The organism is Bacillus sp. 5w2 (genome assembly GCF_054353775.1).
Genome location: NZ_JBTIWT010000004.1, coordinates 1 through 57,671, shown reverse-complemented (window position 1 = coordinate 57,671; position 57,671 = coordinate 1). Strand labels below are relative to the sequence as shown.

The window sequence follows — 57,671 nt, the reverse complement described above, 5'->3', positions numbered from 1 at the left end:
CTCTCTAGTCTCATTCGTCCTTTTCGTAATCCTTGGAATTGCAACTTTCCTTATGACTGCTACTTTTAATGTTGATCTGAATCATTCAGAATCTATCGAGTATCAAATTAATGACGCTGAATAAAGATAAGAGCAATGCTCTTATCTTTATTCACATCTCTGTAAAAACGAATGACTATTTATTAATTTTTCAGGACTTCCACATGCAACCATACTTCCTTCTCTCATTATGACAACACGATCTGCTAGTATTGCTTTCTCTACATCATGCGTTGCCACAATTCTCGTTACATCTCTTCCTAACCCTTCTATCATATTCCAAACCGTTTCTTGATTGCTCGGATCTAATCCCGCAGTCGGTTCATCTAAAATAATAAGATTCGGATTTAAACCAATTGCTCGCAATAATGCAAGTCGTTTTCTTTCCCCTCCTGAAAACTCTTCACCGCTTTTATGTAATACAGTTTCAATCCTTTCAGGTAAATCTCTAATAATCGGTTTCACATTTACAAGTTCAATATTTTTTTCTAATTGATTTTCTAAATACTCTTCCCCGAAATACATATTCTCTTTTACTGTCGTCCGAAAGAAACGAGGTTCTTGCCACACTGTAGTCATACGAGCCTCATTACCATAATAAACAATGCTACCGTTAGATGGTTTATACAAACCTGTTATTAATTTTAAAAGCGTTGTTTTTCCTGCACCACTTTCTCCTACAATCATAACGAGTTCACCAGGATTAATTTGCAAATCAATTTTATTCATTCTGCATTTCTCTTCATCACTCTCCTGAAATGAAACATTTGTTATTGTCATCCCCATCGCTCTTTCTCGATTACTATTTGCAACTCGTTTATCTAAAAAAGAAAAAACTCTATTTGCCGAGGCGGTTGCAACTTGTGTCATCATTAATAAATCGCCCACGTAACGGACGGGAAAAAAGAGCATTTCAATTGTGGCTAACACGGCAACAAGTGCGCCAACTTCCATTTCCCCCTTCATAATTTTTTGCGCACCTAGAATGAGAACAACGATATATGCTCCTGTTTCAATCACTGTTCCAACTACTCCAATACAATGTTGCATCATCGTCTTCTTTACTTCTGTTTTATAAGATTGTGCTGTTACTCCCTTGAATAACCGAATGGTCCATTTTTCTTTTTGTAAACTCCGTAAATCTTGTGCTCCTTTTACAAACTGTGACACCATCTCTACAACACTTGATTGATTCTTTTGAGCAATGCTTGCAATATTCCTTACCTTTTTCCCCATCAAGATCGGAACTGTTGCACTTAAAAACAAAAACGGAGTTACCCACAATATAAACTTTATATCTATATGTTGTAGTGCTATGAACGCACCTATAAATTGTGCAATGGCGTGTATATATTCTATTAATATAGATCCATATAATCTGACCCAGTTTGGAATATCAGACACAACTAACGTCTCTAACTCTCCTTGTTTGATTTTCTCACTCTCTTCAAACGGTAAAGAGAAAAAATGACGCAATACATCTATACGCTTCTCTCGTAATATTCGCTGACTCGTTTTTGAACTTACATAATCAAATGAAAGATTGTTCACCCACATCAACAAGCGGCTAACTGCAAACAAAGTAATATAAAGATACGCTCCCTTTAACTCCCGTTGAATCAGGTTATCTACAATTAGCCCCATGAATAGTGGACGGGATAAGTTTAAAATAGCCGCAAAGAGTCCACTGCATACAGCTGCTATTACTAACATTTTTTCTTTCTGTAACGGTAACAATATTTTTTTATATTCTTTCATGACGTTTCCTCCACTTCTTATAGTAAAAAGAAAGGGATGAAACCAAATGGTTTCATCCCTTTCCATAAAATAAGGAAGCTAACAGTTGTTAGCTTCCTTATCGTTCATTTCAATTATTTAGTTCGACACTTTAGATTCTTCAATTTTCTCACGAAGAACCATTTGCAGAATACCACCGTGACGGTAGTAGTCAATTTCAACTTCACTATCGAAACGAGCTACTACTTCAAATTGTTTTTCGTTGCCATCTACATCAATTGCAACTACTTTTACAAGATCGCGTGGTCTAACTGTTTTGTCAATTTGAATTTCAAATGACTCGTTACCAACAAGACCTAATGTTTCAGCACTTTCGCCATCTTTAAATTGAAGTGGTAATACACCCATTAATACTAGGTTACTACGATGAATACGCTCGAAGCTTTCTGCGATTACTGCTTTAATACCTAATAAGTTTGTACCTTTCGCAGCCCAGTCACGAGAACTTCCCATACCGTAATCTTTACCAGCAACTACTAGAAGGCCTGTGCCATCTTCTTTATATTTCATAGCAGCATCATAGATTGACGTTACTTCACCAGTTGGCCAATATGTTGTGTATCCGCCTTCTGTTCCTGGTGCGATTTGGTTTTTAATACGGATGTTCGCGAATGTACCACGCATCATAACTTCGTGGTTACCACGACGAGAACCGTAAGAGTTAAAGTCAACTGGTTGTACGCCGTTTTCTAATAAGTAGCGTCCAGCTGGTGTATGCTTACCAATTGAACCTGCTGGTGAAATATGGTCTGTCGTTACAGAATCTCCAAATTTACCAACTATGCGTAAACCTGATAACGTTTCAACTTCACCTGGCTCTTTAGATAATCCTTCGAAGAACGGTGGATTTTGAATGTATGTTGAATCATTATCCCAAGTATATAGAGCTTCATTTGAAGTTTGGATTTCATTCCAGCGCTCATTGCTGTTAAATACTTGTGCATATTCTTTCTTGAACAGTTCAGATGTAACAACGTTTTGAACTACATCTTCAATTTCTTTAGCTGATGGCCAAATATCGTTGAAGTAAACAGCATTGCCATTTGCATCTTTACCGATTTCATCATTTTTCAGGTCAATATCAACAGTACCTGCAAGTGCATATGCCACAACAAGTGGTGGTGATGCCAAGTAGTTCGCTTTTACAAGCGGATGAATACGACCTTCAAAGTTACGGTTACCAGATAAAACAGATGTTACTAATAAATCATTTGCTGCGATTGCTTCTTCTAATTCCTCGGCTAACGGACCAGAGTTACCGATACAAGTCGTACAACCGTAACCAACTGTTTGGAAGCCTAATTGATCTAAATATGTTGTTAAACCTGATTTATCTAAGTATTCAGTAACAACTTTAGATCCTGGCGCTAATGATGTTTTTACGTACTCAGGTACTACAAGCCCTTTTTCAATTGCTTTCTTCGCAACTAGACCTGCCCCAATTAATACGTATGGGTTTGATGTATTTGTACAGCTTGTAATTGCTGCGATTGCAATTGCACCTGTTTTCATCGTTACTTCTTTATCTTCTAATGTAACCTTCACTTCTTTATCGAACTCTTGCTCATTAAATCCAAGTCCTTGTGTTCCAACTGGTGCTACAACAGCTTTGTGGAACGCATCTTTCATATCTGAAAGTGGAATTAAATCTTGTGGGCGTTTCGGTCCAGAAAGGTTAGATTCAATTGTATTTAAATCAATTTCAACAAGATCAGTGTAAATTGGATCTTTGCTGTCTGCTGTATAGAATAAACCGTTCGCTTTACAATATTCTTCAACAATGCGAATTTGCTCTTCATCTCTACCTGTTAAACGTAAGTATTCTAATGAAATATCGTCAATTGGGAAGAATCCACAAGTTGCGCCGTATTCTGGTGCCATGTTTGAAATTGTTGCACGGTCAGCTAAAGGCATGCTCTTTAGTCCATTACCGAAGAACTCAACGAATTTACCCACTACACCTTTTTGACGTAATACTTGTGTTACTTTTAATGCAACGTCAGTTGCTGTCGTACCACTTGGAAGTGTACCAGTTAATTTCACACCGATTACTTCAGGTACTGGGAAGTATGAAGGCTGTCCAAGCATTCCTGCTTCTGCTTCAATACCACCAACGCCCCATCCAAGAACGCCGATACCGTTAATCATTGTTGTATGTGAGTCTGTTCCAACTAATGAATCTGGGTATGCAACTAAGTCACCTTCAGCATTTTTCACAGCGTGAACAACCGGTGCTAAATATTCAAGGTTTACTTGGTGTACAATACCTGTAGCTGGTGGAACTGCACGATAGTTATCAAATGATTTTTGTGCCCAGCTTAAAAATTTATAACGTTCTTCATTACGTTTAAACTCTAAGTCCATGTTGAATGCAAGCGCGTCTGCCGTACCCGCTCTATCAACCTGTACAGAGTGGTCAATTACAAGGTCTACAGTAATTTCTGGATTAATTTTATCAGGATCTCCGCCCATGTCTGCCATTGCTTTACGAAGCGAAGCCAAATCTACAACAGCTGGAACACCAGTGAAATCTTGTAAAATTACACGAGATGGTTTAAATGGAACATCGATATCTTGCACATCTTTCGTTCCCCATTTCGCTAAATTTGTAACATGTTCTTCTGTAATTACACGTCCGTCTACTTGACGTAGTACTGATTCAAGTAAAACTTTCACGGAATATGGTAATTGAGATACGTTGCCAACCCCTGCGTTTTCAAGCGCTTTCAAATCATAATAATGATACGTTTTTCCATCTACTTCAAAAGTTGCACGTGATTGAAATGGATTATGTTTGACCATTATGTTTCCCCCCTGTTAAACGTGACTAAGTTGTCTGAATATAAAATGTAGACAAACTTTTCAATACCTTACGATAATATCTTATTACAACTTTCTAAATAAGTAAATAATAAGAAACTTATAGATTATCATAAGTTTTCTTTATGTTTCTAAATTTGAATAGTGTTCATGCTCCTTATGAATACTATTACCATAAAGTAAAGTGCTCTATTAGCGCTTTACTTACAGTTCATACATACTATGAACTGCTCATCATTCAACATACAAAAAATATTATAGAGGTGAAATGAAATGGGTAAAAGAAAAGCAAATCATACTATTTCAGGAATGAATGCGGCACCTGCACAAGGACAAGGAACTGGTTACAATGAAGAATTTGCAAACGAGCCTTTAACTCCAGCAGAACGACAAAATAATAAGAAACGCAAAAAGAACCAGTAACGAAAAATCCCAAAAGGTCCATTTTCCTTTTGGGATTTTTTCTAATGTTTATAACGTAATAATTCTGAAACCGTTACAAATCGATATCCTTGCTTTTTCAGCTCAGGTAAAATTTTCGCTAGCGCTGCTACTGTTTGACTACGATCATTCCCTCCATCATGTAACAATACGATATCGCCACTTTTAGCATTTTTCACTACATGATTTACAATAGATTCAACCCCTGGATTTGCCCAATCACGTGGGTCTTGATGCCACGACCATAGAACAGTTTGATAACCAGCTTCTTTCGCTGTTTTAAATACAGCATCGTTAATATATCCGCCAGGAGGACGGAATAGCAAAGGTTCTTTCACCCATTTTTTAAAATATTTCTTTCCATCTAAAATATCATTTTCTAATTTTTCATCTGATGAATTACTCGCATACAAATGATTCATCGTATGATTTCCAATTTCATGTCCCTCTTTTAAAACTTGTTTCACCAAATACGGATTACGCTGAACTCGAAATCCAATCATAAAAAATGTCGCTTCTGCTTTATATTGACGTAATAAATTTAAAATTTGTGGTGTATAAGTTGGATCTGGTCCATCATCAAATGTAATGGCAATAATCTTTTCATTATTAGGTACTTCCCATGTTACATAGCCAGTTGGTTCTAGCTCTTTTCTGAGCAACATTTTCGCTTCCACTTTTTCAACTTGAAATATATGTACTGCGCATAATAAAGATAAAACGAATAGAAAAATTTTCTGTTTTAGCATAACGTTCGTCAAAGTAATAAGGTTGTCGAATACACAACGACCTCATTTACTTTTCTAATTGATCTACATTTCGCATAATGTTTTGGAGATTATTTTCGTATTGCTCAAGTTGTGGGCGTTGTGTTTCTGAAGCTACTTCTAACGCATTTTGAATCTGTTCATACGCCTCCTGAACCTCTTGGCGTAACTCTTTTAAATCATGACCGTAGTTTGGATCATTTTTTACAATGTTGTTAAATGCATGTTCTGCTTGTGTGACTCCTTGCTGCGCTGCTTGAAAAGCTTGTTGTTTATCTTTATGATATGGCATTATATAATCCCCTTTCCATAATAGTTAGTCCCATTTATCTTTACCTTTTTTCCTAAAAACATTCTCGTATAAATTTGCAAACTTCTCTCATTCTAAAGAGAAAGAGGAGGTGTCACATACAATGGGAAAAAACAATCGTGAAACGAAAGAAAAAAAGGGACAACCTGAACCATTAAGCGGATCTCATAAAGTAAAAAACCGTAACCATTCACGCCAAAAAAATCATGCGCATCATGATATGTAAACCAAAACAATCACACTAGCTACCTTTACCACATACAATGTTTATATTTTTCCATTTATTCTTCACCCCTACTTCATTCATGCATAACATAGTATGAATTGAGATTTTACGGAGGGTGTCTTACATGGGCAAGAAAAAGAAGGATTGTCTTTTTCATGTTGATGGTTTCGAAGAATGGATGGATCAATTTTGTTCTGATTCTTGTAGTAACTTTAGTTTCCCAAATCAAATTCATATTGATCTTTGCGAAACTGAACAAGAGTACATTTTGGAAACAGATGTACCAAATGTATCCGAACAAAATGTAGTTATTAAAAAGATGGAGACAGGCCTAAATATTTGCATACTTCATAATAATAGTTCTTTGCAACGGATCATTCCTTTACCCGCTACTATTATTTATAAGAAGATGCTAGCCTGCTTAGAGAATGGATATTTAGCCATTCATATTTCCAAAAATGAAGTTGCTAATAAACATGAAAAAAAAGTTCTTTTTCAAATTGAGAATTAAAATAAAGTAAAGCTTTAATCAATGGGAGTTTTACTGCCCGCAAATAGCGGGATAAAGTGAAACTTTAATCAGTGGGGGCTTCATCCCCCACTGATTATTAGTTGAACCAATCGGGCTTTTACGGGCAGTTGATCCCCCACCTAACTTCTTTGCTTTCGCTGAATTTTTAGGTGGGGGTTCTTACTGCCCGTTAATGCGGGATAAATACAAAAATAAGCCCCAGTCATCTGCTGGGGTTTATTTTATTTCGCATGTATTTCTAAATTACAATTTCTATCATACCTTTTTTTCAATAAACCTTTTGTAACTAAAAGTACGGGAAATGCTACAGTTGAAAATATAGCTAACGCTGAAAACACTACAAACCCATTTTGATACCCGTAGTAATCGAGAAGTACTCCCCCGAACCAAGGACCAATTACTGCTCCAATTCCTGAAAATCCCATCGCTCCAAAATATGTTCCTTTTAAATGCGAAACAGCTATATCATCTATAAACACATCCGTCATTGAAAACATGAGAACTTCTCCAATTGTAAAAATAATTGTACACATGGCAGCACCTAGTGTAGATTCTACTATTCCAAATCCAAACAATCCTCCGCTCACAAATAAAGTTCCAGTCATAATGGATACTAACGGTGTATACTTTTTACACATTTGAATAACAGGGTATTGAATTACGACTACAACAATCGCATTTAAAGCTAACATATACGAAAACAATTTCACTCCATCTTGAAATATATGTGCATTTGCAAAATATTGAGATACTGTTGTCGTTAAGTGTGAAAAGCCACAATTACTCAAAATAATACCGACTACAGCAACTAAAAATACGACATCCTTCCGCAATATACGAACTGCATTTAACATTGTGACAGGCTTTTCTGTATTTACTTTCTTTTTTTCAATTGGATACTTCTTAAATTGGAATGCTAATATAGCTGTATATAGAATATATACTCCAGCTGCGACTAAAAAAGGAATTGTAGATTTTGCGCTTCCAATCTGTAATCCGACAAGTGGACCAATCGCTACTCCAACATTTATTGCACCGTAACGTAAGTTATATACGAGTAAACGATACTCTGGTTTCGTTAAATCTGATAATAATGCTCTTGACGTAGGTTCAAAAAAGGACCTACATAATCCATTCAAAGCATTTAATAAAAAGAAACTTAAAACATGATTTGCAAACGAAAAGCCTATAAATACAAACACCCAAACAATCATGGACCATATTATAATCATATTTCGGCCGAATCGATCCGATAAATTCCCCCCAATAAAACTAGCAAAAACTCCAACAAGTGCACTCGTTCCGATAATAGCACCCGTCATTCCAGCTGATACACCTTTAACAGTTGTTAAATAAATTGCTAAAAAAGGAATGCTCATTGACGTAGCGAACCTCGCAAATAAAGTCCCTATTATAATTGTCATTCCTAACGGATGAATATTTTGCAACTTCCCGATACGATAAACTTAACTAAATCTATACAATTCAATCAAATTTACACAAGTTAGTGCTTCATCGTGTTCTCGCAGCCCCAAAGGGACGAGGGGTATAACACTCCACACGAGGCAGTATCGTTACCTCCTATTATCAAGCATTTATTTTACCCATCTTGATAAATTTATCGACGCATTTACATCCCTATCGTGATGGCTATTGCATGAAGCACAACACCACTCACGTATTTTTAAACTCCACTGTCCTTCTGGTTGAACTGAATGGTCGTATTTTACGCCGCAACATGAACAAATCTTGCTTGAGGCGAACCATTTATCAGCTTTTACATACTCAATGCCATACTTCTCGCACTTGTATGATAAACATTGAAAGAAGAAGTTTAATTTTTGAAATAAAAATGCTTTCGATAGTTTTTTATTTTTTAACAGGTTTGAGATAGGTAAGTCTTCCACAACAATTCTCATTGGTTTGGTTTTCACCAAGTTAGCTGTTGCTTGATGGATAAGGTTATTTCGGATATTCTTAATTTTCCTAGATAACCGCAGGTGCTCGATTTTTGCCTTTTCATATCCGGCAGATTGAAATTTCGCACCTTTTTTGAACCTCCTAGACATATCTCTTTGTGCTGACTTTTTCCTTCTCAAAAGTTTTTTAACCTTAGCATCTTTGTTTATATTTCGTTCTTTCGTACCATTAGAAGCTACAAACAGCTCTTTTAAACCAACATCCACACCAATCGACTCATTGGTTAGTGCTTGGGATTCAAAATCTTCTTGGAACCCTACACTAATCCACCAGTGACGACCATCAAAGGTAACTCTTGGATTGGATGGTTTTTTGTTTCTTGGTAGTTGTTGGCTTGTTTTCACTTCTCCAATCGACTGAATATGAACTACTTTCTTTCCAATAATCAGCCTTTCATAATTGGCATAAAATCCTTGGATTAAATCTTTTTTGGATTTATAAGAAGTGTGATAACCATTTTTGTACTTTTCAAACGAATGTTTCCTCGTCTTATCAAAATCTTTTGAAGCCTGTTTCGGAACTTGTGCATTGATGTCTTTTAACCACTCATATTTCTTTCGCTTCTTGATCTTTGTAAATCGTTTCTGTAAATCTAACTGTGAAACAGATTTCCCAAATAGCTTATAGTATCTATCACTCATTCTTTTACAATAGTTATAAGCAAATCTTGCAGCACCAGCATGGTTTTTAAGCACTTGTTCTTGTTCAGGTGTTGGAATCAGTCTGACTTTCTTCGCCAATATCATCAGAATGTAACTCCTTTACTGTGCGATTATTCGGGCACTCACCTTTCAGATAATGAAAGATTTGTTCTTCTGAATAGTAGCGTGTTCCATCAGCATTCTCCTAAGACTACTAGGATACAAACCTGTTAATTCCGATACTTGACTAACTCGTAAAAACTTCATTATTATTCTCACCTCATTGAATTTACCATCATGCATATCGGTAGATTCAATGAGACTTGATAGATTTAATTAAATTTATCTCGTTCAACTAAGGGCGCAATTCCTTAGCCAGTTCTCTTATGAACTTCTCATGTTTTCATATGAGCGCAGACTATATGTTTATCTCTTTAGAGATAGAGGATTTTTCCATCACCATAGGCTTGGGATGTACTCTCGTCAGTTATACGAGATAGTCGTTGAACGTTCATCTTATCACTTTTGACTTAGATGATTCGAGGCGGAAGACCCATTGTTCTAGTGTTTAGGATTTAACCTTGCACGATCTGATTGATTTTTTCTGCTTTCGCAACATTCACGCTCGCTATTTCTAGCCACGTTGTAGTTCAATCAGCTTTAGGGATTGCCCGCAGTTAACCCTCACTACTAGCCAATCACTTGACTAGCAGGGCTTACTGATATATTTAATTAACTTTAGTTATAATTGATTAAATAAATCGTAACAGTTAGTTACCCTTCATCTTCAAACCTTCTCTCCCAATTCTCACATAAAAAAAGAAAGCAAAGGATCTGCTTTCTTTTCCCTTTTTATACTTGAGCTGTTGATACCCGAGCTGTTCTCGTTATGTCCATATCTATGCCATATGTAAACTGTAATTCTTTACAAACATCTTTAATTAAAATTGCGACATTATATTTCTCATTAAATTGTAAAACGATGTTTTCTACTTCTTCATATGTATACTTATATTCCCCTGTAATGACACTTTTTAAATCAAAGCATTCATTTATACAAAGTTGCACAAGTAGCTGGTCATATTTCTCTATTACATCTTCTTTCTTCCATAGTAACTCTTTTACATATAACCGATCAAACTTCACACTTTCTCGATTACAATCCGTTAAAATCCGGGTCATTTCATTTAATTCTCGATACAATTCAGAAATATTTTTACTTAAACTAAGCAGTTTATCTACGCCGTTTTCATATAACATATTCATTCCACCCCCGCATTTTCTTTTTCTTATTATAGCAAGAAAATTCTAAAAATAGTTTCTTTCTTCTGAAATATTAGGAAACTAATTTCAATTGCTTTACAATGAAACTAGCGAACACGAAAGGGGAAAGAAAATTGGAGCAAAAATTATATTACACTGACGCTTATAAGCAAGACTTTACTACTAAAATTTTAAAGCAAGATTATGATAAAGACGGTAACTTATACGTTGTTTTAAACGAAACAGCATTTTATCCGACAGGTGGCGGGCAGCCCCATGATACTGGAACTTTAAATGGCATTGCTGTATTTGGTGTTGAAGAAGTCGACGAAGAAATCCGCCACTTCATTACAGAACAATTACATACAGAAGAAGTAGAAGGTAAAATCAATTGGGAGCGTCGGTTTGATCATATGCAGCAGCATACAGCTCAGCACATTTTATCTGCTGCTTTTTGGGATCATTTCAACATACCTACGATCGGATTCCACCTTGGAAAAGAAACGGTAACAATTGATTTAGAAACAGAAAATCTGCATGCAGAAACGGTCGAAAAAGCGATACAAATTGCAAACAAAATTGTTTTTGAAAACCATCCCATCCGCATCGAGTGGATGAACTTAGAAGCAGCAAAAACTTTACCCCTTCGTAAAGAACCGACTATGACAGAAAATATACGCGTTGTTATTATCGAAAATTTGGATTATAACGGCTGTGGCGGAACACACCCGAAACGTACAGGTGAAGTAGGTCCTATTCAAGTACTTGGGTGGGAGCGCAATAAAGGTGGCATACGATTAACGTTTATCGCTGGCTGGCGCACACTTAAATTAATGGGGCAACAACAACAAATTATGAAAGATGTTTCTAAACAATTAAACAGTAGCGAGAGTGATATTCCAGCAAAAATAGCACAACTTCTTACTTCTCAAAAAGAAAACGAAAAAGCAATACAAACAATGAATGAAAAATTATTATATGCAGAGGCAAATGAACTACTGCAACAACCTGCAGAAATACATGCTGGCATACTTATTTCTAAAGTATTTACAAATCGTTCTATGCAAGAAATCGCAAAGCTTTCTGCTATTATTACAGAACAACAAGAGCATGCCCTTACATATTTCGTCATTGAAAATGATGACAAACTACAATGCATCCTCGCTTGCGGAAAAACAGTCACGCTTGATATGAACGCACTTTTAAAAGATGCTCTTCCTGCAATTGAAGGAAAAGGCGGCGGAAATAAAAAGAGTGCGCGCGGCGGCGGAAAAGCGGTTATGACTGGGGACGAGTTTTTAAATCAACTTGTGTCTTCTTTACAGTCCGCAGTATAAAACATGTTTATGAAGGATAGCTAACTGCTATCCTTCATAAACATGTTTACAGGCCTATATTTTGTTTCAACCCTTGATAGCTCCCTGCATTTGCAAACCCCTCACTTACCAGTTTTATAAAAGATTCAGAAAAACCATAGTGACTTAATTCTTTAATCGGTACCATTTGCACATCATGAATCGGATTATGATCAAACTCGTTAGAAGGTAGCATAATTTCACCTTCAATCCTTTCAAGCAAAAACGTAATATGTAATAAAGATGGGCTAGCATCTGGTTTATCACAAACATAGAGTAGCTTCTTAATTTTAACTTCTAACCCTGTTTCTTCTCTCATTTCTCGAATCATCGCTTCTTCTAACGTTTCACCATTCTCTACCCTTCCCCCAGGTAAAGACCAATTGCGGTTAGCCACTTTTTGCTTTACTAGCAATACCTTCTCATCTTCAATTAAAATTCCCGTAACACGAACTTGCATTACATTTTCCATATATAATCTCCTCTTCCCGTTATATTTACAAATTAACCCTTCCGCAAAAAGAACATATGTTTTATAATTAAAGAAAATTATGGAAGAAAGTAGTTGGTACATCTATGCGTCCATCTCTAACAAAGTCTATATCACTTGAAGATTTCCAAAACTATTATTGGTTAAAAGCAGAACTCCAAACATTTTGTCGTGAGCATGGTTTGCCGGCTAGTGGCTCTAAGATTGAAATAACCGAGCGTATCTCACATTATTTAACTACTGGTAAAACATTTAAATACAGCTCTGGTCAAAAGGTGAGTAAAGCTTCCCTCTCTTATAAAGACCTTTCTCTTCAAACGATTATTACTAACAATCACCGCTGTAGCGAAGATGTTCGTGCCTTTTTCAAAGAAAAAATCGGAGCAAACTTCCGCTTTACAGTAGCTCTTCAAAAGTTTTTTAAAGAGAATGTCGGAAAAACATATGAAGACGCGATAACGTTTTGGTATGAAGAAAACAAACGAAAAAAAGATCCTACATACAAAACAACTATCAGCGCGCAGTTTGAATACAATCGTTTCACTCGCGACTTTTTTGAAGATCCAAATAATAAAGGAAAATCAAAAGCTGACGCTATCGCTGCTTGGAATGAAATAAAAGTAAAACCCGGTAGCAACGCTTATGTTCCTCAAAAAGTAGAAAACTAGTCCCTTTCTAGTCTTCTACTTTCTCAAATAATAGCGCAAGCCCTATTCCACCACCAATTCCTAACGTCGCAATTCCATATTTCATATGCTCTCTTTGTGCTTGATAAAACAAACGTGTCACAAGCATAGATCCAGATGCACCGTACGGATGACCAAGCGCAATTGCACCACCATTTACATTTACTTTTTCGTACGGAATTTGTAACTCCTTTGCACAAGCTACAACTTTTGAAGCAAATGCTTCGTTTATTTCAAAATAATCGATGTCCTCTACTTTTACATTCATTTCGTTTAGTAATTTGTTCACCGCAAATATTGGACCAGTCCCCGGAAGGTTGGGATCCACTCCAACTACAGCACTGCGAACGAAACGAAGAACAGGCTTGTATCCTAATTTTCGAGCTTGCCGCTCTTCCATTACAAGAACTGCACACGCCCCGTCGTTTACACCACATGAATTCCCTGCCGTTACTGTCCCATTTTGTAAAAATGCGGGTTTTGTTCTTTTAATAATTCGTTCATAATTCATTTCTGGCTTTATAGATTCATCTAACAATCCATTAAAAGACAATATTTCATCATGTATATATCCTTTTTCTAACGCTTGCAGTGTTCGTTTATAACTGAGGCCTGCGAACTCGTCTTGCATTTCTCGCGTTATGTTATAACGCTTTGCAACATATTCAGCCGCTACTCCCATATTAGGATCTCCAATTGTTTCTGGTGAAAATCGCGCTCTATTTTGAAAAGGTGATGTACTTGTACTCTCTACTCCTCCTGCAATATAACAATTACCTGCCCCGCCTTGAATGAAATGACACGCGGTGCGAATCGCTTCCAATCCGGCACCACATTGCCGGTCAATCGTTACACCAGGAATATGATAGCCAAGTCCTGCTTCTAAAGCAGATAATCTCGCAACATTCCCTCCCGGCCCAACAACATTCCCTAATATAACATCGTCTATTTCTCTCTCAATTCCTTTACTTAAAAACGTAAGAAGCGGCGTTACTAATTGCTGAACTTCATAATCTTTAAACATCCCATTCTTCTTACCAATAGGTGTCCTTTTTGCTTCTACAATAACCGCTCTATTCATATATCTTCTCCCGGTGTTTAATCATATTTTTTGCTGCAATACGAGCGATTTTCCCGCTATCTGTATACGGTATTTCATCTACAAAATGCCATTCTTTCGGTATTTTAAACGAGGATAATCGTTGTAAGCAAAAACTTTTTAATTGTTGCCTCGTAGCACTTCCTTTTACGATGGCGACAGGTTTTTCACCCCAGTAACTATCTTTCACACCAATTACAACTATTTCATCAACAGCTGGGTGTTCATGTAATACACTTTCTATTTCTTCTGGAAAAATATTAATTCCTCCAAATAAAATCATGTTCTTCTCTCTACCCACTATGTATATAAAGCCTTCTTCATCTTCATAACCTACATCTCGCACTGTCATCCAGCCATCCGCAGTCAACTCTGGAACTAAAACCTTATCCAATATGTAGCCCATAAAAAACTGATCACTTTTCACATAAACAGTTCCTATCTCGCCTTTCTGTACTTCTTCTCCTGCTTCGTTACATATTCGAACTTGCACATTGTGACAAGGTTTTCCTACTGAATTTGGCCTTCTATCGCTCTCTTCATCAACAAGTGCTGTTACAAAACTTAGTTCCGATGCACCGTAAAATTCATATTTTTGCGCATAAGGAAATATAATCTTTATTTTTTCTTTCGCTTCAGCTTCCCATTTCGCTCCTGACGAAATAATTTTCATTCCATTTTCTATCACTCTATTTTCTTTATATAAAGATTCTAGCATTGTCGGAACTGTATACATGACCGAAACGTGTTCCATTTCTAACTTATCCAGCACTTGATCTGGAATAAACTTTTTCATTATATGCACCGTTTGCCCTACATATAATGCACTTATTGCACCGTATAAAAAAAGAGAATGAACAAGCGTCCCAGCTATTAAAATAGAATCTTCTTTTTTCATATGAAAGTCATGTATATTGCAATCAAAACTATGAACCCACGATTGTTGTGCACGTAAAAATGCTTTTGCCTTTCCAGTCGATCCTGATGTAAATCCCATATAAAACGGAGCATGTTGTACATTTTCCACAGGATAATATGCAGGAAGATATTTCTCTATCATTCTTTTCCACTCAGCAATTTCAATTACTCTTCCTTTTTCATCCGATAGATCATTTACCTTATATCGCTCTGTCACAATCATATCCGGATTACTAATTACAATTCTTTCTTTGAGCTCATCCTGTTTCCACTTTATATCTAATGGCACACAAACCCATCCAGCCATAGCAGCACCAGCAAATAATTGTAAAAACTCCATACGATTCTCTAATAAAATTGCTATCATTTTATTCTTCGATTCTTTTTCGTTCAACCAGTTTGCTACTTTACAAACTGACTCAAACCACTCTTTATATGTTAAAACTCGATCATTTTCCTTTATTGCTATTTTATTTGGCTGTAAAGAGGCATGCTTTTTATATTCTTTCGTAATTCCCATATGAGATGTCCTTTCTTTACAAAATAATAAAAAGAAACACGCAATGAACGTGTTTCTTCTCTTTCTTATCCCGCATTTGTATACTTCCCACTCTTTAGAGCAGGCGTAATAATATGTTTCAATGAACGATGTAATTTTGTTACAAGAATTGCTGCTATAATCGCTTTTATGCAATCACCTGGTAAAAACACAACACTCACCTTCATCGTTTGCCACACAGAAACATCCATAACGAAAGCTTGTACAATAATACCAAATACATAAACTACGAAAATACCACCAATTATATTAATACATAATACCTTTATTATAGAAACTTCACGTAAACGCTCAATTAAATAACCAATGACAAACGCTCCAACGATATAACCAAGTAAATATCCTGCACTTGGCCCAACAAATACACCTGGTCCCCCGCGTCCACCTGCAAGTAATGGTGCTCCAACTCCAACTATAAGTAAGAAAATAAGCTGACTTAACGCACCAAGACGTGATCCTAACAATCCACCAGCAAGCATAACACCGAGTGATTGTAATGTTATCGGAACTGGTGTAATAGCAAGAGCAATTGGGGGTATTAATCCTAACACTCCCATAATAGAACTAAATAAAGCGACGAAAACTAAGTTTTTTGTATTCATATTTGCTTCTCCTATTTGTAAACTTAAAATGTTTTTCAGATAACATATTATAGGAGTTATATTATCTTTCTATCTAGACTTTGTCAACTTGTTTTTCATATCGGTTTACAAATGTAAATTCAATTATTTCTCTTTATGCAAATGCTCAAGTTCTTTTCGCAGTGCCTGTTTTAAAAACTTCCCAACAGATGTTTTCGGTATTTCTTCCATAAATACAATATCATCTGGTAACCACCATTTCGCAAACTGCGGTTTTAAAAACTCATATATTTCTTCTTTTGTAACCGTACTATTTTTCTTTTGAACAACGCAGGCAACTGGGCGTTCTTGCCACTGCGGATGAGGAATTGCAACGACAGCCGCTTCAAATATAGCATCATGTGCCATTAAAGCATTTTCAAGATCCACTGAAGAAATCCATTCTCCCCCGCTTTTAATAACATCTTTCGTACGATCAACAATTTTCACGCAGCCTTCCTCATCAACTGTAACAACATCACCAGTATATAACCAACCGTCTCGGAATCCTTCGACAGTACGATCATCGTTATAATAGCTTTCAGCGATCCAAGGTGCTCGTAAACATAACTCTCCCATCTCAGTACCATCCCACTTCACTTCACCATTTGTACCGACTACTTTCATCTCTACACCAGGGACAAGATATCCTTGTTTTGAGCGGATTTCTAATTGCTCTTCATATGATAATTCTGTTTCATAACTTTTTAAACGTGCAAGTGTTACGAGTGGGCTTGTTTCAGTCATACCATATGCATGTACGAAAGGAACATTATATTTTTGCTCAAATGCTTTAATAACGCTTTTCGGTGCAGCAGCACCACCGCATAATATTCTCGTTATACTAGATAAATCGTAACTATTATTTTCTAATTCTTGTAATACACCGAGCCAAATTGTCGGCACACCTGCTGCTATCGTTACTTTTTCAGCTTGAATCATCTCTAATAAAATTTTTGGAGTAAACATTGGTCCTGGCAGAACTTGTTTAGTTCCAAACCAAGTAGCAGCAAAAGGAAGTCCCCAAGCATTCACATGGAACATCGGTACAATTGCCATCGCCGCATCACTTTCCGATAAAGCAGCTGTATCCGCTAAACCGAGTGCCATACAATGCAGTACAGTACTACGATGCGTATATACAACACCTTTTGGATTTCCTGTAGTCGCTGACGTATAACACATACCAGCAGGTGTATTTTCGTCAATATCTTTTACAAATTGGAAAGTTGGATCGCCTTCTTCTAATAGCTTTTCATAATGATATACAGGTTCTAGCGTAGTATTGGGAAGTTCATCTTTATCAGTCATAATAATGTAGGCTTGTACAGTTGATAATTGTGATTGAATATTTTCAACGAGTGGTACGAGATCTTCATCTATAAGTAGAATTCGATCTTCTGCGTGCTGAATAATGTATGAAATATGTTGAGGAGATAAACGAATATTAATTGTGTGTAAAACGGAAGCAATACCAGGAATAGCAAAATATGCCTCCACATGTCGATGATGATTCCACGCTAACGTTCCTATACGCTCGCCTTCTTTAATTCCTAATTTTTTTAACGCACTGGAAAGCCTTCTCGTCCTTTCACCTAACTGCTTATACGTTAACGTCGTAACTGTATCATGTGTCCGTGAAACAATTTCTTTCTTTGAAAACAGTTTTTCTGCTCTTTCCATCATAGAACTAATTGTTAGCGGTACATTCATCATCATATTGGTTATATCCCCCTTTAAAGCGTTTTCATTTTTTGTTTATTATAACAGACTTTTACAAAAAATTACGACATTTTTCTGTATTTTCTGAATTATTTCTTTGGAAATAATTCAGAAAATACTAAGAGAAAATATATTAAAATTCCTTCTTACGATATATAAATACCGAAATGAAATAAGAAAAGATATATATGATAACGCCAAATATTGTATATAGAATTGAAACGTATACAGATGAATTTAAATTTGATATTGGAAATTGTTCTATTAGATATCCAATTACACTTTGTAATCCAAAATAAGTAACAAGTCCCCCACATGCGCCTCCAATTGTAATAGCATCAGATTTTTCTGCTCCAAAAACATAGAGAAGCGGATAAGCTATTGCTCCGGCATTAAGAATGATGAACGTCCCTAAAGAAACACTCTTAAATATACCATCATCAAATGGTGTATCTGAAACTAAATCATGTACATAAAATATGCCATACGATAATAAAGTACCAATAATTACAACTAAAAAATAGAAAAGATAGTGACTTTGTACAATATTATTTCTAGTAACCGGTAAAGTAAGTACATATTTTTCATACCCCGACTTACTCTCATATTTAATAACTTCAAGTGCAGGAATCGCAGCAAATAAGATAATAAACGTAGCAATTAAACGGTACATTGAAGCATTACCAAAATAAAAAACAAATCCCGCTCCTAATATCGCTATTCCCATGAACATAAAGAAAGTTCGATACACTAGATAATAGTTTGTCAATAATAAACCTTTCATTTATTTTTCACTCCTCGTTAATAAAACACTTATTTCTTCTATTGAAATGGTTCTATGAGCAATCCCATTTGGTAGTTTATGCACATCTGATACAAGTACATTGAAATAAGAACCATTATTCCTTTTCACCACAACTATATCTTTGTTGATTAAAGTTAGTTGTTCCTCATTAACATCTACAATGGCATAATTGTCCAAAATCTTATCCTTTTCTTCATTCAATAAAATTTCTCCATCTTTTATAACGATAAGGTGGCTAGCGATTTTTTCTACATCACTCATAATATGAGAAGAAAGTAATATACCACCATTACTTTTACTCACAAAACTTTTTAATTCCTCTAACACCTCCTCCCTAGATGAAGGATCAAGACCTCCTGTCGCTTCATCTAGAATTAATAATTTTGCATTATGCGACAATGCAACAGCTATAGATAGTTTCATCGACATTCCACGGGAAAATCTACCTACTTTTTCATTAGTAGGTAAAGAGAAAGAATGAACTAATCGGTAAAAATTTTCTCTATCCCAAGATTCAAACATCTTTTCAAAAACCTTATGTAGTTGTTTTATTGTAAGATGAGCCGGTAGATTCATAGCATCAAATACGATTCCAATCTTCCCCTTATTCTTGGCATCTTTATTTATATTTTCTTCACCAAATATTTTTACTGTACCGCTATCTTTAGAAATTAATTCTAGTACTGTTTTAAATGTTGTTGATTTACCTGCCCCATTGTCACCAATAAATCCAACAATTGCCCCTGATGGCACATTGAATGTAACATCTTTTAAAACAACTTTGCTTCCAAATGATTTACTTAAATTTTTAATTTCTAGAATGTTTGACATCATTTCACTCCCATCTTAACTTTTAATAAAATTGATTTTCTCCTATTAAAAATTATCCACTTTATCTCTCACTTTCTTTTTTAGTTTAAAAATAATACGATTGCTATATTCTTTATTTTCTACTAAAATTCGATACATCTCCCACACTCCTACAACACGAACAAAAAGATAGACCCCAATTGCAATAAGTACAACACAGTACGGATAATACTTCACCAATTCTCCTGAAGTGATATGCTTTTTCTCAAACAAAAACGGTATTGCTCCTGCGGCTATAAAACAAAATCCAACAATCATCACTGCAGCATACTTCTTCTTAATAGTCGTATATCTTTTTGTCAATTCTTTTAGAAAGTTTTGATCAAATAGTAGTTCTTCCTTTTTCAATACATTGTATCGACTCTCTTCTATCGTTACAGGTACCATCATTGCTCCAATTCCAAGGACAGCAATGATAATAACAAGAAATGTCGACATTGTTGCATTTTCTTTAAATAATAAATACGGTATTGTAGATAAAATGAGCAAACTAAATCCTAACGCAATATATTTAGAAATTTTTTGTCCATACACTATATACCCTTCTGCCATTTCCTTACTTACGTAATAACCATCCACATTTTCATTATTTTGCTCAGCAGTTTCCTTTAATAAATAATCAAGTGATACTTCAAATACATTTCCAATCAGTATTAACTTTTCAGTTTCAGGAAAACCTTGACCGTTTTCCCATTTACTAACTGCTTGCCTTGTTGTGTTTAATTTCTCAGCTAATGCTTCTTGAGAAAGGCCCTTTTCCTTTCTTAATTTAAAAAGCTTCTCACCAAATCCCATATGTGTGTCCTCCTTTGTTTTCTTACCTAAATTGTATGTAAACATTGCCCTTATCTCTATCTTCCTGCGGTTGCACTTTGTCAACTTACGGTTGCGATTGTGTTATTTAGCCGTTTTCTATACGATTTAGCTAGTTTTCTTCTATGATTATGGCGTTAATAAAACACCTCTCCTAATAACCAATTATAACAATTAAAGGTAATTGTTGTTATAAAAAAAACAAAAAACTCCCTTATTCATTTAAAGGAGTTTTCGATATAAAATATTCCAAGAAGACTAATTTTTCTTCCTCATATTGATTCACAACTTCTTCTATACATTTTTGTATGTCATACAACGATTAATAAGCATCCCACACAGTATAAGTTGTCATCTCCTTATATAAGGCACACTCACATATATGTAAAATATTACTCCTTATTAACTTTCCTAATAAAAACACTTCTCCATAATCATAACGGCTTCTGCTTAAACTTTTCATAATGTCGTACTTTTAATAAAATGATATTCCCGCAATCTGTACAAATATAAGCATCTACTGGTGAAGACGTGAACATCGTCTCCTTTTTCCGTATTTGTGCATAACCGACAAACTCCCCTTCTCCTATGTTATGAGAACCACAATTAGAGCATGTCTGCACGTCTTTCTGTTCCATGAGAGCACCACCTTTAATCTGTTTCCACTCCCTTCGACAGCTCACTTCCATTTCCCTTCCAAAAAACCTCTTATTCTCTTACATTTCAACAGGAATCTCAGAACAAACATCGTATATGTACTATGAAATATATTTATTGACGGAGGAATTTTATGAGTACAATTATGACAGTTAATACAGCACAAGAAATTGAAAACGCAGAAATACATATGCTTTCTTCTAGATTAGCGCTACTGCAAGCAATAAGCGGAAATCCAATGCAAGTACAAATGAAAAAATTCGGGAGCGCCACTGCCTTTTCATCAAAAATAATTGCTGGTCCTGCTTTTAACACAGTAAAAGGGATTACATTTACAAATACAGATGAGATAGATGAAATCATCTCTTATTATCAATCGCTACCAATTCCTTGTCGTTTTGAAATTACACCCGCTCAAGGTACAGCTGAATTATTTCAATACTTATCTCAAAAAGGATTTTACCAATCTAGCTTCCATACCGCTTTATATAGTATACCGAGAGAAGATCCATCCCTTCTTCCTTCTAACATTTCAGTACGCCAACTAAAAGAAAATGAGTTTGATATTTTTGCAGATATTTATGTACGTGGATTTCAAATGCCGTCATTTACAAAAGATGGCGTGCGCCAAAATAACGAAATTCTTTACAATAAACCAGGATGGCATTTTTTCATAGCAGAAGTTCAAAATACTCCTGCGAGCATTGGTGTCCTGTATATAAATAATGGAATTGCTTCATTAGCTGCTTCTGCTACTTTGCCAGAATTTCAGCGTAAAGGCTGTCATACTGCATTAATTCAAAAACGAATAGAAAAAGCTATAGCGACAAACTGTCATTTAATAGTTGGACAAGCTCGCTTTGGTAGTGGCAGTCAAAATAATATGGAACGTGCCCATATGAAAATTGCTTATACAAAGTCAATATGGACTGCAAAAGACATATAATTAACATTCTTTCTCCTTCCATTGCAATCTTATACATTCTATGACAATTCCTTTTCTATCCCATTAATCATTTGAATATTTAAACTAGATTTGTTACGCTATTACTAGATACATCATTCAACTTGCAATATGAAAAGAGAATTCTAATCAAACTACAAGGAGGAGAAATGTATGACTAAACATGATCATGGTTTAAAAGAAAAAGTAGAAGGTGCTATTGATAAGGTAAAGGGTGAAGTAAAAGAAGTTGTCGGGAAAGTAACTGACAATAAGAAATTACAAGCTGAAGGAAAATGGGATAAGGTGAAAGGCACTGCTAAAGATACGGTTGGTAATGTGAAAGAAAAAGTACATGAATATAAAGAGAATAAATAAAACAAAGATGTATGGTGGTGCAAGTAGGGAATTACTAGATCCGAGAAAAAAGAATTTGTATTTTATATTTGCACATAAAATCATTTTAAAACGACAAATAGATGCCTCAAGGCATCTATTTGTCGTTAAATAACTATTTTACTTCTACTGTATAATTACCTAATCGCTCAGGCTTTTTCTTACTAACATAGTGCCTTTACTAGAGTAAAAGATTAATTTGTGAAATTTGGTTTTAGGTCACCTGTATACGGTTCATGCTCAACAAAGATTTTTATATCTTTTCCATTCGCATCTTTCCCGATTCTTGTATACGTAAATTTATCTTTATTTAACTCTGTAAGTTCAAGGACCGCACCATATTTATTATTCCCTAACGAAACGTGAGCTCTTATTTTATTACCATGTACAACATCAAAGAAACCATAGTCTCCACGACTTTCTCCTGTATTCACATTGAAAAACTCGTATTTATTTGTATTTTTATCATATTTTGCTAGACTGATTAAGTTTGAGTTATATTTTGTTACATTATTACCCTGTTCGTCTAATACCACCGTTCCGTTCCATAGTGTACTAGATAAAATTTCATCTCCATCAACGTCTGTAACTATTTTTCCCGTCGAGCTCTCTAAATTTTTATCAGGTCGCGTGAAAGACAGCTCTTTTTCATGATAAGGAACATGTTCAACAAACACTTCTACATCATTCCCTTTTGCATCTTTCCCCATTCTTTTATATGTAAATTTCTCCTTGTCTAATTGCGTTAATTCAACAACCGCTTGATAATTTTGCGTTTCAGAAATTAACACTCTTTTCTTTCCATCGTTGGTTATAAAGAAGGTACCGCTATCATTACGACTCTCTTCTGTATTTGCATTGAAAAATTCATACCTTGCAGTTTTAGCATCATATTTTGCAAGCCCGATGAAATTTTGATTTTCTTTCGTTAAATCATTATGGTCTTTGTCATAGACTTTTGTCCCTTTCCAGTTTGTTTCACCAAGTATGCTAGCTAGTAATTGCCCTTTCGTTTGTTTAGTGTGTTTAGTTTCTTGTATTGCATTGTATAAAAATTGTGCGTACTGTTCACGCGTCACATCCATACTTGGAGCAAATTTCCCTCCTCCTACTCCTTTTGCAATATTATTTGTTTGAACAGCACTAATTGCGTTTCTTGCCCATGAGTTCGTTGAAACGTCATTAAAAGTGTGATCACTCTTTGCCTTTAAATGAAATGCATTTGTAAGAACCTGTGCCATTTCTGCACGTGTTAAGGATGCCTTTGGCCTAAAGTTCCCATGCTCGTCCCCCGTAAAAACACCCATTTCTGTTAAAGACAAGATTTCCTTTATATAGCTTGTCGAATCTTCGCTTACGTCCCCATATGGGTTCTGATAATTTTTATTTTCTGCCACATTAAAATAACGATACATTAAAGCTGCGACTTGTTCGCGTGTTACGTTATCTCCAAAACCAAATCTCCCATCATCATAGCCGAAAATGATTTTCTCATCTGTTAATTGATGAATCGCCTCATATGCCCAGTGCCCCTTTGGAACATCTTTAAATACACCAGTATGATTCGTTTGTGGTGTAATCCCTTCTGCTTTCACTTCTCCACCTTTTTCAGTTAATAGAACTCCACCTAAAACTGCTGATATGATACATGTTTTTAAAATTGTTTTATTCATAGCTTCCCAATCCCTTCCTTCATTTAACAAAAAATCACACCACTTATCTTCCAAAAGAAGATTCTATGTGAGCAATTCATGTTATAAATTTTGATTACAGCTAATTGTATACAAATTTTCAATTCCCCCAACTTTGATACGAAGTATTACACCTCCAAAGTTCTTTTTCATAGTATGCATAGCTGCTATATATAGGAATTATAAATAGCAACTATAAATTGCCCATAAATAAATTATTAAAAAAAGATAAAATTAAGATAATATATTTTTAATCTCAATCTAAAAAAACGTTATTCTTTCTCATCTAGCTTGCTAAGAAAGAATAACGTTTTTTAATTCTAGGTTCCTTGTGACAAAAAAGAAAAGGCTTATTTTATACGTCCAAAAACAACTTCACGGCCTTTTCCAAACAAAACATCGGAAAAAAGCCGTGGCATAATACTTATTTTATAATTGACGGAAGACGACCAAAATGGCTCTTTTTACTTCCCTTCGCTCTTCTCTAGCACATACAAATCTTCTTCAATATTTGATAATTTTTCAGTTACAAGTTTTCTAGCATCTCCAATTGCTTGATTGTATGCAAATGGTCCTACTAATTTTATCATTTCTTCTATTAAACGCTCTGCTTGGAAACGTCCAATTTCATCTAAATCTTCTTCAACGAAAAATTGCTGAATTTGTGCTACAAGCTCTTCTTTTTTATCATTTGGTATTTTTATATTCATCATCATTCGTTACTCCTCTATATTTAAGATAATACTTTTCTTAACTCTACCATAGAAAAGCGATTTCCTGGACAAGTTTTTGTAACCCCTTCTAGCTCTCTATGGCCAAGTATATTCCTTTTCTCTATAGCAAACTGCTTCATAAACATTTTACATAAAGAATATAATGCATTCATTTGTGCGGTAGTTGGATCATATTTATCAAAATTACCCGTCATACATATTCCAATTGTATCCCTATTATTATCTTTCGCATGTGCTCCAATATGTAAACCTCGCCCTTCGACTACAGTTCCATCTTCTTCAATAAAATAATTGTAACCGATCCCGCTCCATCCTCTTACTTTTTGATGAAATTCATGTGTTTTATACACATCCCATCCATCTTCGGATGTATGGTGGATAATCAATTTATTTACTTTTTCTAAAGGAACTAATTCATCTTGAAATGTTAAATTTGCACATTTAATTTCCATTTGAACATCCTCCCTTAAAAATCAATCATCACAATTGTTTTATCATCTGGTCTTATTCTCTTTTCCCCTTCCAACTCTTCAATAATTGCTACATATTCGCTTATACTAGTCTTTCTTATATATGCAACAGTTTGTTCGAGTGGCCAATCTGGATGGAATAATCCGTCTGAACAAATAAAAATCCCGCTCACTTCCTCTATATGTAATTCACCATGTTGTAAATAATGTACCGCTTCTTTCATTCCATTTGCAACGGAATACCCGCCCTGTATATTTGCAAGATAACGATTGTATTTTAACTGTTCTCGCACATCTTGAAAAATATGTTCTTCTGGTACAGATAACCCTTTTTTACGATCTTCTTCTCTCTTCTTTTTTGCTCGTTTACTAATTCCTTCGACCGTATCTCGCGTTAATACTTGCATCGTTCCATTTTGAAGTATCGCGACAATCATACAGTCCCCTAACTGTGCGTATTCAATTTTTTCACCTTCTATTTGAACTGCTGCAATACATGTACACCACAAATGTTCTTTTTTTCTCGTATCCACTTTATATTCTAACATTTTGCTTTGCAATGCTTCATTTGCTTTTGCAACTGCAACTTGTAAACTATGAGTTTCACGTAATGAAGCAAAATAACTTGCAAATAAATGCGAAGCTATGTATGCTCCATTATGTCCCTTTTCATCCCGAAACGGGACGAGCGGTGTTGCCCCATCACATACACCATAAATCTTTTTATCTTCATTACAAAAATAAGAATCCTCACATTCTTGCTTCAACGGGCTTTTCTGTTGATACGTTTTTACCCTCATATCTGTATCCCCTTTCAAATGATAAAATACTCGAATTCTTTTGATTAATCTAATTTTCCGAAATAAACTGTTTTTACCCAAAACTTTCAATATCATATATAATCTTGAAATAATATGAATTTTTTAGTGAAGGACGGGAAAGAGATGGTCAGATTTCTTGGTGTTATTATTGGTTCTATTATTATTGCGATTGCCTTTAATCTTTTCCTTATCCCCCACAAAATTTTAAGTAGTGGAATTGGCGGAATTGCTATTATTTTAGGGATTGTAACTCCTGTAAACACGGGTATTATTAACTTTGTATTAAACTTACCTATCCTTATTTTAGGATACATAGGTCTTGGAAAAAAAGTAATTTTTAACACGGTTATCTCTGTTATTGTATTATCGGTCGCATTATACTACGTTCCAGTAAAAGTCGTAGCAACAGATCCACTTTTATCATCTATCTTTGGTGGTGTCATTGCCGGAGCTGGTATCGGCCTTGTTTTTAACTGTAATGGATCAACTGGTGGATTTGATATTATCGGTATGTTGTTATCTCGCAAAAGAGACATTAAACTTGGTGGATTCCTTATTATTTTAAATGCAGTCGTTGTAATAATTGCAGGATTCTTCTTCACTTGGGATGTTGCTCTTACAAGCTTACTTTCCATTTATGTAACTGGTAAAGTCATCGATGCTATTCATACGAAACATCGAAAAGTTACACTTATGATTGTAACAAATGAAGCAGAAAAAATGAAAAAACAACTTCTTTCAACTGTTGTACGTGGGATTACATTACTTGATGGTGAAGGTGCTTATTCCAGTGAAAAAAAACGTGTACTTATGACAGTCGTTTCTCGTGAAGAATTGGCAAGTATGAAATTAACAATTTCAGAAATTGATCCTCATGCATTCGTTAACATTACCGAAACGGTTGAAGTGTTAGGGTTGTTTAGAAAAGGTTAAAAAACTAGGTGGAAATCCACCTAGTTTTTATTTTCCATAAATTCAATTCGATTTCCAAACGGATCTGAAACGTAAAATCTAATTACATCTGGACGTGCATGATCGTCTATTACTTCAATACCTTGCTTTATTAACTCTTGTTTAAATTCATCAATTTTTAAAACATAAAAAGCTGGATGCGCCTTTTTAGCAGGATTGAAGTTTTGCTCGACTCCGATATGAATCTCTTGATTTCCACACTTAAACCAGCACCCACCACGCTTCTTTAATTCCTCTGGCTTCGGTATTTCCTCCATACCTATTTTATGACCATAAAATTCTCGTGCTTCTTCTTCACACCCTACAGGCGCAGCTACTTGCACATGATCAATCCCTTGAATATAATTTTTCATTTTATCTCCCCCTCCTCTATCCTAATGTTATAGGGAAAACACACTCCTGTAACTTACAAAAGATTTATAAAACAATATAAGCTCCCCTTATTACCACCTTACACTCACTTTACCAAAATAAAGAAAATAAAATTTATTCTATAACTTCCATTTTTTATAGAAATACACATTACATCTATATTATAGTTATGAATAGACAAATCTTTTTAGATGCTAATTGTACGGAGGAAATTATATGAGTCGTAAAAAATATTCATCTACTCAAAAAAAACGTCATCCGAACATTTCTGGACGTTTACGAAAACATGTACAAGATCGTTCTTTAGCAGAAATGTACGCATCTCTGTTCGAACACAATCCTGATAGTATTATTTCATTAAATTTAGAGGGATTTATTCTACATATAAATCCTTCTGCCGAAAGAATACTAGGTTACACTTCTTTAGAATTAGAGCGCAAAAACATTACCTCTATTTTAGAAGCTCATATTTCTGAGCAAGTATTACAAAATATAAAGAATACTGAAGCGGATAATCAACAAGAGTATATCTTATCTATTTATCATAAAAGTGGATTCTTATTAGACGTCGTGACAAAACTAGTTCCTATTTTTGTCCAAAATCGTCTAACTGGCGTATATGCCATTATGAAACCTCTTGAAAAATCAGAAAGAATTGAAAAAATGCTAAAAGAAAGTGAGAAGAGATTACGTACATTAATGGATTCAATGCCTGCGTTTGTTATATTTAAGGATCATGAAGGGCGTTGGCTTGAGGCAAATGACTACGCACTTTCTTGCTTCGATTTTCATCATGTACCTTACCATGGGAAAAAAGATAGTGAACTCATTCAATATAATGAAGCGTACCGAGAATCTTTTTTACATTGTGAAGAGGTCGATGAACTAGCATGGCAACAAAGACAAATTCTTCACGGAGAGGAATTTATTATACATAGAGATGATTTCGACTTAATCTTAAGTATATCGAAAGTTCCTCTGTATCATCCTGACGGCTCCCGTAAAGGTCTTATCGTAATGGGAAGAGATGTTACAGAACTTAAAGAAACAGAAAAGTTATTACGAAGATCAGAAAAACTTGCTGTAGTCGGACAACTGACAGCTGGAATTGCCCATGAAATTCGAAATCCACTCACTTCACTAAAAGGCTTTTTAACATTGCTGCTCCCTGAAATAAGTGAGGAAAATAAATGGTATGTTGATGTTATGTTAAGTGAAATTTCACAAATGGAATCTATCACAAGTCAATTTATGGCGATGTCTAAACCACAAGTATTATCAATCAAAACTTGTAACATACAAGCTTTGATTGAAGAGGTCGTTACATTTATTTTACCAACTGCTATTATGCATAGCGTTCACATCATTATGGATCATTTTGATTACGTATATGACATTCAGTGTGACAGCAACCAATTAAAACAAGTTTTTATAAATATATTAAAAAATGCGATTGAAGCGATGCCAACTGGTGGAAATATTTTCATCCAAACAAAACCATTAGAAGATACCTTCCTCTTAATACGTATTATCGATGAAGGTTGCGGTATCCCAGAAGAACGTATCTCTCGTTTAGGCGAACCATTTTATAGCTTAAAAGAAAAGGGAACTGGACTAGGATTAATGATGTGTTACAAAATAATTGAAGAACATCATGGTAAATTACACATTTCAAGTGAATTAAATAAAGGTACGATCGTTGATATTCAGCTACCACTTTCTTCATCTCACCTTGCAATCCAGTCTTAAATAATAAAAGAAGCATCTGCTAACAATTAGCAGATGCTTCTTTTATTATTTGTACTTATAGAACTGTTTTTCCATACCATTCTTTTGCTTTTTCTACTTCACCCATCGTTAATTGATGCCCTCTATTTTCCCAATGCATTGTTACATTAGCGTTTGCATTTTCTAATAGTAGCTTCAATTCCTCTGACTCAGAAGATGAACAAATTGGATCATTTGTCCCAGCAGCAATAAACACGGATTTCCCAGCTAAATTAGGCAATTGTGTTCCTCTTCTAGGCACCATTGGGTGATGAAGCACAGCACCTTTTAACGCATTTTCGTAATGGAATAATAAGCTTGCAGCAATGTTTGCTCCATTTGAATAACCGATAGCAACAATGTTATTTCTATCAAATTCATATGTTTTTGCAGCTTCATCTAAAAACACATTTAATTCCTTCGTACGGAAAATAAGATCCTCTTCATCAAAAATACCTTCTGCTAATCGACGGAAAAAACGCGGCATCCCATTCTCTAATACATTTCCACGAACACTTAATACTGAAGCTTCCGGATCTATTATTTCTGCAAGTGGTAATAAATCTAATTCATTACCACCTGTTCCATGAAGTAATAACAACACTGGTTTTGACGCATCTTTTCCTTTTTGAAAAACATGTTTCATCATAATCCTTTTCCCCTTTCAATCACTTTAATCTAAATTTCTCACTTCAAATGGTAAAAGTGTTTGTTCAAGCTGTTTTCTATGTTGTTCATATTGTTCCGGTAACTTTAATTCCTCACCCATCGTCTCTAACGATTCATCATGAGCGAAACCAGGAGGATCTGTTGCAATTTCAAATAAAATTTCACCGTGTTCTCTAAAATAAATTGCGTTAAAATAATTTCGATCTTGTACAGGGGTTACATGGTATCCAAAACGAGACACATGCTCTTTCCAGTCTAGCTGATCAGAATCGTCACTCGCTCTCCAAGCAATATGATGCACTGTACCAACGCCCATTTGGCCACGACCAATTGTCGATAACCTCAAATCGATAATATTTCCAATATCAGCAGAAGAACGGAATCGAACAAATTCACCCTCTTCTCCAATTTTCTCAAGACCCATGATATGTTCTAACAGTTCAGCTGTTTTTTGAGGCTGTGCCGATAAAAGAACTGCACCACCAAATCCTTTAATTGCTACTTCTGGCGTAACTTCTCCAAAAGTCCAATTATTTAATTCGCCCTCATCTCTTTCTACTAATTCTATATGCAAACCATGTGGATCATCAAATTCTAAATACTGCTCTCCAAATCGAGTCATTTTTGTATACGAAACATCGAATTTTTCTAATCTATTTTCCCAAAACTCCATTGCCCCTTTTGGTACAACATAAGAAGTGATTCCTACTTGACCGTCACCAATAACTCCTTGGCGAGCACCTGCCCATGGGAAAAACGTAATAATTGTTCCAGGCTTTCCTCCTTCATTGCCAAAATAAAGATGGTACGTACCCGGATCGTCAAAATTTACTGTTTGTTTCACTAGACGTAAACCTAATACACCAGCATAAAAATCTACATTCTCTTGTGGGTGTCCTACAATTGCTGTAATGTGATGAATTCCCATCGTTTTCTTTGTCATTTTCTCCGCCCCTTTTTATTTCATTTTAAAAACTTTTATACATTAAAATTCATTATTCATTTTGTCCATACTGCAAAATAAAATCTGTCATAATAATTTTATCTCGAATCCGAGATATTAATTATAAAATTCCACATCAACTTCTAGCTTATCGGAATTATCTCGATTTCGAGATATTTTACCAAAAAAATATTTACTCACTCTATAATCATAATAAACCTTGATTTAGAATGTCATTTATCTCAAACTTAATATTTATTATAAGTTACTTACTTTTCTTTGTCAACAAGTTACTTATTTCATTTAAAATGAAATAAGAGTAAACGCTATTCACCGTTTACTCTTTTTTCAAATCATTTCGTTTCTTCTTCCAGCACCGCTTCCATCTCATTAAATTCACGATGAATTGCTTTAACTGGTTCTTTCGTTAATAAACTCACAACAATAACAGCTAATAAGCTACAGAAGAATCCAGGTACCATTTCATACATAGTTGCTTTTAAACTTGGAATTTGTACCCAAGTAATAACAACTACCGCACCGACAATCATACCAGCAAGAACGCCCCATTTGTTCGTTCTCTTCCAATATAAACTTAATAAAATAGCGGGTCCAAATGCTGAACCAAATCCTGCCCAAGCATAACCGACAAGTGTTAAAATTGCATCACTTGGATGATACGCTAAAACAACCGCGATCATAGCTACTACTAATACTGACAGTCTACCAATAAATACAAGTTCTTTATCACTTGCTTTACGACGGAAAAATGTTTTATAGAAATCTTCCGTTACTGCACTTGAAATAACAAGTAATTGCGAGGAAATACTACTCATAATCGAAGCTAATATAGCTGACAATAAAAACCCAGTAATGTACGGATGGAATAATATGTTTGAGAATGTTACAAAGACCATTTCTGGGTCTTGTAATGTCTCATTATTTTTAGCGTAATAGGCGATACCAACCAAGCCAGTGAGCATTGCACCTATAATGGAAATCGCCATCCAACCGATACCGATTCTACGAGAAGTTTTCAAATCTTTAATAGAGGTAATTGCCATAAAGCGGACAATAATATGCGGCTGACCAAAATACCCAAGCCCCCATGCTAAAAAGGAAATAATCCCTAATATTGTAGTCCCTTTAAACATATCTAAATGCGATGCATCAACTTGCTTAATCGTATTGAATGTTTCTGTTACACCACCAACATCTGTAAAAGCAACAATTGGCACTAATACGAGAGCGATAAACATAATACAACCTTGCACAAAGTCGGTCCAACTTACTGCTAAAAAGCCACCGAATAGTGTATAAGCAACAACGACACCCACAGTTACAAATAAACCAATTTTATAATCAAGGTTAAAAGAATTTTCAAACAAACGTCCACCTGAAACTAAACCAGCCGACGCATAAAATGTGAAAAATACTAAAATGACGATAGCGGAGACAAAACGAAGTATTTTCGTACGATCCTTAAACCGATTTTCTAAAAAATCCGGAATCGTAATGGAATCATTTGCCAATTCTGTATACGTTCGCAAACGTGGGGCAAGAATTAAATAGTTTGCATAAGCACCTATTAATAAACCTATCGCAATCCATACACTTGATAATCCTGTTGCATACATCGCACCAGGTAATCCCATTAGCATCCAACCACTCATGTCAGAAGCACCAGCTGATAAAGCTGTAACTGCTGGACCAAGTCCCCTTCCGCCTAACATATAATCTGATAAATCGGATGTCTTCTTATAAGACCAATAACCGATATACAACATACCTGCCATATAAATAGCAAGCGAAACCATAATCTCAATCTTCACCAAATCTCTCCCTTAGTTACATAAGCCATTCAAAATTTCGAAAAATGACTTTTTCTATTTTCTTGTTTTCGCTTATGGTTCCCTACCTTAACAAACTTTTTTTGTTCTTTCAAGGGAACAAGCCCTTTTCACTACATGTGAAAACCTTTATAAACGCCTTTATCCCAGTGGATTACCCGGCTTTCAAAAGAAATTAAAGTTACAATATTCAGGAAATAAAAAGTGCTTTTTCACACCTTATTTTCATTTGTTTATCCGACAAATGAAAATAAGCTAAAAGCCATACAAATGTATGGCTTTTAGCTTATTGGCATCGTAATTTTCTCTTTCTCTACGTATACTTTACGAAATTTTATATAGCAGCCAATACGCCAAGGTACTATATAACAAACCGCAAGGGTGTAGAAAAGAATGCCGATTGACTTTGGATCTAAACCTTGTAAATGTCTTCTAAAATAAGCACGTAAAAGGACAATAATTAAAAATGTAGCAATAAAAGCAATACTTTTTTTCGCATAAATTTGACCATCTTCTCTCAATTCATATCCAGTTAAAATAATTAGTGGAATTGATAATAACAGTCCAATCCCAGCAGCTACCCCAATTTGCCAATCAGCAAGTTGTATCGGTGCCGCATATAAAGAAAAACCAGGTAATAAAAAGAATAATGGAAATAATAGTCGTCTTCCTTTATTTTTAATTGGTCGATTCATAGAACGCATACGTCCAAATATAACGAGCCCTATGACGAGTAAAAAAATTGTAATACTGTACGAACCTTGATCCAAGTGAATCTCTCCCTAAAAATAGTCATTTTTAAAAACCTTTCCCATTATACCCTTAATATTTTCTAAACAATGTGATTATTCCTCCAAAAATTTTTAAATATAAAATATATTTTTAGGTTTGATTTATTATAGGAAACAATTCCGAAAGAGGCACCACTCTCCCCTTCTCGTCTTTAAACACAATATGCTCTCTCGTTAAATGACGCGGACTCTTTACTCCCGCTGCTGCCGCTAGTGCAAATAAACTATATCTCATACTTATTATATAGTTCATGACCCGCCACTTCTTCTCATACGGATCTAACGCTTTTTGATAATGAGGATTCGTCGTCGCCACACCAGACGGACATTGCCCCGAATTACATTGAAGCGCCATTATGCAGCCACTCGCCATCATAAAACCGCGGGCTGAATTTACAGCATCTGCACCAATAGCTAAAGCAATTGCCACTTTATCTGGTGTAATTAATTTCCCCGAGGCAAACACTTTGAATTTGTCCCGAACGTCATAATGATTCGCTGTATCAATACATGTCAGTAACGCTGGAATAAGCGGCATCCCCATACTATCTGCCATCGATTTATATGTTGCTCCTGATCCACCTTCTGAACCATCAATTGTAATGAAATCTGGATAGACGTTTAACTCTTTCATCGTTTTGAATAAATCTTCCAACGGCTCCTGCTGCCCAATTACAATCTTCATCCCGACTGGTTTACCGCCGTTTTCTTGCAAACGTTGAATAAAATAAAGTGTATCTGCTGCATTCTTTAAAAATGGAAATCGATTCGGTGAATTAATTGTCTCTCCTTCTCGCACATTTCGAACAGAAGCGATCTTCTCATTTACTTTTTGTCCCTCTAAATGACCACCACGTATTTTCGCACCTTGACCAAATTTCAATTCGAATGCTTTAATGTTGCTTTCTTTTGCTTTCTCCATAAATTTCTCCATTGAAAAATTACCATCCTCATCACGGTACCCAAATAAACCCGGACCAATTTGCGCAATGATATTCGCACCTGTATGTAAATGTTCTGGAATAACGCCACCTTCACCAGTATTAATCCACGATCCACCTGCCATTTTTGCTCCAAACCCGCTCGCTAAAATATAATTTTCTCCAATCGCACCGTAAGAAGTAGCTGATGCTCCAAACATGCCATACAGTTTCCATGGATATTTGCGGTTTTCACCGACTATAATTGCATCGTCTTCTTCGTATAACCAAAGATTCGTTGTATCCGCTGTCAATTTTTCTCTCCGTGAAAATAACCCTTCTTTATGAATCACATACTTTTTCCCTTCACGTTCTTGCGTTACATTCACACTTAGTTCCTCTGTTAATACCGGAAACAGCGTATTAGCAATATAATATCCAGATGCATCAAAATCTCGTTTCGATCCAAAACCGAGTATTTCTGAACGGTATTTTGCTAGAAACATTACACTTTGAAAATCATAACGTGAAAAGGGCTTTCCATCCGTATCATGATCAAACCAATACTGCCTAAATTCCGGTCCTATCTTTTCAAGTAAATAACGCATCCTTCCTAAATATGGATGTAACTTTAATATAGAATGATGAGTCCGTTTTTTAATAAAAAATGTAATAATAAAAAAAATGATTAATAGTAACATCAATAAGAGCAATATACTAATAATAACGAGTAGCGTTTCACTCATTCCGCTTCCTCCTATGAAATTCCATAATAAAAGGAGAACACCTGATGTGTTCTCCTTTTATCTTTATTCAAATTAACGTAGCAAGATGCTCTTTCGCATCATATTCCACTAAACTTTCAGCATTTTTAATTCGATGAATGAAGTCTGGATTAGCAATTAAAGGTCTTCCAAATGCCGCTACATCAATTGTTCCTTCTTGCAGTGCTTCTTCAGCCTCTTTCGGATTCAAACTCCCTACTCCTACAATCGTACCATCCCAATATTTTCTTACTAATTGATGAAAATTCTTTCCGTCAGCAATAACTGCCGTAAAATTCATCGTTGAAGGGTGAATCATCGTTAATCCAACTTCTTTGAACATATTTACAAACGTTTTAATTGCAAGCTCAGGATTTCCCCACATATAAGTAGGATTATCACCTTTGAAAGCAGAGAAGCGAAGAAGTGTTTTATCAGCTCCAACAGCTTCTATTACAGCCTCTGTTACTTCTTTCATAAATGTTAACCTTTGCTTTAAATCTCCGCCGTATTTATCAGTACGCTTATTTGCAAACTCATAAGTAAATTGATCGATTAAATATCCGTGTGCACCGTGAATTTCTACCCCATCAAATCCAGCTTCGATCGCGTTTCTCGCAGCTTGTGCGTATTGACCAATTACTTTCTTTATTTCTTCTATTGTCATTTCTTCCGGGGTATCAAACGGTTTACGAAAACGTGGCACATTTCCCTCAGCTGCGATAGCAGACGGTGCTTGCGGCATTTGCCCACCAATTATCTCGTGATGACTCATACGTCCAACATGCCATATTTGAGCAATGATCGTTCCACCTTCTTTATGTACTGCCTCTGTAACAGGCTTCCACGAATCGATTTGTTCTTGTGTATAAATCCCTGGTACTCCTGGATTTCCTTTTGCTCTTGGGCTAATGACGATTCCCTCTGTAATAATTAAGCCAACTCCATCAGCTGCACGTTTTTTATAGTACTCGACTACATCAGTACCAACGACTCCTGTTTCATGATTCGCGAAACATCTCGTCATCGGTGCCATTGCTATACGATTACGAAGAGACCAGGATCCAATTTGAATCGGACTAAACAACTTTGTTTCTTCAATATTTCCAAAGGATCCCCAAGCGTTTATATTTGTTCCTTCATAAATACTTGCCGCTTTACTATTTGAACTTGTCATTTTTCTTCCCCCTTAAAAAATTCTTACCATAATCGCATCATACTTACTTTTAGATAGTAACGTCAATTTATTCGCCTTTACCATCAAACATTCGAATATCACAAAAATAGAATGATACAAATAAAAAAAGGTTTCCTAGGAAGGAAACCTTTTTTAGTTTACCGTATATGGATGACAACTCATTTATCTCTTTTATATAAAGAAAATAAACAATTATTATCTCTTCACATATAAAAAACTTTAACAATAGAAGTGAGAGTGGTTCAGTATTCTTCTAAAAATAATAACTTATAAACCTAAAACAATGAAAGCCCTACCTCTCTTTCATCCTTACGGCTCCTCGTCCGTGCCAGTGTGAATCAGGATTGCAAAAATCAAGTAACTATTCTATCGAAGTGTTTAATTAAACTTCGAACATTCGTAAAGAATTTAAAAAATAAAAATGGATTTGATTGTAGTAATAACAAAAGAGGTTAATGCTCTAAAAGTGGTTTGAAAGAGTTGAATGTCTTTGAAATGATTAATTTTCTATAATTATGTTCCCAAAAAATTTGAAATATTTTTTGGGATGTAATAGATTATTTGTAATGAATCTTAACAAAAGCTTTTTATTTGACTTTCTGTGATACCGTCAATTAATCCCAGTTCACTAATCAAAAATTCGTGTGCGTTATCTAACATCTTCTTTTCGCTTGCATTAAGTGCTTTTTCTTTCTGCATACGCAATAAATCACGTACAACTTCAGCACCTTCTTGTATTTTACCCGTCTTTATTTTATCAGTGTTCAATTTATACCTTTGTTTCCACGTAAGTAATCTATCAGATTCTCCATGTTGAAAAATATTCAATATGTGTGCTATTGCCGTTATATCCGTGATTGGTCGTATATTTGAGCTCAATATTCTTCCTGCCGGAATCATTATTTCCATATTACTACCCGACATTTTTATAACATAATACTGTTGTTTTTCTCCTGCGATTTCCTTCTCTTCTATGGCTTTAATTATACCTGCTCCCTGCATTGGATAAACAATGTTATCGCCAATTTGAAACAAATAATCCACCTCCATATATGGTAACCTTCTCAATCTTAACACACATTCATTTTTTTAGCAAAATTTTTATTTTATCATAAAATTATTTTTCATGTCAATCCTTTCAAACTAAGAAAATGAATCCGTAAAATAACACCAAAAACCCACAATTTTATTGACTTCTCCACACATTCATATATTCTAACTTCAACTTCGCTTTTAACATAAAAACACATTACTACATACGAGTAGTAATGTGTTTTTTACGGCATCGGTAAATATTATCTATTCATTTCACGCCTACATACTAACCTGCTTACGAGCTGTTTCTCTCGCTAAAAGAAAACTCATAATCACTTGTGCAGCTACTCGACTCGTCATATCTCTGAAATCAAGGGTTGGATCAATTTCTACTATATCCATCCCTTGAACGAGCGGTTCTTTACCAAGAAATTCAATCGCATCAAGTAACGTCGTACTATCCATTCCGCCAGGACCAATCGCTGGACAACCTGGTGCAAATGCTTGATCTAGTACATCCATATCAAGAGAAATGTAAATAGAAGTCACGCCTTGCTTTCTTAATACTTCAATACTTTCCGTGATAATATCTTTGATTTCTCGCTCTCGTACATCTTTCATTGTATACACTGTCACGCCATGTTCTTTTGCATATTCATGGTACGCTCGTGCATTTGAAAAATTACGAATTCCGATTTGAACGAGTTGTTTTCCTGTAATGACATCATTTTCTAGTAGACTACGGAACGGTGTACCATTTGATGGGCCACCATCATCTAAATTACGTAAATCATGATGGGCATCAAATTGAATAATACCGATCTTTCCTTTACTGTTTGCAAACCCTGTTATACTCGGAAAACTAATCGAATGGTCACCACCAAGAACGATTGGTATCATGTTCGGATTTACTTTCGTTACATGACCAACTGTTTTCGCAATTCGGTTATGACTTTCTTTTATATCCGTCACATGCATCGTAATATCGCCGCAATCATATAAGACACTTTCTTTCATATCATGTTCTTCTGTAATTGCGTACGTGCTATATGCATCTAACATCGCACGAATTGTTTTTGGAGCAAAACTTGCTCCTGAATGACTAATAGATGGTTTAGAAAGGGGTGCTCCAATTAAGGCAGCACCGAATATTTCCACGCCTTCCTCCCAACCTTTAATCATCTCACTCCATTTCGTCACTTCACGATCAATAAACTTTGCATTTTTCTTTAAATAGTGGCCGTGCTCCACGATTGTTCACCTCTTGTATATGCGATATTACCATTCTTCCATACTGTATTTACATGACTTACGCCGTAATGATACGGTACGTAAGCATAATTGTAAGCATCCCATAAAACTAAATCCGCCTTGCGACCAACTCTAATTTTCCCAGCTACATCACCACGATTAATTGCGTAAGAAGAGTTAACTGTTACTGCATTCCAAACTTCTTCTGGTGTCATTTTCAGTTTAAGCATTGCGATGCTCATAATAAGCTGAATGTTCTCAGTTGGACAGCTGCCTGGGTTAAAGTCTGTAGCTAATGCAACTGCAACACCTTCATCGATCATTTTACGTCCACGAGCAAAGCTTTCTTTATTTAAATAGAAAGTTGTTCCTGGTAATAAAGTCGCTACTGTATTAGAGTTTGCAAGCATTTCAATTCCTTTATCAGAAGCGCCAACTAAATGGTCCGCTGATGCTGCACCAATTTCAGCCGCTGCTTCCGCACCACCAAGTGGGTCGATTTCATCCGCATGAATTTTCACATCAAAGCCAAGCTCTTTCGCTTTTAATAAAAACTCTTTTGATTCTTCGACAGAGAACACACCTGTTTCGCAGAAAATATCAACGAATTCCGCTAACTGCTTCTCTTTCATTTCTGGTAGTAGGTCTAACATCCATTGTAAAAATTCTTTCGATCTACCTTTATACTCTTTCGGAACTGCATGAGCACCTAAAAATGTAGAAACTAAATCGATTGGATGCTCTTTTTGTAATTGCGCAGTTGCCTCCAATTGCTTCCATTCCGTCTCATCATCTAATCCGTAACCACTCTTCGCTTCTACAGTTGTAACTCCGAAAGATAGCATACGGTCTAAGTGGACTTTCGCTTTTTGAACAAGTTCTTCTTTAGACGCCTGTTTCGTTGCATTTACAGTTGAAAGAATACCTCCGCCTTGTTCTAAAATTTCTAAGTACGGAACTCCTTGTAATTTTAGTGCGATTTCATTTTCACGAGATCCACCAAATACAAGATGAGTATGCGGGTCAACAAGACCAGGAGAAACCATTTTCCCGCCGCAATCAATAACTTCTTTCGCTTGTAATCCTTTAGCTTCTTCCGCTGTTCCAACAAAAGTAATTACGCCGTTTTCAATTCCAACCGCACCGTTTTCGATAACAGGAAGCGTACTCATCGCTTCCCTTCTTAACAAGCCATCTTCTTGATCCATTGTTAGTAATTGACCGATATTTATTAGTAAAGTGTCCAGCATGTTTTCTCCTCCTTATTTCATCATCGGAATGTTAACGCCTTTTTCTTTCGCAGTTTCCACAGCTAAGTCATATCCTGCATCGACGTGACGAACAACACCCATTCCAGGGTCAGAAGTTAATACGCGCTCAATACGTTTTGCTGCCGCTTCTGTTCCATCTGCAACAATAACCATTCCAGCGTGAAGTGAATAACCCATACCAACGCCGCCACCATGGTGAACAGATACCCAGCTCGCACCGTTTACACTATTAATTAATGCATTTAAAATTGGCCAGTCTGCTACTGCATCACTACCGTCTTTCATCGCTTCTGTTTCACGGTTTGGAGATGCTACTGATCCGCAATCTAAATGGTCACGGCCGATAACGATCGGTGCTGATAATTCACCATTTGCAACCATTTCATTAATGATGCGACCAAATTTCGCGCGCTCACCGTAACCTAACCAACAAATACGTGATGGAAGACCTTGGAATTCAACTTGCTGACGAGCCATACGAATCCAGTTACATAAATGCTCATTGTCAGCAAATTCACGTAAAATTACTTCGTCTGTTTTATAAATATCTTCTGGATCACCAGAAAGTGCTACCCAGCGGAATGGTCCTTTTCCTTCGCAGAATAATGGACGGATAAATGCTGGAACGAATCCTGGGAAATCGAATGCATTTTTCAAACCTTCATCGAAAGCAACTTGGCGAATATTATTTCCATAATCAAATGTAATTGCACCTTTTGCTTGCATAGCAAGCATTGCTTCCACATGTTTTGTCATGCTTTCTTTTGATAATTGTACGTAACGTTCTGGATCTTCTTCACGAAGTTTTGCTGCTTCTTCTAATGTGTAACCTACTGGAATATAACCGTTTAATGGATCATGAGCAGATGTTTGATCCGTAACTAAATCTGGCGTAATATTACGCTTCACTAGTTCTGGTAAAATCTCTGCCGCATTTCCTAATAAACCAATTGAAATTGGTTCTTTCTTCTCTTTATACTCGTTCGCAACCGTTAATGCTTCTTCTAACGATTCTGTATACATGTCACAGTATCTCTTTTCAATACGACGATCGATGCTGCGCTTATCAACGTCAATAGCAATGACAACACCGCCATTCATCGTTACAGCAAGAGGTTGTGCACCACCCATACCACCTAAACCAGCAGTAAGTGTTACTGTACCTTTTAATGAACCATCGAAATGTTGACGTGCAGCTTCGCCAAATGTTTCATACGTTCCTTGTAAAATACCTTGTGTTCCAATATAAATCCAGCTACCTGCTGTCATTTGTCCGTACATCATAAGACCTTTTTTCTCTAGTTCACGGAAGTGATCCCAGTTCGCCCACTTTGGTACTAAGTTTGAGTTCGCTAACAGTACGCGAGGTGCATCTTCATGTGATTTAAAAATGGCAACTGGTTTTCCTGATTGAACAAGTAATGTTTCATCGCTTTCTAACGTTTTTAATGAATCTACAATCGCATGGTAGCTTTCCCAGTTACGAGCCGCACGGCCAATTCCGCCATATACGACTAGTTCTTCTGGTTTTTCAGCAACTTCAGGATCTAAATTGTTCATTAACATACGAAGTGCAGCTTCTTGAACCCACCCTTTCGTTTGTAACTCTGTACCTCTTGGCGCGCGAATTGTTTGTTGTACTTTTTCCATTTCAATCTCTCCCTTTTCTCATTTTATAGTGCTGCGTTTACATCTAATCTTTCTTTTATCGAATAATTTGTTTTTAACCAATGCGTAATATTTTCAATATCTGTTGAGAATATACGGTCATTTGTAATAGAAGGTACTTGCTGACGACCTTGATGGTAGAAGCTCTTCGTCACTGTACTCATGTTTTCAATACCGCGATATTCTGCTGCTTGCATCGCACAAATCATCTCAATTGAAAGAACACGTCTTGCATTTTGAATAATTTGATGTGCATGGCGTGAAGCAATTGTTCCCATACTTACGTGATCTTCTTGGTTAGCTGATGACGGGATTGAATCAACACTCGCCGGATGTGCTAACGTTTTATTTTCAGAAACAAGTGACGCTGCTGCGTATTGCATAATCATCGCACCAGACTGAAGTCCTGGTTCTGGACTTAAAAATGGAGGTAGATCATTTAATTGTGGGTTTACTAAACGCTCAATACGACGCTCTGAAATATTTGCAAGTTCCGCCATTCCTACTTTTAAGAAGTCCATCGCAAACGCAATCGGTTGACCATGGAAATTCCCACCCGAAATTACTTTTTCCCCACCATCAAAAATAAGTGGATTATCTGTTGCTGCATTCATTTCAATTTCTAATTTTTCTTTCACATAATTTAAAACTTGCCAAGAAGCACCGTGCACTTGCGGGATACAGCGAAGTGAATATGCATCCTGTACACGTAATTCTCCTTGTTTCGTTGTTAACTTACTATCATGAAGGATGTCACGAATTCTGCTCGCTACTTCCACTTGCTCTTTATAACCACGTGCTTTATGAACATTTTCATCAAATGCATCAATAATGCCTTGTAATCCTTCAATTGTCATCGAAGCAATGAGTTCAGCTTGATACGCCGTTGCTTCTGCTTCTATATAAGAAAGAACTCCTTGCGCTGTCATCGCCTGCGTACCATTAATTAATGCAAGCCCTTCTTTCGCTTCAAGTTCAATCGGCTCAAGACCTTCTTCTGTAAGAGCAACCATCGCATGAACGCGTTTTCCCTTATAGAACACTTCACCTTCGCCTAATAATACAAGCGCAAGATGAGATAAAGGTGCTAAATCGCCACTCGCACCAAGTGAACCTTGTTGCGGAACAACTGGGTGAATTTTACGATTTACAAACTCAAGAAGCATATTTACAACAAGCGGTCTAACGCCCGATACTCCTTTAAGCATCGTGTTCGCTCGTAAAATTAACATACCTCGTGATACTTCTTCAGGGAATGGATCACCTATCCCGCATGCATGTGACTGAATTAAATTGTGTTGAAGTGCCTTTACATCCTCTTTTTGGATAAGCACATCACTGAACTTTCCAAATCCAGTTGTAATACCGTAAACGACTTTTCCGTCCTCTACAATTTTCTCAACTACTTCGCGACACTCTGCCACCTTTTGCATACTATTTGGACAAGCTGTTACACCTTCTCCTTCAAGTAACAACCTCTTCATTTCTTCAATTGTCAATGTGTGTCCTGTTAACGTAATCATTCTTTTTCCTCCTTATAAAGGCAAAAGGGGACCTTATCTTTTTAAGACAGACTTCTGTCCTAAAGAATAAGGCCCCCTTCTAACTAATAGACTATGGGCAAATCATATGTGATTAATTCCTAAACCAATCGCCTCATGCTCAGATCCTTTTACAGGTGCACCAATCGTTCCATATAATGCAACAGCAACCCATTCGCCTTCTTTTTTTCCGTCGTATGGTGTGCCGCGCACAATCGCAAATCGAAGTCCTACTGTACGAAGAACGTCTGCTAACTGAATTTGACCTCTCGTCACTCCGTACAAAGCTTCCATAATTGCATGATAAAGTGCATGTGTTTCTCTGTAAACGTCTGTTTCAATAACTTGGTTGCTTTTAGCCGCTGTTTCCATTGCTGCTACAACTTTTTGCGAATTCATCGAACCCACTTTCCCCGTACAATACTTCCAACCTTTTGGAACAGATAATACAGGGCTTTCATTCTCATCCGCAAGTGCCAACAGCATGGCCATACGACCAATTCGATGTGTTCCTTGAAGAAGCATGTGACTCTCTCATTTCTTTTTAATTATTTGAATATTTCTTAATTTAAGAATATATGAAAACGGTTAAATCGTCAATAGTTTAAACTCACATTCAAACAATTTTTTCTTCTCTTTCATTTGTGTACACAAATTATTTACACAAATTTTTCAAGCGTGCTATAGTCTCACTAACAGATGCAAAGGGGCGAGATTTCAATGACGAAGCGAAAAGATATTCATTTTCGAATTGAAGAAAAATTACTTGAAAGGTTTGAATCTGCACTCCATTACGAAGGTTTAAAGAAAACCGACGTATTGACACATGCGATTCAGCAATTTTGCACGAAGGTGGAATGTGAAAAAATGAATGATGTAAAACGCCAATACAACGTAAGCAACCATTTACAAACACGTATCGATACGCATAAACATTACGAAGAAAAACAAGTGAATTTAGATGAAGTCGTCATGGGGCATTTACAACTTCAAGGAGACGAAAAAATATTAGAGGTTGGGTGCGCTAATGGGAATTTTCTTTCCCTTTTACAAACTAACGGTCATAAAGGACAACTAACTGGTTTTGATCAATCGAAAACGATGCTTTCTGAAGCTGCAATGAAGAATAGCATAATTGAATGGAGACCGGGTGACGCTGGTAAACTTCCTTTCGAAGCTAATTGCTACGACTGGATCATCGCAAGACATATGTTATATCACATGAAAGACGTCGAAAAAACAATCCAAGGATTCCATAAAGTAATTCGTCCCGGTGGCTCACTTTTAGCTACAACAAACTCTAACGTTACATTACCTCGTATAGTTGAAATGTGTAACCGCATGTTAGACGCATTTGATTTGCCGAAAACAACATCATCAGTCACTCCATTTTGTTTAGAAAATGGTAAAGAGATATTACAGTCTGTTTTTCCAACTGTTGAAGAAGCAGTTATTCATAATGCTCTCGTTTTTCATCATGCTACTCCGATTTTAAACTATATTTCTAGCATGTTTCCGTCGCTAAATATACCTGATAATACACTTCTTCACGCGGAAATGAAGGAATGGCTAAAAGAAGAAGTAGAAAATGAATTGTCACTTCATAACGGTATATGGCGCGATCCGAAAACGTTAGCCATTTATCGATGTCAAAAAGAAAAAAGCTAGCATTAGCTAGCTTTTATACATTCTCAGGCAAAAGCTCCTCCATCATCACATTCCCCTTACCACTGTAAAAATTTATATTATGTTCGTTTGTTACTCCAAAATAAGAGGCAATCGCTATTCCAAATGGTACAAATGCATGCCCCTGTGCTGTAATAATATTTGAATGTTTCACAACTTCTTCATACACAAAATTTTCTACTGGAAAACAATCTAATTTTTTATAATCCATAGTTACTGTATACGAGATTTCTTTGAATAAGCCTGCTTTTGCTAGCGCATACGGTCCAGCACAAATAGCAGCTACTAATTTTTCTTGTTCGCGAAATTGACGAATAACTGAAAAGAGTCCTTCTGCATCCTTCATATGTATCACATCTCCGCCTGGAATAATAATCCCCTCATATTCTTCTACACACACTTCCCTTAATTCTATATGTGGTTGCACTTGCAAACCTGTTTCACTTATAATCAATTCATGCGTTAAGCCCGCTGTAATGATTTCATATTTATTTTTCAGCAATGCCGTTGCTACTGTTATTTCAAACTCCGCAAATGTTGGGTATACAAATAAAAGTATTTTTTTCATAACCCTCTCTCCTTTAACCAATCCATAAAATATACCTCTAAATCGTCCGCTGTTAATCTATTCGTGTCCACATAAGTTACCGGAAATTGTTTATACCAATCTTTTTCAGTTTCTACTAATTTAAATTGCTCCTCAAATGTATTTCTGTTTCTTGTTCTATCATTATTTTTTCTATCATATACATTCTTTTTCGTAACATCTAAATAAAAAATCGCATCCGAACGGCATTCTCTTAATTTATATAATTCATCTTTCAATTCAGTTTCTATATCCCACTCTTCCCCTATAATCGTTGGATAAAAGAGTGTATAAAACTCAATGTCTTCTGGTCCACGATCAAAAATTACGACTGAATCTTTCACTTTTTGAAACTCCTTTATTTTTGCTTTCATAAACATTTTTTGATTTGTAATAAACCCTTCTTTTGAGTTCATATCCAAATTTAGTTCTTTTCGTTTTTCTACAATCGGATAAGGATTTTCATATATAACTGAAAGCCCGCATCGCTCTAATCTTTTAGCCAATGTTGTTTTCCCGCTTGCCATCGGTCCTTGGAGTGAAATTACGTTTACCATTCCTCTCATTCCCTTGCACATTAGTATACCTATAATATACAGAATTTTGAAAACTATCAACAAAATATATACCATCTTGTTTCTTATTCTTATCTAACTTATAATAAAAAATAGAGATTATGACGGACGCATCAATAATGTAAGCTTGGAAACCCAAGCTTACATTATTTTTTGCTTTCCCTTTTCTAATAAAAAGAGTATACTAGATTAGAACGTATGTTCTTAATGATTACATACAGTAAGGAGATAAGACAATGGTATACGACACAAAAGCAATTTCTTGGAATGAGTCTTTAAAACAACTTCAACGCCGCTACACAAACAAACAAGTTGACCGAAAAGAATTTGAAGATATTGAACTGATGGAATTCTTCCGCGATAACGACTACATTTCTTTACCTACACATATAAGCGGCCTATCAACAAAGCGTTTTACTTCTTACTCTATTTTCACAACAGAAGATAAAGATCGTAAAGTTGGCACATTAATCATTGAATATGTAGAAGATGATAATAATAATTTATGTGTTGAACAACTATACTTTGTTTAAATGATAACGCTTGGTCAAAATGACCAAGCGTTCTTGCTTTCTATGAATCTCACTGTTTATAATATGAATAAAAGAAAACCATAATCATTAAGGGGGGATATACTTGCTCGAAGGATGGTTCAGTTGGTTTATTGTGCTATGGACTGTTATTTTATTAGGACTTATGTCTATTGGTGGATACTTTATGTTCAGAAAATTTTTAAAACGATTACCAAAAGAAGATGGTATGTCCATTTTAGATTGGGAAGAACACTACATAAATAAAACGAGACATTTATGGGCTGACGAACAAAAACAGTTGTTAGAAGAGCTTGTAAGTCCTGTTCCAGAACTATTTCGCGATGTTGCTAAATCAAAAATTGCTGGCAAAATCGGAGAACTGGCGTTACAAGAAAAAGCCTCTCAAATTACACAAGATTTAATTATTAAAGGGTATATTATTGCTACACCGAAGCGTGATCATAAATTTTTAGTGAAAAAACTACAAGAAAAAGAGATTGATTATTCTAACTATATATCTTTACTCGCAAAGTAACTTCACATTATTTTCAATAAAAAGGACAGCGCCTTTGACGCTGTCCTTTTTATTTTATACATATAACGTTTTCAAGTTAGCTTCATATCTTTTTCATTATAAAAACCATCTTCTTTTTCCATTTCCTTCTGTAATTTCGTAAAGGAACGGTACATAGCAATTCTCCATGACACAATCATCGCGAAAGCTAATAAGAAGAACATACCACTAAGTTGTCCTAAATCAAGAGATTGGCTTAAGTATGTTTTAAATACAATCCTCACGACAAGTAATCCAATTAATATAAAAACAAATGCTTTTGAACGCTTCAAATAAATCTCTTGCCCTCTAATTTCAAATTTAGATGTTTTAATAAGAAAAATAGAGAAAAACAAACCGACGCCAATTGCTTCTAACATTTCTGCTGGAGTTAATCGAAATTCAGGAAAAACATACATCAATGCTCCCGTACTCATAAAAAATGGTGGAAGTATAATTTTTTTCAATGTTGCAGGTTTTTTAGCTGCTTTTAAACGAATAAACATCGCACCAACAGCCATACAAACAGCAACGATACTGGATAAAACAACTATGTTCATATTTTCTCATCCTTTTTTGTGGCTATATGCAAAATATACTTTCATTATATGCTTTTCCGTTAGTATTTCCAACATTTTCACAGAATAATACTAAAAACCGGTAAAACCACCAAATAAACTTGAGAAATATACGATAATTTTCGTCATCCAGTTAAAGTATAAGAAGACACCCATGACAATCATAACGTATCCTCCGATTTTCATAAACTTCATACTATTTCTTTTTATCCAGGACATTTTCGTAATAAAGAATGATAGTATGAAGAACGGGATAGCAAATCCAAGTATGTATGCAATCATATAAATCATTGCAGACTCTGGATTTGTTGCTGCTAATCCAATGACAGATACTAAAATAGGTCCAGTACAAGGCGTCCAGCCTGCAGCAAAGGCCAATCCAATTAGAACGGATCCAAAATAGCCACTCGGACGATTTTTAAACGTAAATTTACGGTCTTGCATTAAAAACTTTGGCTTAAACACACCTACAATAATAAGACCGAACACGATGATAAATATACCACCTAACTGTCTAATTAAATCTTTATAATCTGTAAAGATGCCTCCAATAAAACTTGTACCAAATCCAATTGCAATAAATATAATTGAAAATCCAAGTAAGAAAAACGCTGTATGTATCATACTTCTTTTGCGAAGCATTGCATTTTCTTCTTTCAACTCAGAAACCGACATACCTGTTATGTAAGATAAAAATGCCGGATAAAGCGGTAAGCAACATGGGGAAATAAATGATAAAAACCCAGCACCAAACGCTAAAAAAATACTGATATCTTGCATGATTCCACTCCTCTCCTTACATATTGTAGCAAAAACAAATAAAAATACTATGAACAATTCGTGAAATCACTTTTCCAACGTGACAATAAGAAAAACTACTCTTTCACACAGTTTCTAAAAAAACGTTTTCATTTCCTTCTATTATATAGAAACACTTCACTTGGATTACGAAACTCCTCTAATTATTATTAACATAACAAAGGTAACGTAGTTTCTCAAATGATTAGCATGTTACTAGTACGTCTATATACATATTGATTAAAAAATATTTTTTTCAAATGCTGTCTTTATACAATACAAAGCTGATTTTACAATACTTTTATTATTATTAATTTCAAGATTATGCATAAATATCATACTTTTATTATTATTCTATAAAATGTCACACTTTTCTTTTATTTGACCCTCCATTTTTAATTTTGTATACTTCCCTCTAGTTATATATGTCCGTTACGGAACAATTTCATATAGATGGGAGGAATTTTTCATGCTTCGTTATTCTCTTTTAGTTTTATTAGGAGCGTGTAGTTATGGAATTTTAGCTATTTTCGTTAAACTTGCATATGCAGAAGGATTTTCACTTGGAGAGGTAATTGGTAGCCAATATTTGTTCGGTTGGATTATTTTGCTTGCTATTACACTTCTATTTTCTAGACATCGTGTTCCATTAAAACAAGCGTTAATTTTATTCGTTGCAGGTACATCTGCAAGTTTTACTGGGATTTTTTATTATGCTTCATTAAAAACTGTACCAGCATCTATTGCAATTATACTTTTATTCCAATTCGTTTGGGTCGGAATTATTATTGAAGCAGTCGCAACAAAAACATTACCTTCAAGAGAAAAGGTGATTTCCGTTATTTTCTTACTTGCAGGTACATTTTTATCAAGTGGTTTACTAGAAAAATCAGCAGGTGATTTCGATACGTCTGGAATCATACTAGGCTTATTATCTGCTGTTACATTCGCAACATACATTTTCGTGAGTGGGAAAGTGGCTGTTGAAGTACCTTCATTACCGCGCGGTGTTCTTTTAATGGCTGGTGCTTTAACTTTAGTAATGATCGTATTCCCACCAACATTCATTTTTAGTGGTGCAATTTCTGAAGGACTTTGGAAATACGGTTTAGGTCTAGGAACATTTAGTATCGTTATTCCTTCTATAGCCTTTACAATCGGTATTCCAAAAATCGGTTCTGGCTTAGCGACTATTCTTGGTGCAGCGGAACTACCAGTTACAACAATCATGTCTGTATTCGTTTTAAAAGAAGCTGTACTATCTTCACAATGGATCGGTGTGTCACTTATTTTAGTTGGTATCGCAATCCCGCAAATTGCCTACGCAATGCGTGGACGTTATCAAAAACAGCATTCACATAAAAAATTGGCAGCATAAACGAGAGAGGATTTTCATTTGAGAATCCTCTCTTTTATTATTGTATACTTAATATACATACTTTATTTAAGAAAGAGGGCATTATAAGTGGCAGCAAATCTAGAGCAATTAAATGAGACGCTGATTTCTATTCGTCGAAATTTACATGAGCATCCAGAATTATCATACGAAGAATTTGAAACGACAAAAGCTATAAAAAATTGGTTAGAAGAGAAAAACATTACTATAATAAATTCTAGTTTAGAAACAGGCGTTATTGCTGAAATTTCGGGGAATAATAGCGGACCGCTTATAGCAATCCGTGCTGATATTGATGCCCTTCCTATTCAAGAAGAAACAAATTTGCCGTACGCTTCAAAAATTCACGGTAAAATGCACGCTTGTGGGCATGATTTTCATACAGCTGCTATTATAGGTGCTGCCTACTTATTAAAGGAAAAAGAATCTTCACTTAAAGGAACTGTTCGTTTTATATTTCAGCCAGCCGAAGAAAGTAGTAATGGTGCTTGCAAAGTTATTGATGCTGGACATTTACAAAATGTACAAGCTATTTTCGGCATGCATAATAAACCTGATTTGCCAGTAGGTACAATTGGTATTAAAGATGGTCCACTAATGGCCGGGGTTGATCGATTTGAAATCGAAATTCACGGTGTTGGTACACATGCAGCTGTACCAGATGCTGGGGTTGATCCTATTGTCGCATCCTCTCAAATTGTTATGGCACTGCAAACAATTGTAAGCCGAAATATAAGTTCATCTCATAATGCCGTTGTAAGTGTTACAAATATTCATTCAGGAAATACATGGAACGTTATTCCTGAAAAAGCAACATTAGAAGGAACAGTTCGCACTTTCCAAGCTGAAACACGTGAAAAGATACCAGCTTTAATGGAACGTATTATTCAAGGGGTTTCTGATGCATTAGGTGTAAAAACAGAATTCCGCTTTTATCCAGGTCCTCCTGCTGTTCATAACGATACATCTCTAACAAATTTATCGACTCAAGTTGCCGAAAAAATGAATTTAAATATCATCTCTCCTACCCCGTCAATGGCCGGAGAAGATTTTTCTTTTTATCAACAAGAAATACCTGGTTCATTCGTCTTTATGGGAACGAATGGTACACATGAATGGCATCATCCAGCTTTCACAGTAGACGAGCGAGCATTATCTATAAGTGCAGAGTATTTCGCTTTACTAGCCGAAAAAGCTCTTAAACAATTAACATAAAGAAAAGCCGTTAAGGGTGTGAAGTGCACTTAACGGCTTTTCTTATTAAGTTAAATCGCGTTTTAAAAATACTGTATAGGAAATGCTTAAAAATACAAATAAATAAAGTAATAACATACATGAAGCAAACGGGAATGTTACCCCATCAATAAAACTTCCATTCTTTGCAATACTGTATAAATCTGTGTTTGCTGGTAATAAATATTTCGCCCAATCATATCTAGTTGCTGCTAGTAATGCAATGTTTCCTGATAAAGCAAGAAATAGCGAGATTCCAATCGCGCCCCCACTAGATCTTGTTAATACAGAAATCATAAATGCAAACGCTGCGTACACAATGGTCGGCAACCACGATAAAATATAATACTTACTAGCCTCCACAAAAATATTTTGTTTTATAATATTTCCATCTTGGAAAATAAGCTCGCTCCATGCAGGCTGTTGGAATTTATAAATAACAAGTCCACATAAAGTGGAGAAAATCATATTAAACAGAAACAATAACGCTGCAAATATTACAATTGCTAAAAATTTTGCTGTTAGAATTTTAAATCGACTCGCCGGACGGATCGTTAAAAATTTATATGTTCCCCAGCTATATTCATTCGCAAAAATTGTACTTGCATACACGAGGATAAATGGGAGCAATATTGGAAATACGATAAAACCTGTATCTCTCATGAAAGAAAGTGGAGAACTGCTTGCCGGTGCTGTATCTGTATCTAAATGCTTCATCTTAAGCTGATATTCCTTTACAAGCTCGTCCCCAGATCGTTCTGCTAATATAGCTTCTTTTTTCATACCTAGCTTTTTCTCTATTTCTACAGTTCGTTCTGTATAATCGGCTTTCCATCCTTTTGTTTCCGGTTCTAAATACTTGACCGTAACCCACCCTAATCCAATTATTAATACTGCAATAACTGCAAAGGGAATAATCGTTCGCTTTCGCTTAAATATTTTATATAGTTCGTTATATACTAAATTAAACAATATCTTTTCCCCCTGTTAATTCTAGAAATTGCTCTTCTAACGTTTTTCTTTCTTCATATACACGATAAACTTGAATATTTTTCTCAAGCAATGTTCGAATAACATTTGGGATTTCTTCATCTTTTACATGAATAAGTAGATCATTACCTTTTATTAAAACATCTTGTTCTAACATTTCTGCCGCTTTATTCGCATCATCTACACGTATACGGATTGTCTCCATCTCTTTGCTTTGATTATGCTGAATATTTTGCGTCGCCACATATTCTCCGTGCTGAATAATGATAACTCTGTCACACATTAATTCAACTTCTGAAAGTAAATGACTAGATACAAGTACCGCTTTTCCTTGTTCATGTGCAATTTTCTTTATGTACATTCTCATTTCATGTATACCACTAGGGTCTAATCCATTCGTTGGTTCATCTAGTATTAATACATCTGGATCGTGAATAAGCGCCTGAGCAATTCCTAAACGTTGTCTCATACCGAGTGAATATGCTTTTACTTTACGATCAATTACTTGTCCCATCCCTAACAATTGCACTACTTCATCAATACGTTCTTCTGTCACATTACCATTCATTCGTCCGAAATATGTTAAATTTTCATATCCACTCAAAAAAGGATAAAACTCCGGCGTCTCAATTACCGCCCCAATTTTCGCGGCAGTTTTTTCAAATTGCTGTTTCACAGATTGACCATCAATCCACACTTCACCTTCTGTCATACGGATCATACCGACCATCATTCTCATTAAAGTCGTTTTTCCAGCACCGTTTGGTCCGAGTAAACCAACAACCTCGCCTTTTTTCACTTCAAAACTAATATTTTGTACAAGTGTCTTTGAACCGACTTTCTTCGTCAACCGCTCCACTTTTACAATTGATTGTTCATTTGTCATTCTATACAACCTTTCTTTCCCATTCTTTGTCATGTCTTTTCACTGTAACATGATTATTTTTATGTGTAAAATAGAAAAAAGCATGATTTCTCATGCCTTTCCCTTGAAATGGAACGAATTTTCATCTTGTAAACTTTGAACAAATCGAAAACATTGTATCATCGATAATAGGACGATAACCATCATAACTATACTAACGACTACTACCGCATATATAGTAATTGGTGCACTATTTATTCCCTGTATGCCTACTATTTTCATAAAGATAATCGTGAATAATTTCAAAAATAACATTCCATGAACTAAACCGAAAATAAAAGCTGCTCCATAAATGAATAATTGCTCCTGACATAATAAACATAGTACTTCATTTCTATTCCTATTCTCTGCTACATAAGATTTTAATTCTTCTCTCCTCACTTGCAGAAGAGAAAATGTTATTTTATATGTAGTAAAAATACATATGAAAATGAATACGATAAACAGCGTGTAAAAACATACTTGAAATAAAAGTATAGCCCCTAATTCCCTAGTAGCTACTTCATTAAATTGGAGTGATGTCATAAAAAACAAAATCATAGTACTCGTAGCAATCCATATAAATTGCTTCATCCTTTTGGCAGCAAATTTTCTTATATTTTTTCTCGCTAACCGACATAAAGACATAAATTTCTTCCCCTACCTTATAACATACGCATTCTATACTACTAGTGTATAAAAATATGACATTTTAAACATCGCACTACAATCTGAATCTTTTCTAAGCCTTTAGTCCTAGAAAAATAAAATGGTTAAAATTACATTTAAATTGTAAAAAGGAGGGGTTATATGCGTGTGAAATTGCTGTTTATTCTTTCTTTATTACTTTTCACTAGTTGTAATCCATTAAAAAATAGTGAAGGCTCCACTGTTAAACCACATAAGTTAACAAAAGAGCAATCTGACATTTTACAAATGACTCCTATAGGTGAAGGAAATAGAATGTTTTATGATGTTACAATCAAAAATAATAAAGATGAACTTCAGGCTAAAATTGAATATTATCAAAATGGTAAAAAAGTAAAAGAAATCGCGAACATAGCTGCATCATATTTTGTAGAACAGAAAATAAAACTTTCTTTCATAGCACCAAATCTCCAATTTAACAACAATATACACGGAAAAGGTCAATGGTATATTCATATTGACGGTGGTTCCACGCTTGTTCCTGAAGATGAACCACCAAGCGTAAATAGTTCTGCAACTACTACAATTCAATCTGTAAAAAGTTTAAGATACAATCAGAAAACAATTTTAGCTGCTGTAATCCAATCAAGTAAAGAAACTGTAAGCGTCCCTACAATTGATGAAGAAACAGGTGTTGACCTCATCTTAAAAGAAAATGAACACGTTTATCTATTTAGTATTGAGCTAAAAAAAGAAAAATAAAGCGGAAATGCAATTTAAGTGCATTTCCGCTTTATTGTTTAACAAAGTGTAATTTTATACATCTGAATTAAACCGTTACTACTATTACTCATCCTCTACTTCTATTCTTTTCTTCTCTCTTGCAATTTTTAAAAACTCTAAAAGCTCTGGATTGCTATTCATTTTTTTATAGGCTACTGACATTTCTGCAACAAAATTAGAATCACATAACTCTTTATATACGACTTCTGTTTTATACAATTTATTTGCCGATACAGGTATTACCGTAATTCCGATTCCTGCTGCTACAAGTCCCATAACTGTTTGATATTCCGTTGCTTCTTGTACAATGTGTGGACTAAATCCTACGTCGCGGCAAAGCGATAAAATTGTATCGTATAACGCTGGCCATACCGGTCTCGTAATAAATACGAAAGGTTCGTCTCTTAAATCTTCAATATGTATTTCATCCTTTTCAGCAAGTGGATGTGCCTTCGGTAAACATAACGTACAAGAAAGCTTTTGAATTGGTTCTAACTCTAGTAATTGCGTTGGAATTGGCGGACGTAAAAAGCCAATATCAATACGGTTATCGTGAAGTGCATGCACCTGATCTGGCGTTGACAGTTCATGTAATGCAACAGACACTCTCGGAAATTTTTTTCTATACTCCCTTACGATTGATGGTAAAATATCATATATCGCCGCACCTACAAAACCAATTGAAAGTGAGCCCACTTCTCCCCTTTGGGCACTTTGTGCAACTTCTACTGCTTTATCAATTTGTTCGAACGCTTTTTTTACTTCTTTTAAAAACATTTCTCCAGCTTCTGTTAATTCAACTTTTCTCTTCGTTCTTGAAAATAACATAACTCCCATTTCTTTTTCTAATTGCTGAATTTGTTGACTAAGTGGTGGTTGTGTCATTTGTAAACGAGCAGCTGCTCGTCCAAAGTGTAACTCTTCTGCCACTACAACAAAATATTGCAAATGCCGTAATTCCATTTTGGACACCCTTTTCAATTTCAATTAATACGTCTAATATATTAATAACATATAATTTATATATTAGACAAACTTTTTGAATGAACGTATAGTAGAAATTGTTAATTCTTTTTTACAGTTTTTATGTAAAAAAAGAAAGAGGTGGTTACTGTATGAAATGGTGGAAATTAAGCGGACAAATTTTATTATTATTTTGTTTCGCTTGGACAGGTGAATGGATTGCAAAACAGGCACACCTCCCAGTTCCAGGAAGTATAATCGGTATTTTTTTATTGTTAATTTCATTAAAATTTAACCTAGTGAAAAAAGAGTGGATACAGGACGGAGCAGACTTTTTATTAAAAGAACTTATTTTATTTTTCATTCCTTCTGCAGTCGCTGTCATACGTTACAAAGATACACTATCACAATATGGAATCGATCTCATTTTAATTATTATGATTAGTACACTTTGTGTCACTCTCGTTACAGGACTCTTAACAGAATTGCTACTAAAGCGGAAAGGATCAACACAATGATCGGCTTTCTTTGTTTGCTATTAACACTATTCACATATTGGATATCGAAGAAAATGTATCAACGCTGGAATTGGAGCTTACTTTCTCCTCTTCTCGTCTGCCCTATTATTTTAATTGCTTTATTGCTCGGACTAGACACACCTTATGAAACATATGAAACAGGTGGTCAATGGTTAACAGAATTGTTAAAGCCTGCAACAGTTGCTTTTGCATGGCCAATCTATAAATACTTTGATTTATTGAAAAAACATGGACTAGCTATCTTACTTAATGTCATTGTCGGTTCGTTTTTATCAGTTATTACTTCAGCACTACTAGCAAATTATTTTCAAATTGATTCATCGTTAGAGCATAGTTTAGCACCTCATATTGTGACGACACCAATTGCAATGGCTATTTCAGAGATGATTGGTGGCATGTCACAATTAACAGCGGTATTTGTTGTTTTAACTGCGTTAACAGGAGCATTGCTCGGACCTTCTCTCATACGTATATGCCGTATTAAAACAGCGCTCGCAAAAGGTATTATGTTAGGTACGAGTGCTAATGGAACCGGTACATCAAAAGCATTCGAAATCGGCCCTGTAGAAGGCACGATTGCGAGTTTATCTATGCTTTTAACAGCAGGAGCTAGTTTAGTTATCGTTCCACTTTTCTTATCGTGGATACATTAAAAAAGCAAGTGTTTAAACACTCGCTTTTTTATTTATATATTTATTTAAAATCTCATAATCCTCCGGGAAAGATAGCGTTAATTCCTTCATTTCATCTATCCTTTTCCAAGCAATTTCATGTATTAACTCATCAGGATCTTGGATTTCCATACTACCACCTATTTTTTTAACGAGATAATAATGAACGTATACAGGAACTCCGTATGTAATACCTTCTTTTTCGTATATTTTATTTACAACTTCCACATTGTAACCTGTTTCTTCCCAAACTTCTCGAATACAACATTCTTCTAGTGTTTCTCCCTTTTCAAGCCCGCCACTTGGAACAGACCACCTTTTTTCTTCCCCTTCTTTTCCTTGTAACACCATTAGAACTTCATTTCTTTCATTTACACATACTGCTGCACAACCTATCCATCTTTCCATATACATCCCTCCCCTACTACTATTCGTCTTCCTTATTATTTTCCCCTTGAAAAAAGAGGAAAAAAGGAAAACGATGACGAAAACTTACATCAACTTCATAGACAATCCCTTCTTAGAAATTAAAAACGGAAGGATGAAAATATGATTTCTAAATATGTTGTGGAATGTGTCTTTTGTGAAGAAAATCGAACACCTCGCCAAGCTATCGTAACAGTTCCCGCCACTACTCAGCTACTAGCCATTGAAAAAGTGCGTGCGGAATGTAAACGTCGTTTTGGAAAAGCTTTATTATTGCAAACAGAAATTAAAGAAGAAATAGCTTTTGAAAAAAAAGAAAGCCGACCATAAAT

The 57,671-nt window shown here is 35.4% G+C and carries 61 protein-coding genes and 1 pseudogene (1 of these 62 running past the window's edge); 19 read left to right on the top strand and 43 right to left on the bottom strand.

Annotated elements, in window-relative coordinates:
• A protein-coding gene (locus tag ACXY7N_RS10110) for a hypothetical protein (protein WP_016086819.1) crosses the window boundary here: on the top strand, positions 1 to 124 show its end. It extends 134 nt beyond the left edge of the window; 124 of the gene's 258 nt are visible here — the last part of the coding sequence; its start codon lies beyond the left edge, outside the window; the stop codon is at positions 122 to 124.
• Between the two features lie 23 nt (positions 125 to 147).
• Here ACXY7N_RS10110 and ACXY7N_RS10105 read toward each other — a convergent pair whose 3' ends face one another.
• Positions 148 to 1,863 (bottom strand): ABC transporter ATP-binding protein, encoded by a 1,716-nt coding sequence (locus tag ACXY7N_RS10105; protein WP_098405147.1) that lies wholly within the window; start codon positions 1,861 to 1,863, stop codon positions 148 to 150.
• A 51-nt stretch (positions 1,864 to 1,914) separates the two neighbouring features.
• Complete coding sequence (acnA, locus tag ACXY7N_RS10100) at positions 1,915 to 4,638, bottom strand: aconitate hydratase AcnA (protein WP_016086817.1); 2,724 nt, start codon at positions 4,636 to 4,638, stop codon at positions 1,915 to 1,917.
• A 291-nt stretch (positions 4,639 to 4,929) separates the two neighbouring features.
• On the opposite strand from acnA, the gene sspO reads away from it, so the two are divergent.
• The gene (gene sspO / locus ACXY7N_RS10095; protein WP_088084101.1) at positions 4,930 to 5,079 is read left to right on the top strand and encodes a small acid-soluble spore protein SspO; all 150 of its coding nucleotides are present in this window, start codon (positions 4,930 to 4,932) and stop codon (positions 5,077 to 5,079) included.
• Positions 5,080 to 5,120: 41 nt separating this feature from the next.
• Here the strand turns inward: sspO and pdaB are convergent, their stop codons facing one another.
• Positions 5,121 to 5,846: a polysaccharide deacetylase family sporulation protein PdaB gene (pdaB, locus tag ACXY7N_RS10090; protein ID WP_098405149.1), complete on the bottom strand. Its 726-nt coding sequence runs from the start codon at positions 5,844 to 5,846 to the stop codon at positions 5,121 to 5,123.
• A gap of 46 nt (positions 5,847 to 5,892) precedes the next feature.
• The gene (locus ACXY7N_RS10085) at positions 5,893 to 6,156 is read right to left on the bottom strand and encodes a hypothetical protein (protein ID WP_001146292.1); all 264 of its coding nucleotides are present in this window, start codon (positions 6,154 to 6,156) and stop codon (positions 5,893 to 5,895) included.
• A gap of 121 nt (positions 6,157 to 6,277) precedes the next feature.
• Between ACXY7N_RS10085 and ACXY7N_RS10080 the strand changes: the two genes are divergently transcribed.
• Together ACXY7N_RS10080 and ACXY7N_RS10075 are read left to right on the top strand one after the other, a co-directional pair.
• Positions 6,278 to 6,400: a small acid-soluble spore protein P gene (locus ACXY7N_RS10080; protein WP_016086814.1), complete on the top strand. Its 123-nt coding sequence runs from the start codon at positions 6,278 to 6,280 to the stop codon at positions 6,398 to 6,400.
• 124 nt (positions 6,401 to 6,524) lie between these two features.
• Complete coding sequence (locus ACXY7N_RS10075) at positions 6,525 to 6,911, top strand: Hsp20/alpha crystallin family protein (RefSeq protein WP_000516738.1); 387 nt, start codon at positions 6,525 to 6,527, stop codon at positions 6,909 to 6,911.
• 242 nt (positions 6,912 to 7,153) lie between these two features.
• On the opposite strand, the gene ACXY7N_RS10070 is transcribed toward ACXY7N_RS10075, so the two are convergent.
• The 3 genes from ACXY7N_RS10070 to ACXY7N_RS10060 form a co-directional block, all read right to left on the bottom strand.
• On the bottom strand, positions 7,154 to 8,356 hold the full coding sequence (locus tag ACXY7N_RS10070) for an MDR family MFS transporter (protein WP_488592418.1): 1,203 nt from the start codon (positions 8,354 to 8,356) through the stop codon (positions 7,154 to 7,156).
• Between the two features lie 171 nt (positions 8,357 to 8,527).
• Positions 8,528 to 9,658 (bottom strand): RNA-guided endonuclease InsQ/TnpB family protein, encoded by a 1,131-nt coding sequence (locus ACXY7N_RS10065; RefSeq protein WP_116349034.1) that lies wholly within the window; start codon positions 9,656 to 9,658, stop codon positions 8,528 to 8,530.
• Between the two features lie 747 nt (positions 9,659 to 10,405).
• Positions 10,406 to 10,813: a hypothetical protein gene (locus tag ACXY7N_RS10060; protein ID WP_000965133.1), complete on the bottom strand. Its 408-nt coding sequence runs from the start codon at positions 10,811 to 10,813 to the stop codon at positions 10,406 to 10,408.
• A gap of 137 nt (positions 10,814 to 10,950) precedes the next feature.
• Here ACXY7N_RS10060 and ACXY7N_RS10055 point away from each other — a divergent pair, with 137 nt between their 5' ends.
• Positions 10,951 to 12,153: a DHHA1 domain-containing protein gene (locus ACXY7N_RS10055; protein ID WP_148667365.1), complete on the top strand. Its 1,203-nt coding sequence runs from the start codon at positions 10,951 to 10,953 to the stop codon at positions 12,151 to 12,153.
• A 46-nt stretch (positions 12,154 to 12,199) separates the two neighbouring features.
• Here the strand turns inward: ACXY7N_RS10055 and ACXY7N_RS10050 are convergent, their stop codons facing one another.
• Positions 12,200 to 12,643: an NUDIX hydrolase gene (locus ACXY7N_RS10050; RefSeq protein WP_016086810.1), complete on the bottom strand. Its 444-nt coding sequence runs from the start codon at positions 12,641 to 12,643 to the stop codon at positions 12,200 to 12,202.
• Positions 12,644 to 12,747: 104 nt separating this feature from the next.
• Here ACXY7N_RS10050 and ACXY7N_RS10045 point away from each other — a divergent pair, with 104 nt between their 5' ends.
• Positions 12,748 to 13,329 (top strand): DUF6434 domain-containing protein, encoded by a 582-nt coding sequence (locus ACXY7N_RS10045; RefSeq protein ID WP_016135146.1) that lies wholly within the window; start codon positions 12,748 to 12,750, stop codon positions 13,327 to 13,329.
• 7 nt (positions 13,330 to 13,336) lie between these two features.
• Here the strand turns inward: ACXY7N_RS10045 and ACXY7N_RS10040 are convergent, their stop codons facing one another.
• The 8 genes from ACXY7N_RS10040 to ACXY7N_RS10005 form a co-directional block, all read right to left on the bottom strand.
• Entirely contained in the window at positions 13,337 to 14,428 is a 1,092-nt protein-coding gene (locus ACXY7N_RS10040; RefSeq protein WP_488592381.1) for an acetyl-CoA C-acyltransferase, read from the bottom strand.
• Positions 14,421 to 15,884 carry an acyl-CoA synthetase gene (locus tag ACXY7N_RS10035; protein WP_016086807.1) on the bottom strand — a complete coding sequence of 488 codons (1,464 nt, stop codon included), beginning with the start codon at positions 15,882 to 15,884 and terminating at the stop codon, positions 14,421 to 14,423. The genes ACXY7N_RS10040 and ACXY7N_RS10035 overlap by 8 nt, the downstream gene beginning before the upstream one ends.
• A 65-nt stretch (positions 15,885 to 15,949) precedes the next feature.
• Positions 15,950 to 16,525 (bottom strand): biotin transporter BioY, encoded by a 576-nt coding sequence (locus tag ACXY7N_RS10030; protein ID WP_016086806.1) that lies wholly within the window; start codon positions 16,523 to 16,525, stop codon positions 15,950 to 15,952.
• A 123-nt stretch (positions 16,526 to 16,648) separates the two neighbouring features.
• A complete protein-coding gene (locus ACXY7N_RS10025; RefSeq protein WP_002167835.1) occupies positions 16,649 to 18,262 on the bottom strand; it encodes a long-chain fatty acid--CoA ligase in 1,614 nt (537 codons plus the stop codon).
• A 136-nt stretch (positions 18,263 to 18,398) separates the two neighbouring features.
• The gene (locus tag ACXY7N_RS10020; protein WP_016086805.1) at positions 18,399 to 19,049 is read right to left on the bottom strand and encodes an ABC-2 transporter permease; all 651 of its coding nucleotides are present in this window, start codon (positions 19,047 to 19,049) and stop codon (positions 18,399 to 18,401) included.
• A complete protein-coding gene (locus tag ACXY7N_RS10015) occupies positions 19,050 to 19,901 on the bottom strand; it encodes an ABC transporter ATP-binding protein (protein ID WP_016135149.1) in 852 nt (283 codons plus the stop codon). It lies immediately after the preceding gene.
• 45 nt (positions 19,902 to 19,946) lie between these two features.
• Complete coding sequence (locus tag ACXY7N_RS10010) at positions 19,947 to 20,735, bottom strand: helix-turn-helix domain-containing protein (RefSeq protein ID WP_016135150.1); 789 nt, start codon at positions 20,733 to 20,735, stop codon at positions 19,947 to 19,949.
• 452 nt (positions 20,736 to 21,187) lie between these two features.
• Positions 21,188 to 21,391 carry a hypothetical protein gene (locus ACXY7N_RS10005; RefSeq protein ID WP_016086802.1) on the bottom strand — a complete coding sequence of 68 codons (204 nt, stop codon included), beginning with the start codon at positions 21,389 to 21,391 and terminating at the stop codon, positions 21,188 to 21,190.
• A gap of 152 nt (positions 21,392 to 21,543) precedes the next feature.
• On the opposite strand from ACXY7N_RS10005, the gene ACXY7N_RS10000 reads away from it, so the two are divergent.
• Positions 21,544 to 22,356: a GNAT family N-acetyltransferase gene (locus tag ACXY7N_RS10000; protein ID WP_016135151.1), complete on the top strand. Its 813-nt coding sequence runs from the start codon at positions 21,544 to 21,546 to the stop codon at positions 22,354 to 22,356.
• A 171-nt stretch (positions 22,357 to 22,527) separates the two neighbouring features.
• Positions 22,528 to 22,731: a CsbD family protein gene (locus ACXY7N_RS09995; RefSeq protein WP_016086800.1), complete on the top strand. Its 204-nt coding sequence runs from the start codon at positions 22,528 to 22,530 to the stop codon at positions 22,729 to 22,731.
• 212 nt (positions 22,732 to 22,943) lie between these two features.
• Here ACXY7N_RS09995 and ACXY7N_RS09990 read toward each other — a convergent pair whose 3' ends face one another.
• From ACXY7N_RS09990 to ACXY7N_RS09975, 4 genes are all read right to left on the bottom strand, one after another.
• Positions 22,944 to 24,422 carry a DUF4822 domain-containing protein gene (locus ACXY7N_RS09990; protein WP_016135152.1) on the bottom strand — a complete coding sequence of 493 codons (1,479 nt, stop codon included), beginning with the start codon at positions 24,420 to 24,422 and terminating at the stop codon, positions 22,944 to 22,946.
• Between the two features lie 482 nt (positions 24,423 to 24,904).
• Positions 24,905 to 25,156 carry a DUF2164 domain-containing protein gene (locus tag ACXY7N_RS09985; protein WP_001983516.1) on the bottom strand — a complete coding sequence of 84 codons (252 nt, stop codon included), beginning with the start codon at positions 25,154 to 25,156 and terminating at the stop codon, positions 24,905 to 24,907.
• Positions 25,157 to 25,173: 17 nt separating this feature from the next.
• Positions 25,174 to 25,626 (bottom strand): peptidoglycan recognition protein family protein, encoded by a 453-nt coding sequence (locus ACXY7N_RS09980; protein WP_016135153.1) that lies wholly within the window; start codon positions 25,624 to 25,626, stop codon positions 25,174 to 25,176.
• A gap of 14 nt (positions 25,627 to 25,640) precedes the next feature.
• Positions 25,641 to 26,444, bottom strand: coding sequence for a protein phosphatase 2C domain-containing protein (locus ACXY7N_RS09975; RefSeq protein ID WP_033659746.1), 804 nt, complete (start codon positions 26,442 to 26,444; stop codon positions 25,641 to 25,643).
• Between the two features lie 144 nt (positions 26,445 to 26,588).
• Here ACXY7N_RS09975 and ACXY7N_RS09970 point away from each other — a divergent pair, with 144 nt between their 5' ends.
• Positions 26,589 to 27,398: a YitT family protein gene (locus ACXY7N_RS09970; protein WP_000251342.1), complete on the top strand. Its 810-nt coding sequence runs from the start codon at positions 26,589 to 26,591 to the stop codon at positions 27,396 to 27,398.
• Between the two features lie 20 nt (positions 27,399 to 27,418).
• Here the strand turns inward: ACXY7N_RS09970 and ACXY7N_RS09965 are convergent, their stop codons facing one another.
• Positions 27,419 to 27,790, bottom strand: a complete 372-nt coding sequence (locus ACXY7N_RS09965) for a VOC family protein (RefSeq protein WP_016135155.1) — start codon at positions 27,788 to 27,790, stop codon at positions 27,419 to 27,421.
• A gap of 235 nt (positions 27,791 to 28,025) precedes the next feature.
• Here ACXY7N_RS09965 and ACXY7N_RS09960 point away from each other — a divergent pair, with 235 nt between their 5' ends.
• Positions 28,026 to 29,558: a BA3702 family sensor histidine kinase gene (locus ACXY7N_RS09960; protein ID WP_016135156.1), complete on the top strand. Its 1,533-nt coding sequence runs from the start codon at positions 28,026 to 28,028 to the stop codon at positions 29,556 to 29,558.
• Positions 29,559 to 29,613: 55 nt separating this feature from the next.
• On the opposite strand, the gene ACXY7N_RS09955 is transcribed toward ACXY7N_RS09960, so the two are convergent.
• The 12 genes from ACXY7N_RS09955 to hutP form a co-directional block, all read right to left on the bottom strand.
• A complete protein-coding gene (locus ACXY7N_RS09955) occupies positions 29,614 to 30,225 on the bottom strand; it encodes an alpha/beta hydrolase (protein ID WP_033659747.1) in 612 nt (203 codons plus the stop codon).
• A gap of 24 nt (positions 30,226 to 30,249) precedes the next feature.
• Positions 30,250 to 31,188, bottom strand: coding sequence for a ring-cleaving dioxygenase (locus ACXY7N_RS09950; protein WP_016086793.1), 939 nt, complete (start codon positions 31,186 to 31,188; stop codon positions 30,250 to 30,252).
• A gap of 353 nt (positions 31,189 to 31,541) precedes the next feature.
• Entirely contained in the window at positions 31,542 to 33,020 is a 1,479-nt protein-coding gene (gene putP, locus ACXY7N_RS09945) for a sodium/proline symporter PutP (RefSeq protein WP_016135157.1), read from the bottom strand.
• 299 nt (positions 33,021 to 33,319) lie between these two features.
• Positions 33,320 to 33,808 carry a cytochrome c biogenesis protein CcdC gene (locus ACXY7N_RS09940; protein ID WP_016086791.1) on the bottom strand — a complete coding sequence of 163 codons (489 nt, stop codon included), beginning with the start codon at positions 33,806 to 33,808 and terminating at the stop codon, positions 33,320 to 33,322.
• Positions 33,809 to 33,920: 112 nt separating this feature from the next.
• Entirely contained in the window at positions 33,921 to 35,495 is a 1,575-nt protein-coding gene (locus ACXY7N_RS09935; RefSeq protein ID WP_016135158.1) for an FMN-binding glutamate synthase family protein, read from the bottom strand.
• Between the two features lie 67 nt (positions 35,496 to 35,562).
• Positions 35,563 to 36,690 carry an alkene reductase gene (locus ACXY7N_RS09930; RefSeq protein ID WP_016135159.1) on the bottom strand — a complete coding sequence of 376 codons (1,128 nt, stop codon included), beginning with the start codon at positions 36,688 to 36,690 and terminating at the stop codon, positions 35,563 to 35,565.
• A 594-nt stretch (positions 36,691 to 37,284) separates the two neighbouring features.
• Entirely contained in the window at positions 37,285 to 37,746 is a 462-nt protein-coding gene (locus tag ACXY7N_RS09925) for a CarD family transcriptional regulator (protein WP_170959991.1), read from the bottom strand.
• A 279-nt stretch (positions 37,747 to 38,025) separates the two neighbouring features.
• A complete protein-coding gene (gene hutG, locus ACXY7N_RS09920; protein ID WP_016086787.1) occupies positions 38,026 to 38,997 on the bottom strand; it encodes a formimidoylglutamase in 972 nt (323 codons plus the stop codon).
• The gene (gene hutI, locus ACXY7N_RS09915; protein ID WP_016086786.1) at positions 38,976 to 40,247 is read right to left on the bottom strand and encodes an imidazolonepropionase; all 1,272 of its coding nucleotides are present in this window, start codon (positions 40,245 to 40,247) and stop codon (positions 38,976 to 38,978) included. Before hutI ends, hutG begins: the two co-directional genes overlap by 22 nt.
• A 12-nt stretch (positions 40,248 to 40,259) precedes the next feature.
• Positions 40,260 to 41,918 carry a urocanate hydratase gene (hutU, locus tag ACXY7N_RS09910; RefSeq protein WP_016086785.1) on the bottom strand — a complete coding sequence of 553 codons (1,659 nt, stop codon included), beginning with the start codon at positions 41,916 to 41,918 and terminating at the stop codon, positions 40,260 to 40,262.
• A 23-nt stretch (positions 41,919 to 41,941) separates the two neighbouring features.
• Positions 41,942 to 43,459 carry a histidine ammonia-lyase gene (gene hutH, locus ACXY7N_RS09905; protein WP_016086784.1) on the bottom strand — a complete coding sequence of 506 codons (1,518 nt, stop codon included), beginning with the start codon at positions 43,457 to 43,459 and terminating at the stop codon, positions 41,942 to 41,944.
• A 102-nt stretch (positions 43,460 to 43,561) separates the two neighbouring features.
• Positions 43,562 to 44,002 carry a histidine utilization transcription antiterminator HutP gene (hutP, locus tag ACXY7N_RS09900; RefSeq protein ID WP_016086783.1) on the bottom strand — a complete coding sequence of 147 codons (441 nt, stop codon included), beginning with the start codon at positions 44,000 to 44,002 and terminating at the stop codon, positions 43,562 to 43,564.
• A 195-nt stretch (positions 44,003 to 44,197) separates the two neighbouring features.
• Here hutP and ACXY7N_RS09895 point away from each other — a divergent pair, with 195 nt between their 5' ends.
• Positions 44,198 to 45,145 (top strand): class I SAM-dependent methyltransferase, encoded by a 948-nt coding sequence (locus ACXY7N_RS09895; protein WP_016135161.1) that lies wholly within the window; start codon positions 44,198 to 44,200, stop codon positions 45,143 to 45,145.
• A gap of 13 nt (positions 45,146 to 45,158) precedes the next feature.
• Here ACXY7N_RS09895 and ACXY7N_RS09890 read toward each other — a convergent pair whose 3' ends face one another.
• Positions 45,159 to 45,731 (bottom strand): DJ-1/PfpI family protein, encoded by a 573-nt coding sequence (locus ACXY7N_RS09890; protein ID WP_016086781.1) that lies wholly within the window; start codon positions 45,729 to 45,731, stop codon positions 45,159 to 45,161.
• A complete protein-coding gene (locus ACXY7N_RS09885; RefSeq protein WP_098413090.1) occupies positions 45,728 to 46,315 on the bottom strand; it encodes an AAA family ATPase in 588 nt (195 codons plus the stop codon). The genes ACXY7N_RS09890 and ACXY7N_RS09885 overlap by 4 nt, the downstream gene beginning before the upstream one ends.
• A gap of 245 nt (positions 46,316 to 46,560) precedes the next feature.
• Here ACXY7N_RS09885 and ACXY7N_RS09880 point away from each other — a divergent pair, with 245 nt between their 5' ends.
• Both ACXY7N_RS09880 and ACXY7N_RS09875 read left to right on the top strand, forming a co-directional pair.
• Positions 46,561 to 46,857 carry a hypothetical protein gene (locus ACXY7N_RS09880; RefSeq protein ID WP_016086779.1) on the top strand — a complete coding sequence of 99 codons (297 nt, stop codon included), beginning with the start codon at positions 46,561 to 46,563 and terminating at the stop codon, positions 46,855 to 46,857.
• Between the two features lie 103 nt (positions 46,858 to 46,960).
• Positions 46,961 to 47,392: a DUF2621 domain-containing protein gene (locus ACXY7N_RS09875; RefSeq protein WP_488592380.1), complete on the top strand. Its 432-nt coding sequence runs from the start codon at positions 46,961 to 46,963 to the stop codon at positions 47,390 to 47,392.
• Between the two features lie 71 nt (positions 47,393 to 47,463).
• On the opposite strand, the gene ACXY7N_RS09870 is transcribed toward ACXY7N_RS09875, so the two are convergent.
• The 3 genes and pseudogenes from ACXY7N_RS09870 to ACXY7N_RS09860 all read right to left on the bottom strand — a co-directional run bounded on the left by ACXY7N_RS09870 (position 47,464) and on the right by ACXY7N_RS09860 (position 48,928).
• Positions 47,464 to 47,970, bottom strand: a complete 507-nt coding sequence (locus tag ACXY7N_RS09870; RefSeq protein ID WP_001028639.1) for a CcdC family protein — start codon at positions 47,968 to 47,970, stop codon at positions 47,464 to 47,466.
• Between the two features lie 90 nt (positions 47,971 to 48,060).
• Positions 48,061 to 48,768, bottom strand: a complete 708-nt coding sequence (ccdA, locus tag ACXY7N_RS09865) for a cytochrome c-type biogenesis protein CcdA (RefSeq protein WP_016086777.1) — start codon at positions 48,766 to 48,768, stop codon at positions 48,061 to 48,063.
• A 16-nt stretch (positions 48,769 to 48,784) separates the two neighbouring features.
• Positions 48,785 to 48,928: pseudogene (locus tag ACXY7N_RS09860) on the bottom strand (peptidase T).
• Between the two features lie 327 nt (positions 48,929 to 49,255).
• On the opposite strand from ACXY7N_RS09860, the gene ACXY7N_RS09855 reads away from it, so the two are divergent.
• Together ACXY7N_RS09855 and ACXY7N_RS09850 are read left to right on the top strand one after the other, a co-directional pair.
• Positions 49,256 to 50,164, top strand: a complete 909-nt coding sequence (locus ACXY7N_RS09855) for an EamA family transporter (protein WP_454497552.1) — start codon at positions 49,256 to 49,258, stop codon at positions 50,162 to 50,164.
• 87 nt (positions 50,165 to 50,251) lie between these two features.
• Complete coding sequence (locus ACXY7N_RS09850) at positions 50,252 to 51,397, top strand: M20 peptidase aminoacylase family protein (RefSeq protein ID WP_016086775.1); 1,146 nt, start codon at positions 50,252 to 50,254, stop codon at positions 51,395 to 51,397.
• Positions 51,398 to 51,442: 45 nt separating this feature from the next.
• Here ACXY7N_RS09850 and ACXY7N_RS09845 read toward each other — a convergent pair whose 3' ends face one another.
• From ACXY7N_RS09845 to ACXY7N_RS09835, 3 genes are all read right to left on the bottom strand, one after another.
• On the bottom strand, positions 51,443 to 52,387 hold the full coding sequence (locus tag ACXY7N_RS09845; protein WP_016086774.1) for an ABC transporter permease: 945 nt from the start codon (positions 52,385 to 52,387) through the stop codon (positions 51,443 to 51,445).
• Positions 52,380 to 53,291: an ABC transporter ATP-binding protein gene (locus ACXY7N_RS09840; RefSeq protein WP_488592378.1), complete on the bottom strand. Its 912-nt coding sequence runs from the start codon at positions 53,289 to 53,291 to the stop codon at positions 52,380 to 52,382. The genes ACXY7N_RS09845 and ACXY7N_RS09840 overlap by 8 nt, the downstream gene beginning before the upstream one ends.
• A 90-nt stretch (positions 53,292 to 53,381) precedes the next feature.
• The gene (locus ACXY7N_RS09835; protein WP_488592377.1) at positions 53,382 to 53,957 is read right to left on the bottom strand and encodes an ABC transporter permease; all 576 of its coding nucleotides are present in this window, start codon (positions 53,955 to 53,957) and stop codon (positions 53,382 to 53,384) included.
• Between the two features lie 162 nt (positions 53,958 to 54,119).
• Here ACXY7N_RS09835 and ACXY7N_RS09830 point away from each other — a divergent pair, with 162 nt between their 5' ends.
• Positions 54,120 to 54,719 carry a hypothetical protein gene (locus tag ACXY7N_RS09830; protein WP_016135167.1) on the top strand — a complete coding sequence of 200 codons (600 nt, stop codon included), beginning with the start codon at positions 54,120 to 54,122 and terminating at the stop codon, positions 54,717 to 54,719.
• Positions 54,720 to 54,803: 84 nt separating this feature from the next.
• Here the strand turns inward: ACXY7N_RS09830 and alsR are convergent, their stop codons facing one another.
• Positions 54,804 to 55,703, bottom strand: coding sequence for an acetoin biosynthesis transcriptional regulator AlsR (alsR, locus tag ACXY7N_RS09825; RefSeq protein ID WP_016086770.1), 900 nt, complete (start codon positions 55,701 to 55,703; stop codon positions 54,804 to 54,806).
• 152 nt (positions 55,704 to 55,855) lie between these two features.
• Here alsR and ACXY7N_RS09820 point away from each other — a divergent pair, with 152 nt between their 5' ends.
• Entirely contained in the window at positions 55,856 to 56,221 is a 366-nt protein-coding gene (locus ACXY7N_RS09820; protein ID WP_000872363.1) for a CidA/LrgA family holin-like protein, read from the top strand.
• Positions 56,218 to 56,895, top strand: coding sequence for an LrgB family protein (locus ACXY7N_RS09815; RefSeq protein WP_016086768.1), 678 nt, complete (start codon positions 56,218 to 56,220; stop codon positions 56,893 to 56,895). The genes ACXY7N_RS09820 and ACXY7N_RS09815 overlap by 4 nt, the downstream gene beginning before the upstream one ends.
• Positions 56,896 to 56,907: 12 nt before the next feature.
• Here the strand turns inward: ACXY7N_RS09815 and ACXY7N_RS09810 are convergent, their stop codons facing one another.
• Positions 56,908 to 57,321: an NUDIX hydrolase gene (locus ACXY7N_RS09810; protein ID WP_016086767.1), complete on the bottom strand. Its 414-nt coding sequence runs from the start codon at positions 57,319 to 57,321 to the stop codon at positions 56,908 to 56,910.
• A 141-nt stretch (positions 57,322 to 57,462) separates the two neighbouring features.
• On the opposite strand from ACXY7N_RS09810, the gene ACXY7N_RS09805 reads away from it, so the two are divergent.
• Entirely contained in the window at positions 57,463 to 57,669 is a 207-nt protein-coding gene (locus ACXY7N_RS09805; protein WP_016086766.1) for a DUF3903 domain-containing protein, read from the top strand.
• Positions 57,670 to 57,671: the final 2 nt, after the last annotated feature.

Excerpts from the sequence above, each read along its gene's own strand:
- ACXY7N_RS10025 (WP_002167835.1), bottom strand. The coding sequence starts at position 18,262 with ATGATGATGAATGTACCGCTAACAATTAGTTCTATGATGGAAAGAGCA.
- ACXY7N_RS09880 (WP_016086779.1), top strand. The coding sequence starts at position 46,561 with ATGGTATACGACACAAAAGCAATTTCTTGGAATGAGTCTTTAAAACAA.
- ACXY7N_RS10015 (WP_016135149.1), bottom strand. The coding sequence starts at position 19,901 with ATGTCAAACATTCTAGAAATTAAAAATTTAAGTAAATCATTTGGAAGC.
- ACXY7N_RS10045 (WP_016135146.1), top strand. The coding sequence starts at position 12,748 with ATGCGTCCATCTCTAACAAAGTCTATATCACTTGAAGATTTCCAAAAC.
- ACXY7N_RS09980 (WP_016135153.1), bottom strand. The coding sequence starts at position 25,626 with ATGGAAATTAAATGTGCAAATTTAACATTTCAAGATGAATTAGTTCCT.
- ACXY7N_RS09885 (WP_098413090.1), bottom strand. The coding sequence starts at position 46,315 with ATGAGAGGAATGGTAAACGTAATTTCACTCCAAGGACCGATGGCAAGC.
- ACXY7N_RS09975 (WP_033659746.1), bottom strand. The coding sequence starts at position 26,444 with ATGAGGGTAAAAACGTATCAACAGAAAAGCCCGTTGAAGCAAGAATGT.
- ACXY7N_RS09970 (WP_000251342.1), top strand. The coding sequence starts at position 26,589 with ATGGTCAGATTTCTTGGTGTTATTATTGGTTCTATTATTATTGCGATT.
- alsR (WP_016086770.1), bottom strand. The coding sequence starts at position 55,703 with ATGGAATTACGGCATTTGCAATATTTTGTTGTAGTGGCAGAAGAGTTA.
- hutU (WP_016086785.1), bottom strand. The coding sequence starts at position 41,918 with ATGGAAAAAGTACAACAAACAATTCGCGCGCCAAGAGGTACAGAGTTA.
- ACXY7N_RS10075 (WP_000516738.1), top strand. The coding sequence starts at position 6,525 with ATGGGCAAGAAAAAGAAGGATTGTCTTTTTCATGTTGATGGTTTCGAA.
- ACXY7N_RS09930 (WP_016135159.1), bottom strand. The coding sequence starts at position 36,690 with ATGACAAGTTCAAATAGTAAAGCGGCAAGTATTTATGAAGGAACAAAT.
- ACXY7N_RS09895 (WP_016135161.1), top strand. The coding sequence starts at position 44,198 with ATGACGAAGCGAAAAGATATTCATTTTCGAATTGAAGAAAAATTACTT.
- ACXY7N_RS09815 (WP_016086768.1), top strand. The coding sequence starts at position 56,218 with ATGATCGGCTTTCTTTGTTTGCTATTAACACTATTCACATATTGGATA.
- ACXY7N_RS09935 (WP_016135158.1), bottom strand. The coding sequence starts at position 35,495 with ATGAGTGAAACGCTACTCGTTATTATTAGTATATTGCTCTTATTGATG.
- ACXY7N_RS10085 (WP_001146292.1), bottom strand. The coding sequence starts at position 6,156 with ATGCCATATCATAAAGATAAACAACAAGCTTTTCAAGCAGCGCAGCAA.
- ACXY7N_RS09995 (WP_016086800.1), top strand. The coding sequence starts at position 22,528 with ATGACTAAACATGATCATGGTTTAAAAGAAAAAGTAGAAGGTGCTATT.
- sspO (WP_088084101.1), top strand. The coding sequence starts at position 4,930 with ATGGGTAAAAGAAAAGCAAATCATACTATTTCAGGAATGAATGCGGCA.
- ACXY7N_RS10000 (WP_016135151.1), top strand. The coding sequence starts at position 21,544 with ATGAGTACAATTATGACAGTTAATACAGCACAAGAAATTGAAAACGCA.
- ACXY7N_RS10050 (WP_016086810.1), bottom strand. The coding sequence starts at position 12,643 with ATGGAAAATGTAATGCAAGTTCGTGTTACGGGAATTTTAATTGAAGAT.
- ACXY7N_RS09985 (WP_001983516.1), bottom strand. The coding sequence starts at position 25,156 with ATGATGATGAATATAAAAATACCAAATGATAAAAAAGAAGAGCTTGTA.
- ACXY7N_RS09965 (WP_016135155.1), bottom strand. The coding sequence starts at position 27,790 with ATGAAAAATTATATTCAAGGGATTGATCATGTGCAAGTAGCTGCGCCT.
- ACXY7N_RS09870 (WP_001028639.1), bottom strand. The coding sequence starts at position 47,970 with ATGAACATAGTTGTTTTATCCAGTATCGTTGCTGTTTGTATGGCTGTT.
- ACXY7N_RS10065 (WP_116349034.1), bottom strand. The coding sequence starts at position 9,658 with ATGATATTGGCGAAGAAAGTCAGACTGATTCCAACACCTGAACAAGAA.
- ACXY7N_RS09835 (WP_488592377.1), bottom strand. The coding sequence starts at position 53,957 with ATGTCTTTATGTCGGTTAGCGAGAAAAAATATAAGAAAATTTGCTGCC.
- ACXY7N_RS10105 (WP_098405147.1), bottom strand. The coding sequence starts at position 1,863 with ATGGAAAGGGATGAAACCATTTGGTTTCATCCCTTTCTTTTTACTATA.
- ccdA (WP_016086777.1), bottom strand. The coding sequence starts at position 48,768 with ATGCAAGATATCAGTATTTTTTTAGCGTTTGGTGCTGGGTTTTTATCA.
- ACXY7N_RS09950 (WP_016086793.1), bottom strand. The coding sequence starts at position 31,188 with ATGACAAAGAAAACGATGGGAATTCATCACATTACAGCAATTGTAGGA.
- ACXY7N_RS09830 (WP_016135167.1), top strand. The coding sequence starts at position 54,120 with ATGCGTGTGAAATTGCTGTTTATTCTTTCTTTATTACTTTTCACTAGT.
- ACXY7N_RS10010 (WP_016135150.1), bottom strand. The coding sequence starts at position 20,735 with ATGGGATTTGGTGAGAAGCTTTTTAAATTAAGAAAGGAAAAGGGCCTT.
- ACXY7N_RS10030 (WP_016086806.1), bottom strand. The coding sequence starts at position 16,525 with ATGAATACAAAAAACTTAGTTTTCGTCGCTTTATTTAGTTCTATTATG.
- ACXY7N_RS09810 (WP_016086767.1), bottom strand. The coding sequence starts at position 57,321 with ATGGAAAGATGGATAGGTTGTGCAGCAGTATGTGTAAATGAAAGAAAT.
- hutH (WP_016086784.1), bottom strand. The coding sequence starts at position 43,459 with ATGATTACGTTAACAGGACACACATTGACAATTGAAGAAATGAAGAGG.
- acnA (WP_016086817.1), bottom strand. The coding sequence starts at position 4,638 with ATGGTCAAACATAATCCATTTCAATCACGTGCAACTTTTGAAGTAGAT.
- ACXY7N_RS10040 (WP_488592381.1), bottom strand. The coding sequence starts at position 14,428 with ATGAATAGAGCGGTTATTGTAGAAGCAAAAAGGACACCTATTGGTAAG.
- ACXY7N_RS10035 (WP_016086807.1), bottom strand. The coding sequence starts at position 15,884 with ATGGGAATTACGAAAGAATATAAAAAGCATGCCTCTTTACAGCCAAAT.
- ACXY7N_RS09955 (WP_033659747.1), bottom strand. The coding sequence starts at position 30,225 with ATGATGAAACATGTTTTTCAAAAAGGAAAAGATGCGTCAAAACCAGTG.
- ACXY7N_RS10005 (WP_016086802.1), bottom strand. The coding sequence starts at position 21,391 with ATGGAACAGAAAGACGTGCAGACATGCTCTAATTGTGGTTCTCATAAC.
- hutI (WP_016086786.1), bottom strand. The coding sequence starts at position 40,247 with ATGCTGGACACTTTACTAATAAATATCGGTCAATTACTAACAATGGAT.
- ACXY7N_RS09960 (WP_016135156.1), top strand. The coding sequence starts at position 28,026 with ATGAGTCGTAAAAAATATTCATCTACTCAAAAAAAACGTCATCCGAAC.
- hutP (WP_016086783.1), bottom strand. The coding sequence starts at position 44,002 with ATGCTTCTTCAAGGAACACATCGAATTGGTCGTATGGCCATGCTGTTG.
- ACXY7N_RS09990 (WP_016135152.1), bottom strand. The coding sequence starts at position 24,422 with ATGAATAAAACAATTTTAAAAACATGTATCATATCAGCAGTTTTAGGT.
- ACXY7N_RS09890 (WP_016086781.1), bottom strand. The coding sequence starts at position 45,731 with ATGAAAAAAATACTTTTATTTGTATACCCAACATTTGCGGAGTTTGAA.
- ACXY7N_RS10080 (WP_016086814.1), top strand. The coding sequence starts at position 6,278 with ATGGGAAAAAACAATCGTGAAACGAAAGAAAAAAAGGGACAACCTGAA.
- ACXY7N_RS09855 (WP_454497552.1), top strand. The coding sequence starts at position 49,256 with ATGCTTCGTTATTCTCTTTTAGTTTTATTAGGAGCGTGTAGTTATGGA.
- ACXY7N_RS09805 (WP_016086766.1), top strand. The coding sequence starts at position 57,463 with ATGATTTCTAAATATGTTGTGGAATGTGTCTTTTGTGAAGAAAATCGA.
- ACXY7N_RS09840 (WP_488592378.1), bottom strand. The coding sequence starts at position 53,291 with ATGACAAATGAACAATCAATTGTAAAAGTGGAGCGGTTGACGAAGAAA.
- ACXY7N_RS09820 (WP_000872363.1), top strand. The coding sequence starts at position 55,856 with ATGAAATGGTGGAAATTAAGCGGACAAATTTTATTATTATTTTGTTTC.
- ACXY7N_RS10060 (WP_000965133.1), bottom strand. The coding sequence starts at position 10,813 with ATGTTATATGAAAACGGCGTAGATAAACTGCTTAGTTTAAGTAAAAAT.
- ACXY7N_RS10070 (WP_488592418.1), bottom strand. The coding sequence starts at position 8,356 with ATGACAATTATAATAGGGACTTTATTTGCGAGGTTCGCTACGTCAATG.
- pdaB (WP_098405149.1), bottom strand. The coding sequence starts at position 5,846 with ATGCTAAAACAGAAAATTTTTCTATTCGTTTTATCTTTATTATGCGCA.
- ACXY7N_RS10020 (WP_016086805.1), bottom strand. The coding sequence starts at position 19,049 with ATGAAAGGTTTATTATTGACAAACTATTATCTAGTGTATCGAACTTTC.